The sequence below is a fragment of the Pseudonocardia sp. genome, assembly GCF_035305885.1.
Classification (GTDB): Bacteria; Actinomycetota; Actinomycetes; order Mycobacteriales; family Pseudonocardiaceae; genus Pseudonocardia.
In genome coordinates, this window is sequence record NZ_DATGOP010000067.1 from 55,286 (window position 1) to 110,696 (window position 55,411).

Consider the following 55,411-nt stretch of genomic DNA (forward strand, 5'->3'; position numbering starts at 1 on the left):
CTCGAAGCCGACTTCGGACGGGGGTGGAGAGGGGTTCCCGGCCATGAATTCACCGTACCGGGCGTGCGTCGGAGGGTGGCCGGTAAAGCGTTGGCGGGGTGAACAGCCTCACCCGGCCGGGTGGAGCCGGTTGCGGTCAGACACCACGGAAGCGGTTGATCGCTTCCAGGTGGCGCTCGCGCTTCTCCGGATCGGTGACGCCGAGTCCCTCCCGCGGAGCGAGTGCGAGCACGCCGACCTTGCCCTGGTGGCTGTTGCTGTGGACGTCCAGCGCGGCCTGCCCGGTCTCGGCGAGCGGGTACACCTTCGACAGCGTCGGGTGGATGAAGCCCTTGTCGATCAGCCGGTTCGCCTCGTAGGACTCGCGGTAGTTCGCGAAGTGCGACCCGACGATCCGCTTGAGGTTCATCCACAGGTAGCGGTTGTCGTAGGTGTGCTCGTAGCCCGACGTGGACGCGCAGGTGACGATCGTGCCGCCCCTGCGGGTGACGTAGACGCTCGCGCCGAACGTCTCCCGCCCCGGGTGCTCGAAGACGATGTCCGGGTCCTCGCCGTCGGTGAGCTCGCGGATCCGGGCCCCGAAGCGCTTCCACTCCTGCGGGTCCGGGGTGCGCTCGTCCTTCCAGAACCGGTAACCCTCGGCCGAGCGGTCGATGATCAGCTCGGCGCCCATCCTGCGGCAGATCTCGGCCTTCTGCGGCGACGACACCACGCACACCGGGATCGCGCCGCCGTTGAGCGCGTACTGGGTGGCGTAGGAGCCGAGGCCGCCGGAGGCGCCCCAGATCAGGACCGTGTCGCCCTGCTTCATGCCCGCGCCGTGCCGCGAGACGAGCTGGCGGTAGGCGGTGGAGTTGACCAGGCCGGGGCAGGCAGCCTCCTCCCAGGTGAGGTGGGCGGGCTTGGGCAGCAGCTGGTTGGCCTTCACGAGCGCGAGCTCGGCGAGCCCGCCGAAGTTGGTCTCGAAGCCCCAGATGCGCTGCTCCGGGTCGAGCATCGTGTCGTCGTGCCCGTCAGGGCTCTCGAGCTCGACCGACAGGCAGTGCGCCACCACCCGGTCACCCGGCTTCCAGCGCGTCACGCCGGGGCCGGTGCGCAGGACCACGCCCGCGAGGTCCGAGCCGACCACGTGGTAGGGCAGGTCGTGCCGCTTGGCCAGCTCCGACGTGCGGCCGTAGCGGCGCAGGAACGTGAACGTCGGCATCGGCTCGAAGATCGAGGTCCAGACCGTGTTGTAGTTGATCGCGCTCGCCATCACGGCGACGATCGCCTCACCCGGCCCCAGCTCGGGGGTCGGGACCTCGTCCAGGTGCAGGCTCTTGCGCGGATCCTTCTCGCGGGTGGGGATGCCCGCGAACATCTCGACCTCGTCGGCGTGCACCGTCACGCCCCGGTAGTGGTCGGGAACGTCGAGGCCTGCGAGGGCGTCGAGCTCCTCGGCGAGGATGGCGTCGCGGATCTCCTGCACGGCTGGCCTCCGTTGGCTCGAGTCGCACCCGGCTCGTTACTGAGCGGTAGGGTAACCGCGATTTTCGCTGATCACGGGCGTGACGGTGCCCACGTCAGGGGTGCGGGGCGGGCTCCACCAGCTCCACGAGCACCCCGCCTGCGTCCTTCGGGTGCACGAAGTTGATCCGCGAGCCGGCCGTGCCGCGGCGCGGTTCGTCGTAGAGCAGGCGCATCCCCTTGGCCCGCAGCGCCGCGCAGCTCGCGTCCACGTCGGCGACGCGGTAGGCCAGCTGCTGGATGCCGGGGCCGTTGCGGTCGAGGAACTTCGCGATCGCCGAGTCGGGGCGCAGCGGGGCGAGCAGCTGGATGGCGGCGCCCGAGTCGCCGGGGGCCGACAGCATCGCCTCCCGGACGCCCTGCTCCTCGTTGGTCTCGGTGTGCGTCGCCACCAACCCGAAGGTGGAGGCGTACCACTCGATCGCCTCGTCGAGGTCGGCCACCGCGATGCCGACGTGGTCGACCGCGATGATCTTGTGTTCGCCCATTCCCGGAATCTAGCCCGGCCCGATGGCGTCGAGGGAGCGCTCGCCCGCTCGGACGGCACCCGGACGGTGGCTCGCGGGCCGACGTCGCCGTGCGGGGGAGGCGCGCGGGGAGCGAGGAACGAGCGACCGAGCAGCGGAGGAGGAACGCGACGTCGCACGGGCCCTGCGGGCCTGCCGGAGCGACAGCAGGCGATCACACGCTGTGCCGGTCGTCACGGCCGCGGAAAGGGCTACCCGCGGGTATCGTCGAGTCGCCCGCCAGCGCAGCCGATGGAGGTCAGCCGTGACCGGATCCGTGATCGTCGCCGGGGCCCGCACACCGATGGGCAGGCTGTCCGGTGCGTTGAAGGACTTCAGCGCCGCCCAGCTCGGCTCCGTCGCGATCAAGGCCGCCCTCGAGCGGGCCGGCGTGGCACCCGAGAACGTCCAGTACGTGATCATGGGCCAGGTCCTCACGGCGGGTGCGGGCCAGATCCCGGCCCGGCAGGCCGCGGCCGGGGCCGGCATCCCGATGGACGTCCCGGCGCTCACGATCAACAAGGTCTGCCTGTCCGGTCTCGACGCGATCGCGCTCGCCGACCAGCTGATCCGGGCGGGCGAGTTCGACATCGTGGTCGCGGGCGGCCAGGAGTCGATGACCCAGGCGCCGCACCTTCTGCCCAAGTCGCGGGCCGGGTACAAGTTCGGCGACGTCACGCTGCTCGACCACATGTCCCACGACGGGCTGTTCTGCGCGTTCGACCAGCTGCCGATGGGGGCGTCCACCGAGAAGTTCAACGCCCGCTACGGGATCACGCGCGAGGAGCAGGACGCCTTCGCCGCGCGCTCGCACCAGCTCGCCGCCAAGGCCGCTGCGAACGGCACCTTCGACGCCGAGATCGCGCCGGTCCAGGTTCCGCAGCGCAAGGGCGACCCGGTCGTCGTCTCCGCCGACGAGGGCATCCGCGGCGACACCACCGTCGAGACCCTCGCGAAGCTGCGCCCCGCGTTCTCCTCCGACGGCACGATCACGGCGGGCTCGTCCTCGCAGATCTCCGACGGCGCCGCCGCGGTCGTGGTGATGAGCCGCGCGAAGGCCGAGGAGCTGGGCCTGTCCTGGATCGCCGAGATCGGGGCGCACGGCGTGGTCGCGGGCCCCGACGCGAGCCTGCACGAGCAGCCCGCCAACGCGATCCTCAAGGCCTGCGAGAAGGAGGGCATCGCGCCCACCGACCTGGACCTCGTCGAGATCAACGAGGCTTTCGCCGCGGTCGGGCTGGTGTCGACCAAGAAGCTCGGCATCGACCCGGACAAGGTCAACGTCAACGGCGGGGCCATCGCGCTCGGCCACCCCATCGGCATGTCCGGCGCCCGGATCGCGCTGCACCTCGCCCTCGAGCTCGGCAGGCGCGGCGGGGGCGTCGGCGCCGCCGCGCTGTGCGGTGGCGGCGGCCAGGGTGACGCGCTGATCGTCCGGGTGCCCGCCAAGAGCTGAGCCGGCGCCGAAGGGATGGCGCGGCGGGTCGACGTCCCCGGGCTGGTCGAGCGCGCGCGGCGCGGTGAGCAGCTGGCCGTCGCGCGGCTGATCTCGCTCGTCGAGGACGGCGCCGACGCCGCGCTGCGCGAGGTCGCGGCCGCGCTCGCCGGCCGCACCGGCCGCGCGCACGTGGTCGGGGTGACCGGGCCGCCGGGCGTCGGCAAGTCGACCCTCACCTCCGCGGTGGTCGGCCACCTGCGCCGGCAGGGCCGCAGGGTGGGGGTGCTCGCCGTCGACCCCTCGTCGCCGTTCTCCGGCGGTGCCCTGCTCGGCGACCGGGTGCGGATGGGTGAGCACGCCACCGACGACGGCGTGTTCATCCGGTCGATGGCCACCCGCGGTCACCTCGGCGGGCTCGCCTGGGCCACCCCGCAGGCGCTGCGGGTGCTCGACGCGGCCGGGTGCGACGTGGTGCTGGTGGAGACCGTGGGCGTGGGCCAGTCCGAGGTGGAGGTCGTCGCGCTCGCCGACACCACCGTGGTGCTGCTCGCCCCGGGGATGGGCGACGGCGTGCAGGCCGCGAAGGCGGGCATCCTCGAGATCGCCGACGTGTTCGCGGTGAACAAGGCCGACCGGGACGGGGCCGCCCAGACGGCGCGCGACCTGCGCCAGATGCTCGCCTTCGCCGAGCAGGGGGCCGGGCAGGATGGCGGGGCCGGGTGGCGCAGGCCGGTGGTGCGCACCGTCGCCTCCCGCGGCGAGGGCGTGGACGACCTGGTGGCCGCCCTCGACGCCCACCGGGACTGGCTGGAGCGCAGCGGGGAGCGGGCCCGCAGGCGGCGGTCCAGGGCGGAGGCGGAGATCGAGGCCATCGCGCTGGAACAGCACCGCCGCCGCATCGGCGACCTGCGCGGCGGGTCCGGCCTCGCGCGGCTCGCCGACCGGGTGCTGGCCGGCGACCTGGACCCCTACGCCGCAGCGGACGAGCTCGCCCGCCACCTGGGCATCGGCTGACCGACGGGGCGTTCCTGCTCACCCACCTCGCGCGGGTGGGAAGCGGCTCAGGCGCCGCCGGGTGCGGGTCGAGCCGATGCGTTCGGCGAGCTCGCGGGCCGCGCGGGCGTGCCGCGCCGCGTCGTCGGGCTCCTGCGGGGCGAGCGCCACCGCGAGATCGGCGTGGACCGCGGCGCGGTGGCGCGCCGAGCGGGGCGGGGCGGCCAGCGCCCGGCGCAGCGGGTCGACTGCCGCGGGGTCCCCGAGGACGGACAGCGCGTGGCCGTGCCAGCGGTCGAGGTCGGCGAGCTCGATCGCGACGGCCGGGTGCGCCCCGTCGGGCGGCGGGGGCTCGACCGCGGCGGCGATGGCCCGGCGGGTGGCGGCGGCGTCACCGAGCGCCGCGGCCGCCCCGGCGCGCGCACCCGCCAGCACGGGCCGGGCGGAGCGGGGCAGCTCGGGCTCGGCCGCGTCCAGCAGCGTGATCGCGGCGGCCGGCTCGCCGACGTCGACCAGCACGGCGGCCTGGCCCGCGAGGGCCTCGGCGGCCGGGCCCGGCTGCCGCGCCTCGGCGGCGGCGGTGCGGGCGCGGTCGTAGCGCCGCCACGACAGGTCCGGCCGGCCGCGGTCGAGCTCCTGCTGCCCGGCGAGGGCCGCGGCCCGGGCCAGCACGGCGGCGACCTCCACGCGGCGGGCCGGGTCGATCGCGTGCCGGGCGGTCTCGTCCAGCCGCTCGACCAGCGCCCCGACCAGCTCTCCCGCGCCCGCGACGCCGAGCTCGTCGTCGAGGCGCACGGCGAGGTCGAGCTGCTCGCGCCACAGGGCGAGCGCGTCCTCGTCGACCGCGCCGGCCGCGGCGAGGGCGGCCCGGAGCCGCGCGGGCGCGTCCTCCGCCTGCGGGTCGGCCGGGGGGCCCGCGATGCCGAGCTCGGCGGGCGTGCGGCCGTAGAGCTCGGCCAGCAGGGCCCGGTACTGCGGCTCGGGCACCGCGTGGCCGTTCTCCCAACGCGAGATCAGCGTCTTGAGGCTCGCCGCTCCCGCCGCGGGCGCGCCGCGCGCCCGGGCGAGGTCGGCGAGCTCACGGGCGGCCCGCGACTGCGACCAGCCGCGTGCCGCGCGCGCTGCCCGGAGGCCGCCTGCTCCGCGTCCGGCCACCGCTCACCCCGCCCCGTCCAGGGCCCAGCCCTCGACCGCGCCCTCGGTGCGGACCTGCGGGCCGACGGCCATCCGGCCCTGCACGCGCGCGGGCGCCGCGGCCGTGACGTCGAGGAACGAGCCGACGGCGGCCCCGTCGAGGACCACGTCGTCGTCGAAACGGGCGCGCTGGAACGACACGCCTCCGCCGAGCCGGGCCCCGCGCAGCTCGAGCCGGCCGAGGAAGGCCGCGTCGGTGAACAGCACCGGTTTGGCCGCCTCCAGCCGGCCGAGCCGGGTGATGCCGTGGAACCGGGCGCCGCGCGCGGTGAGCCGGCCGATCCGCCTGCCCTCCAACCGGAACTGCTCCAGGCGGGCCCCGGACAGGTCGAGGTGGTAGTTGCGCCGGTCGGGGTCGTCGCCCCACGGGAGGACGTCGGCGATCAGCCGCTGGGCGGTGAGCCGCACCTCCCGCTCGCGGTCGGCCCCCGGGTCGGGCGGCGCGTCGGCGCCGGACCGCCCGTCGCGCAGCGCGGGGTGGTCGAACGGCCTGCGCAGGTAGGCGCACAGGATGTCGAGAACGGTCTGCTTGTAGCGGGGGTTGGTGCCCGCGAGCCACACCAGCGAGTGCAGCGCACCGACCCGCACCTGGTCGGCCTCGTTGCCGAGCAGCTCGACGGAGCGGGCGAACCGCTCGTCGGCGACCTTGATGCCCTCGAGCTCGTGGCGGCCCTCCTCGACCCGGCGCCTGCGGTCGTTGAGCCACAGCGCGTACAGGGCGACGACGGTGCCGCCGCTGATCGCGCCCGTGCGCACGGCCTCCGACCGCGGTGCCGTGGGCTCGACCACCACCAGGATCGCGGTGGTCAGCACCGTGACCGCGATCGCCGCCAGCACGGTGGCCAGCAGCATCAACCGACCCTTCACGAGCTTCCCCCCCGCGGTCGATCCGTCGCGGATCCAGGATGTCGGGGGTGCGACCTATGGTCAACGGCGTTGCCGCAACAGGGCGATAACACCTGGGAAGGGGAGTGCCGTGGATTCCACGACGTGCTCGGTGTGGGCGCTGGCCGCCGGATCGACGGGCGGCGCGATCGGCGGCTACTGCCTGGGCCGCAGGCGCAGGCGCAGCGGTGCGAGGAGGGCGGCGGGAGCGGGCAGCCGGCCCGCGGTGCGGCGGCGGCGCCGATCGAGGGGCGCGCCCACCATGCGCTCGTGGCCCGGTGGCTCCGGGCACCCGGCGCCACCGGCGGGCGACGGGGAGGGGCCGGCCGCCGGGGAGCGGTAGCCGCGTCAGCGCCGCGGCGGCGCCTCGCCCTCCACGAAGTCGCCCGCGGCCCGCCGCACCCGCGCGAGCAGCGCGGTGAGCTGCATCTGCTCGTCGGGGGTGAGGCCGTTCAGGCCGAAGTCGATGGCGGTCACCGACTTGGTGGCCGCCTCCTGCAGCGACGACCCGGTGTCGGTGATCTCCACGAGGGTGGCGCGCCGGTCGGTCGGGTGCGGGATCCGGCGCACGAGGCCGTCGGCCTGCAGCCGGTCGACGATGTTGGTCACGCTGGTGGGGTGCAGCTGCAGGCGCTCACCCATCACCCGCATCGGCAGCCGCCCGGTCCGGGAGAACGTGAGCAGCACGAGCGCCTCGTAGCGGGCGAAGGTCAGCCCGTGCGGCCGCAGGGCGCCGTCCACCGCGGAGAGGAGGATCTGCTGCACCCGCATCACGCTGGTGACGGCGGCCATCGTGTGCGACGGGCCGATCCGTTCGTTCCACAGCTCGGCCGCGCGCATGATCGGGTCGAAGGGCAGCGGCTGCCGGCGGGCCATGACTCGCGACGTTAGCAGTGCCGCTGTCACGAGCGGCGTGACCGGCGCCGCAGGTCGGTCGCGTGATCGCGGCGACGCCGCGGGCGGTCGCGGTCATGGGCTGCGCTGGGGCATCGTGGCGTCATGCTCTTCGCCTTCAGCATCGCGCCGTCGGGTACGGGCAGCGACAGCGTCAGCAAGGCCGTCGCCGACGCCGTCCGCGTGGTCCGCGAGTCGGGCCTGCCCAACGAGACCACCTCGATGTTCACGACCATCGAGTCGGAGACGTGGGACGAGGGGATGGAGGTGATCAAGCGGGCGGTGGAGGCCGTGCAGGCCCACGCCCCGCGGGTGAGCCTGGTGCTCAAGGCCGACATCCGCCCCGGCTACACCGGCCAGCTCCGGTCGAAGGTGGAGCGGGTGGAGGCCCACCTCAAGGAGGAGGACTAGAGAATGCGAAGAGGGGGCCGCGCGGCGCCCGCGCGGCCCCCTCGTTCTTAACCGGCGTCAGTGCATCGCGACGTTCAGGGTGAAGAAGAAGACGCCGACCAGGATCGCGGCGACGCCGAGCGCCATCGCGATCTTCGCCTGCTTCGCGGCGGCGGGCCTGCGGACCGCGGCCGCGCCGAGGCCGAGGGCCGTCGCGCCGACGATCCAGCCGACGATGGAGATCGGGCTGACGAGCAGGGCGATCGCACCCACGATCAGGGCCACCTTGCCCAGCACCGGGCTCTCGCTCTTGGCGGCCTTCTTGCGTGCGTCCTCGAGCAGGCGGTCGGCGACGGTGTTCTCCGTGCTCATGCAGGTTCCTTCGAGTGAGGGAAGCCGCGGGGTGCGGCCGTGCGGATGTCTACGCAGAGCGACCGTCCGGTCACTCCAACATGCTCAACGAGTGGCCCGCCGCTCTGGTGCTCGCCCGGTTCGGTGATCGGTGGCGCTGTGCGATCGGGCGATCGCCCTTCGTGATCACCGGGCGTGACGAGTTCCTGGCGGGCGGATCTCGATCGGCGGATGTTCGGCGGCTGCGCGCGGTGGGTGCCGCCGGTGGCAGGATGAGTGGCGTGTCTCGACCCGATCCTCGTCAGGCGGCACAGACTGCCGCGTTGTCGCGTGCGATGGCCGGTGCCGTGGATCTGTCCGCGCTGAAGGCCCGTTCCGAGGCCGCCGCCCGGCAGAAGGCGGCGCCCTCGCGGCCTGACGGCGGCGGTGCGGGCCAGTTCGTCGTGGATGTCACCGAACAGACCTTCCAGGCCGACGTCCTGGAGCGCTCGCTGCAGGTCCCGGTCGTCGTCGACCTGTGGGCCGAGTGGTGCGGCCCCTGCAAGCAGCTCTCGCCCGTGCTGGAACGCCTCGCCGAGGCGGGCAACGGCGCGTGGATCCTCGCCAAGGTCGACGTCGACGCCAACCCGCGGATCGCGCAGGCCTTCGGCGTCCAGTCCATCCCGATGGTCGTCGCCGTCGCGGGTGGGCAGCCGGTCGACGCGTTCACGGGCGCGCTCCCCGAGCCGCAGGTCAAGCAGTGGATCGGCGCCCTGCTCGACGCGCTGCGCGACCGGATGCCCGGCATCGCCCAGGCCGAGGCGGGCGCGAAGGGCGGCCAGGCCGAGGAGCCGGAGGACCCGCGGTTCACCGCGGCCGAGGAGGCCCTGGAACGCGGCGACTACGCCGCGGCCGAGGCGGCCTACGAGCAGATCCTCGCCGCGGAGCCGGGCAACGAGCAGGCGAAGGCCGCGCTCGCGCAGGTCAGGTTCCTCGCGCGCGCCGAGTCGGCGGACCCGTCGGCCATCGCGAAGGCCGACGCCGCGCCCGACGACATCGACGCGCAGCTGAAGGCGGCCGACGCCGAGGTGGCGGCCGACCGCGTCGAGGCGGCGTTCAACCGCCTCGTCAGCACGGTGCAGCGCACCTCCGGCGACGAGCGCGATCGGGTGCGCCAGCACCTCGTGAGCCTGTTCGAGCTGTACCCGGCCGACGACCCCCGGGTCAGCACCGCGCGCAGGGCGCTCGCCAGGGCCCTGTACTGACGTCCCCGCCGCCCGCGCCGTCAGGCGTGGGCGGCCTCGGCGCGGTCGATGCCCGCGAGCAGCTCGGCCCGCAGCTCGGGGGAGCAGAACGCGGCGCGGGCACCGGCGCGGGCGATGTCGGCGAGCTCGGCGACGCTCATGCCGAAGGCCTCGTGGCAGACCAGGTACTCGGCCTCGAGGTCGGTGTGGAACATGCCGGGGTCGTCGGTGGCCAGGGTGACCGGCACGCCCGCGGCCACGAGCCTCGGCAGCGGGTGCGCCGCGATGTCTTCCACCGCGCCGGTGCGCAGGTTGGAGACCGGACACACCTCCAGCGTGATCCCGCGCTCGGCGAGGTGCTCGAGCAGCCGGGGGTCGGCGGCGGAGCCGATCCCGTGGCCGATCCGCTCGGCGCGCAGCTCGGTGACCGCCGCCCACACCTCCTCCGGGCCGACCGTCTCGCCCGCGTGCGGCACGCTGTGCAGGCCTTCGGCGATCGCCCGCCGGAACGCGGGCGCGAAGTCCGCCCGGCGCACGCCGCCCTCCGGCCCGCCGAGCCCGATCCCGACCGTCCCCTCGGGGCGGTGCCCGATCGCGAAGTCGACGGTCTCCTCGGCGCCCGCGGGCCCGAGCGTGGTGTCGGCGTCGAAGACCCAGCCCAGCTCCACGCCGTGGCGTTCCCGGGCCAGCGCGCGCCCGTCGGCCAGCGCCGCGGCCAGGTCGGCGTAGGGGATCCCGGCCATGCGGTTGCGCACCGGCGTGACCTGCACCTCCGCATACCGCACGGCGCGGCGAGCGAGCTCGGCGGCGAGACCCTCGAGCAGCGTGACGACGTCCGCGCCCGTGGTGACCAGCCGGTTCACCCGGTGGTAGACGCGCAGGAAGTGCCCGAAGTCGGTGAACGCGTAGAAGCGGCGCAGCGCGTCGGGCTCGGTCGGGACGCCGCGGCCGGGGTGGCGCCGGGCCAGCGCGAGGACGGTCTCGAGCGAGGCGGAGCCGATCAGGTGCAGGTGGAGCTCGACCTTGGGCACGGCGGCGACGAACGCCGCCACGGAGGACGTGGGCACGGGACGGGCCTCTCCGGTGGTGCGGACGGGGACGGCGGGCGGCAGCGCGCCCGCTACCAGTCGGCGTCGCCCCGCTCGTAGCACTGCCCGTACAGCGGCCGCCGCAGCAGCTCGGCCGTCCGGAGATCCACGACCGCCACCCTGCCCGGGCGCTCGGCGCGGGTCAACCGGATTCGGGCCGCTAGCGGCAGGCGCCCGGGCCGTCGAGCAGCCCGGTGCGGAAGCGGCCGATGCGCTCGAACCCGTGGTCGTCGGGGTCGGACTCGCCCGCGGCGTCCCGGGCCACCCAGTCGGCGGCGAGCAGGACCTGCACGGCCTCGTCGAGGTCGCCGGGGGAGAGCTGGAACCCCTCGACCGCCTCGAACAGCCGGCCGGTGTACGCGCCGGTGAGGCAGGTGGCCGCCGCGCCGGCCTGCGCGCCCACCGGTGACCGCCCGCTCGCGTCGAGCGCGGCGATGCCGTAGCGGCCGGCCAGGACGGTGGCGCCCGCGAAGTCGCCGATCTCCTCGTGGAGCTGCTGCAACGCCGCGACGTCCACCGCCACGCCGCCGTCGGCGCGGCAGTAGGCGGCGGGGCCCTGGACCTCGAGCTCGGCGACGCTGCAGGCACCGCCGGTGGACAGCTCCGGCGGATCCCACCCGGGGACCAGGCCACCGAAGAACTCCGCGGCGTCCCGCTCGACGAACGCGAGCAGCTCGCGCAGCGGCAGGTTGCCGCCCCGGGCGAGGTCGGCCTCGGAGGCGAACCGGCGCTGGGTGAAGGTGCGGTTCTCGATCGTCATCCCGGCGCAGAGCGTGGCGCCGTCGGTCCAGCCGTCCTGGAACGCCGACACCCGGTCGAACGCGTTGCCGTGGGCCGCCGCGTCGCCCGCCTCGACGCCGAGCGGGTCGCGGAACCCGACGAGCGCCTGCATCGCCCGGTCGCGCTCCTCAGGGCCCAGCGGGAGGCCCGCGACCGGGTTGTCGGAGAAGTGGGCGAGCGCAGCACCCGCGTAGCAGTCGGCCATCGACTCGAGCAGGATCGTCGGGAAGCGCTGCGGGGCGCGGGCCTGCTCGGCGTCGACGCCCAGCCGGGACTGCACCGCGTGGCCCACCTCGTGCGCGATCACCACCGCGACACCCGCCGGGCCGAACCGGTCGTGCAGCGCCGGGATCAGCCCGTCGGCGTCCCACGCGACGACGTCCGCGGAGGGGCAGTAGAAGGCCTGGTCGACGACGTCGGTCGCGCGGTTGACGCACGGCGGCGCGGGCGCCGCCGGGTCGCGGGTCTCGACCGCGGCGAACGAGCCGATGTCGCGCCACTCCCGCCCGAAGGCGGCGGGGAACTCGGCGCGCCAGAACTCCTGCACGGCCTCCGCCGTGGCGGCGGCGACCCGCCCGGCCGGGTCGGACCGGGCGGCCACGGCCGGGGTGGCCGGGGACACGGCGGCGGCGAGGCCGGGGCGCGGGCTGCCGGGCACCACCTGGCTGCACGCGGTGGCGAGCAGCAGGAGCGCGGCGACGAGCGCGGCCGCGGGGGCGCGTCGCGGTGCTGACACGCGTCCCATCATCCCGTGCCGGCCGCCGCGGGGGAGGCGTTTCGGCCGAACCCGCACCGGCGGGATAGCGTCAGGCACCGTGCCAGTGCAGAACCGACGGCTCCCGTCCACCCGAGGGCCGGACCGGTACCCCCCGGCGTCGAGCGGCGCGGCCGCGCGCCGGGCGGTGTCCTGCGTGGTCGTGCTGGCGTCGCTCCTCACCGCGGTGGTGCTGCACGTGCGGCACCCCGACGCGCTGGTGACGATGTTGCCGGCGCCGGACATGCGCGACCTCCACGTCGACTTCGACACCTTCTGGCACTCCGCGGTCGCCCTCACCGCGGGCCAGGACATCTACGACACGCCCGCGAAGCTCACCAACCTCAACCCGCCGCTGCTCACGGTGCTGCTCGTGCCGTTCGCGTGGCTCGACGCGCTCACCGCGTACCGGGTGTTCATGGTCGCCACGCTGCTGCTGGTGGTGGCCGCGGTGCTCGCGGTGACCCGGGAGCTGCGGCTGTCGCGCACCGCCACCGCGCTCGCGCTGCTCGCGGTGCTGGCCTCCTCGCCGCTGCACGGCACGCTCGTGCTCGGCCAGATCTACCCGCTGCTGCTCGCGGGGCTCGTGGCGGGCTGGATCGCCGAGCGGCGCGGCAGGCCGGTGCTCGCCGCGGTGCTCTACGGCGTCACGGTGGCGCTCAAGCCCTCCCTCGCGCCGATCCTGCTCCTGCTCGCCGTCCAGCGCCGCTGGGTGCCGCTGCGGGCCGGGGTGGCCGCGGCGGCGGTGGCGACGCTCGCCGGCGTGCTGGTGGCCGGGCCGTCCAGCGGCGTCGAGTGGCTGCGGATCGCGTTCAGCGAGCCGGTGCCCGACACCGTCGACAACGCGTCGCTGCCCGGGCTCGCCGTGCGCTTCGGCGTGCCGCCGGTGTTCGGCAGCGTGGTGGGGCTCGCCGTGCTGGTCGGCACGCTGGTGTGGATCGGCCGCAGGCGCGACCGGATCGACCCGGCGGGCACCGCGCCGTGGGCGGTGCTCGCGGCCGGGCTGCTGTTGTCCCCCATCGCGTGGCACAACTACCTCATGCTGCTGTTCCCCGGCGCGCTCGCGCTCGTGCCACTCGGCCTCGGGGCGCTGACGGCGGCGGGGCTCGCGCTCGCCGTCATCCCGGTGTCCTGGAACGCCGACTGGCCGCCGGACGGCGTCGTCGCCGACCTGGGCCGGTCGCTCTACTGCGCGATCCTGATCGGCTACTGGGCGGTGCTGCTGTCGTCGTCGGTGCGGTCGGCGGCGGAGGAGCCCGAGCCGGTCCCCGCGTCGTCCGGCTGAGCCGCGTCCGCGACGGACGGCGTCGGCGGCGCCTCCCGCGGCGCGTCGGAGGCGGGTGGCGCGGCCGGGCCGGAGTCGAGCACCGTGTCCGTGCCGGGCGGGGGCTCGTCCGGCACGGCGGCGCCCGCCTCCGGGCCGGGCTCCACCGGCAGCTCGCCGGTGTCGGCCGCACCCGGCTCGGTCGAGGGCGTCGTGGCGCCGCCCGCCCGCGCGGAGCTCCACGGCGCGTCGATGAGCGAGGACGGGTCCTGCGTCGCCAGGCGGACGCCGTTCTGCGCCCCGGGCTCGGTGCGGGCCGACGGGCGTTCGGGTGCGTCGGTGGCCGGGACCTCGTCGGCGACGTCGGCGTCGTCGGCCGCCTGCGGCGGTGACGTGTCGGCGCTGCGGCTCGGCTCGGTGGCCGGTTGCGGGTCCGGGGTGGTCGCGGGCCGGGTGACGGGTGCGCTCGTGCCGGTGGCGACCGAGGCGGGGCCGGCGACGGAGGTCGGGCGTTCGGGGGCGTCGGTGGCCGGGATCTCGGCGTCGAGGTCGGGGTCCCCGGCCGGCGCGCTGGGCGCGGGCGGGGGTGCGGGCGTGCGGGCCGGCGCGTCGGAGGCGGGGACCTCCTCGGCGAGGTCCGGCTCGTCGCCCCGCGGCGCGGCAGGGGGCGCGCTCGCGGTCGCCGCGGTGCGGCGGCGCACGGCGCCCTCACCCGGCTCCGGCACGAGCCACAGCACACCCGAGGGCGGCAGCTGCAGCACGGCGGACGCGGGTCGCCCGTGCCACATGGTCTGCTCGGCCTCGACGGCCCCCAGGTTGCCGACGCCGGATCCGCCGTAGATCTGGGCGTCGGTGTTGAGCACCTCGCGCCACCGGCCGGCGAACGGCAGCCCGACCCGGTAGTCGTGCTTGGGGCTGCCGGAGAAGTTGGCGATGCAGGCGAGCACGGTCGGCTTCCCGTCGGGGTCGACGCCGTGGCGCAGGAAGCTCAGGACGTTGCCCGAGGCGTCGTTGGCGTCGATCCAGGAGAAGCCCTCGGGTGTGGTGTCCTTCGTCCACAGCGCCGGGGTGGCGCGGTAGGTCCGGTTCAGGTCGGCGACCAGCTGCTTCAACCCTGCGTGCAGCGGGTCGTCGAGCAGGTGCCAGTCGATCGAGCGGGACTCCGACCACTCCTGCTCCTGGCCGAACTCGCCGCCCTGGAACAGCAGCTGTTTGCCGGGGTGGGCCCACATGTAGGCCAGCAGCGCCCGCAGGTTGGCCGCCTTGTTCCAGGCGTCGCCCGGCATGCGCCCCCACAGCGAGCCCTTGCCGTGCACGACCTCGTCGTGGGAGAGCGGCAGCACGAAGTTCTCGCTGAACGCGTACATCAGCGAGAAGGTCATCTGGTTGTGGTGGTAGGCCCGGTAGATCGGGTCACGCCCGGCGTAGTCGAGCGTGTCGTGCATCCAGCCCATGTTCCACTTGAAGCCGAAGCCGAGGCCGCCGAGGTGGGTGGGCCGCGTGACGCCCGGCCAGGCCGTGGACTCCTCGGCGATCGTGACGACGCCGGGGTGGTTGCGGTAGACGGTGGCGTTCATCTCCTGCAGGAACGCCACCGCGTCGAGGTTCTCGCGTCCGCCGTGGACGTTGGGCAGCCACTGCCCCTCGGGGCGGGAGTAGTCGAGGTAGAGCATGCTCGCCACGGCGTCGACGCGCAGGCCGTCGATGTGGAACTGGTCGAGCCAGTAGAGGGCGTTGGCCACGAGGAAGTTGCGGACCTCGCGGCGGCCGAAGTCGAACACGAGCGTGCCCCAGTCGGGCTGCTCGCCACGGCGCGGGTCGGCGTGCTCGTACAGCGGCGAGCCGTCGAACCGGGCCAGCGCCCACTCGTCGCGCGGGAAGTGCGCGGGCACCCAGTCGATGATCACCCCGTAGCCGCGCTGGTGGAGGTGGTCGACGAAGTAGCGGAAGTCGTCGGGCGTGCCGAACCGCGAGGTGGGCGCGTAGTACGAGGTGACCTGGTAGCCCCACGACCCGCCGAACGGGTGCTCGGCCACGGGCAGCAGCTCGACGTGGGTGAACCCGGTCTCGTCGAGGTAGTCGGCGAGCTGGTGGGCGAGCTCGCGGTAGCCGAGCCCGGGCCGCCACGAGCCCAGGTGCACCTCGTAGATGCTCATCGGCTCCGCGTGCGCCTGCTTGAGCGCCCGGGCGGCCATCCACTCCTCGTCGCCCCACACGTGCTCGGAGGCGTCGACGATCGAGGCGGTGGCCGGCGGGACCTCGGTGCGGAACGCGAGGGGGTCGGCCTTGTCGCGCCACCGCCCGTCCTGGCCGAGGATGCGGAACTTGTAGCGGGTGCCGGGCGCGATGCCGGGCACGAACAGCTCCCAGACGCCGGAGCTGCCGAGCACCCGCATCGGGTGCGCCCAGCCGGACCAGCCGTCGAAGTCGCCGGTGACGCGCACGCCCTGCGCCGTCGGCGCCCACACCGCGAAGCTCGTGCCGGAGACGGGGCCCGCCGGCGTGTCGTACTCGCGCACGTGCGCGCCGAGCACCTCCCACAGCCGCTCGTGGCGGCCCTCCCCGATGAGGTGCAGGTCGATCTCGCCGAGCGTCGGCAGCCACCGGTACGGATCGTCGACGATGTCCACCCGGTCGCCGTAGCGCACGGCGAGGCGGTAGTCGGAGGGCGGACCGGGCACCACCCCGGAGTACAGGCCGGAGTCGTGCACCTTGACCAGCGGGACGCCCTCCCCGCCCTCGCGCACGACCTCCACCCCGTCGGCGTGCGGGCGCAGGACCCGCACCACGGTGCCGTCCGGGTGCGGGTGCGCCCCGAGGACCGAGTGCGGGTCGTGGTGCGATCCGCCGAGCAGCCGGTCGATCGTGTGCGGGTCCGGCGGGCACGGGTCGACCCGACCACTGATCGTCTGGGTGCGGTTCTCCTCACGATCCACGGGCGCACCTTAGTGCGCTCAGGCCGAAGTCGCCGAGCCTGGGAACAACGATCCGATCACCCTGCGCCAGGATGTGGGTCCGAAGGGTGAACGGAGGCGGCATGTGGTGGCGGGTGCTCCTCGGAGGGCTCCTCGCCGTGCTGCTCGCGGCCCTACTCGCGGTGGGGGTGGCGTTCCCGGCCGTCGGCGCCACGACCTGCCCCGGCTGCTACGGGTTCGACGAGGTCCGCCCGGGCCTGCACGTCGAGCCGGGGGCCACCGCGGCGCAGCGGGGGCAGGTCGTCGACGCCGTCGACGAGGGCACCCGGCGCGTGGCCGCGTTCCTCGGCGGGCTGCGCAGCGAGCCGCGGTTCCTCGCCTGCCTCACCGATGCGTGCTACGCGCGGATCGGCGGTGGTGGCGAGCGCGGGGTCGCGGTGCTCAACCGCGCGGTGATGCTCTCGCCGCGGGGGATCGACCCCGTGATCGCCGCGCACGAGCTCACCCACGTCGAGGTGCACGCGCGGCTCGGGTCGGTGCCGCAGTGGTTCGACGAAGGGCTCGCCGTGCTGGTCGCGGACGACCCGCGCTACCTGCGGCCCGGCGGCGACCGCTGCCTCGTCGAGCCGGCGGGGCCGCTGCCTGCGACCCTCGACGGGTGGCTGCGTGCGGCGAGCGCCGACGCCCGGGGTCTACGCGCAGGCGGCCTGCGCGGTGAGCCGGTGGGCGGCGGGGCGCGACGTCGGCGCGCTCCTCGCGGACCTCGCGGCGGGCGGGGCCTTCCCCGCTCCTCGCTAGACGCCGGCGTCGGACTGGGCGTCCGCGGTGAGCCGGGAGATCGACGCCAGCGGGATCGGTGCCCAGGAGGGGCGGAACCGGGTCTCGTAGACCACCTCGTACACGGCCTTGTCCAGCTCGAAGGCCCGCAGCAGGACGGCCTGGTCGCGCGGGTCGGCGCCGGCGCGCAGCGCGTACCCGTCGCAGAAGGCGGAACGGTTGCGGTCGGCCCACTCGCGGGCCCGCCACTCCAGCTGGGACTCGTGGTCCGGGTCGGTCCACACCGCGTCGTCCCACTCCGCGAGCTGGTGGAACGCGGCGTAGTCGAAGGAGCGCAGCATGCCGGCGACGTCGCGCAGCGGCGAGTCCGGCCGCACGCGCTCGGCGAGCGGGGCCGCGGGCTCGCCCTCGAAGTCGATCACGAGCCAGCCCTGCGGGGTGCGCAGCGTCTGCCCGAGGTGCAGGTCGCCGTGCACGCGCTGGGTGGGGATCGGGTCGGGCAGCGCGCCCACCGCGTCGTAGACGGCGCGGATCGGCGCGGCGTGCTCGGCGAGCGCGGGCACCTCGGCGACGGAGGCGGTGAGCCGGTCGTGCCACGCGCCGGCCAGCTCGCGCGGGTCGGCCTGCGAGGTGTCGAGCGCGCGGCGCAGCTCGGCGTGCACCACGGCGACGGTCTCGCCCAGCCGGGACGCCTCGGCCGCGAAGTCGCCGCCGACCTCGTCGGCCCGCAGGTCGCCCTCGGCGAGCAGGTCGCGCACGCTGGCGAGCGCCATGGACCAGCCGTCGGCGGAGTTGGCGGCGAAGTCCTGGAGCATGCCGAGCGTGACCGGCTCGCCGTTGAGGACGCCCTCGATCGCGCCCTGCAGGGCCGCGACCTCGTGGCTGTCCACGGAGCGGAGGGCGCGGTGCAGCTCGAGGTCGGGGTTGACGCCCGGCTGGAGCCGCCGGAACAGCTTGAGGATCGACTGCTCGCCCCACGACACCGAGGTGTTGGACTGCTCGACCCCGAGCACCCTGCCGGTGGCGCCCTGGGCGATCTCGGCGCCCGGCTCGGGTACGAACCGCAGGTCACCCACGGTGTGCCCGGTGCGGATCGCGTCGAGCAGCCACTCGGTGACATCGGGGTCCCACAGCCCGTCGTAGGCGACGAGCCCGCCGGCGACGCCGATCACCACGTGCTCCAGCTCGCCGCGCGGGTGCTCCCGCCGCGCGACGATCAGCTGGTAGTGCTGGGCCGGGGAGTCGTCGTCGAGCTCGACGGTCAGCAGCAGGTGGTCGACGAGGGGCTCCCCGTCCGTGACCAGCGGCGTGGACGACGCGATCGCGACCGACCGGACCGGCCTGGCCTTCGCGGCGAACCAGCGCTGTTTCGGCAGCCACTCGCGCAGCAGCTCGGGGAGCTCCTCGTCGAGACTCATCCAGTCTCCTCCACCAACTTCTTGATCGAGAACCAGTAGAAGCCGTGCCCGGGCAGGGTGAGCAGGTAGGGCAGCTCCCCGATCCGCGGGAAGGGCACCCCGCCGGTCAACTCGTGGGGACGGCAACCCTGCCACGGCGAGAGGTCCAGTTCCACCGGCTGCGGGAAGCGCGACATGTTGTTGACGCACAGCACGATGTCGTCCTCGTAGGACCGGACGTAGGCCAGCACGGACGGGTTCGAGCCGCCGAGCTCGTGGTACTCGCCCAGCCCGAACGCGGGGTGGCGCTTGCGAACCTCGATCATGTGGCGCGTCCAGTGCAGCAGCGAGGTGGTGCTGTTGAGCTGCGCCTCGACGTTCACGGCCTGGTAGCCGTAGAGCGGGTCCATGATCAGCGGCAGGTACAGCCGGCCGGGGTCGCAGGTGGAGAAGCCCGCGTTGCGGTCGGGGGTCCACTGCATCGGGCTGCGCACCGCGTCGCGGTCACCGAGCCAGATGTTGTCGCCCATCCCGATCTCGTCGCCGTAGTAGAGGACGGGCGAGCCGGGCAGGGACAACAGCAGCGCCGTGAACAGCTCGAGCTGGTTGCGGTCGTTGTCGAGCAGCGGGGCGAGCCGCCTGCGGATGCCGATGTTGGCCTTCATCCGCGGGTCCTTGGCGTACTCCGCGTACATGTAGTCGCGCTCTTCGTCGGTGACCATCTCGAGCGTGAGCTCGTCGTGGTTGCGCAGGAAGATGCCCCACTGGCAGCCCGACGGGATGGCGGGGGTCTGGGCCAGGATCTCCGAGATCGGGAACCGGTTCTCCCGGCGGACCGCCATGAAGATGCGCGGCATCAGCGGGAAGTGGAACGCCATGTGGCACTCGTCCCCGCCGACGGCCGGGTCGCCGAAGTACTCGACCACGTCGCTCGGCCACTGGTTGGCCTCGGCGAGCAGCACGCGGCCCGGGTACTCGTCGTCGATCACCTTCCGGCAGCGCTTGAGGAAGGCGTGCGTCTCCGGGAGGTTCTCGCAATTCGTGCCCTCCCGCTCGTACAGGTAGGGCACGGCGTCGAGGCGGAAGCCGTCGATGCCGAGGTCGAGCCAGAAGCGCAGCACCTCGAGCATCGCTTCCTGCACGGCCGGGTTGTCGTAGTTGAGGTCCGGCTGGTGGGAGAAGAACCGGTGCCAGTAGAACTGCCCGCGCACCGGGTCGTAGGTCCAGTTCGACGTCTCGGTGTCGACGAAGATGATCCGCGCGTCCGGGTAGCCGGAGTCGTCGTCGGCCCAGACGTAGAAGTCGCCGTAGGGGCCGTCGGGGTTGCGGCGGGATTCCTCGAACCAGGGGTGCTGGTCGGAGGTGTGGTTCATCACCAGGTCGGTGATGACGCGGATGCCCCGCTTGTGCGCCTCGTCGAGCAGCACGACGAAGTCCTCGACGGTGCCGAACTCGGGCAGGACCGACCGGAAGTCGCGGATGTCGTACCCGCCGTCGCGCAGCGGCGAGTCGTAGAACGGCGGGAGCCAGATGCAGTCCACCCCGAGCCACTGGATGTAGTCGAGCTTCTCGGTGAGCCCGCGCAGGTCTCCGGTGCCGTCGCGGTTCGAGTCGGCGAACGCCCGGACGAGCACCTCGTAGAAGACCGCTCGCTTGTACCACTCGTGGTCGACGTCGAGCGTGCGCGCGTGATCGAACTCCCCCGACGAGGTCTCGACGAGCTGCTCGTCATCGGCGTGCCAGGGCTCAGAGGCCGAGGTGTCGGTCGACATGGGCGTATCGCGTTCCTACCGAGCGGGGATGGGGGGTGGAGGCCGCACTCGGCCAGTCTTACCGGGCTTCGGGTCCGGGCGCAGAACGTGGCCGGCGGCTGCTCGGAGCGTAGCTCCCACCGTCGCGGAGCTCGGGGGCAGGCGGCATCGGAGGCGTTGCTCTCGGCGGCCGTATGATCACCCGCCGTCATCGGGCCGGCGGGCCCCGTGCGCCCCCGTCAGCTGCTCAGGGGGCGGCCCGCTGCGTCGTAGCTCGCCCGCGCCCGCTCCACCTCGTCGAGGTGGTCCTCGGCCCAGTGGGCGAGCTGCGCGAACAGCGGCGCGAGGCTCAGCCCCAGCTCGCTGATCTCGTACTCCACCCGCGGCGGGACGGTGGGGTGGTAGGTGCGCACGACGAGCCCGTCGCGTTCGAGCTGGCGCAGCCGCTGGGTGAGGACCTTCGGCGTGATCGCGTCGATGCGCCGCTGGAGCTCGACGAACCGCTGCCGGCCGTGGTGGTGCAGCGTCCAGAGGATCGGCGTGGTCCACCGGCTGAACACGATGTCGACCACCGGGCTGATCGGGCACGCCTGCGCTTGCACCAGGATAGTCGCTTTCCTCTGGGTATCCACTGCACCGATGACAGTAGCTTCCGCCCGTACCGGGTGGAAGGAGCAGATCGTGATCGTGGTGACCGGGGCGACGGGGAACGTCGGGCGGCCGCTGGTTCGGGCGCTCGCCGCGGCCGGCGAGGAGGTGACGGCGGTGGCCCGGCGCGTGCCCGATGCGCCGGACGGGGTCGCGTGCGTGCCGGCCGACCTGCTTCGGCCGGAGACCCTCGAGCCCGCGCTGCGCGGCGCCACCGCGGTGTTCCTGCTGACCTCCGGCGACTGGCACGCGGGCGGCGGCGACCTCCCCGCCGTGCTCGACGTCGTCCGGGCGGCGGGCGTGAAGCGGGTGGTCTTGCTGTCCTCGCAGGGCGTGGGAACGGGGCGGCACTCGCCGCACCTGGAGGAGGCGGTGACCGCGTCCGGGTTGGGGTGGACGCTGCTGCGGCCGGGCGGCTTCGCCTCGAACGACCTCGCGTGGGCCGAGGCGGTGCGCGCCACGAGGACCGTGCCCACCCCGTTCCCCGACGTCGCGCTCCCGGTGATCGACCCGGCCGACATCGCGGAGGTCGCGGCCGCCGCGCTGGTCGGCGACGGGCACCTGGGCCGGGTCTACGAGCTCACCGGCCCCGCGCCGCTCTCCCCACGCGAGCGGGCCGCGGCCATCGGTGCGGCGCTGGGCGAGCCGGTGCGGGTCGTCGAGCTGTCCCGCGCCGAGGCGAGGGAGCGGATGGTGCGGTCCATGCCCGAGCGCGTGGTCGAGGCGACCCTCGACGCCGTCGGCGACCCGCTGCCCGCCGAGCGCACGCCGAGCCCGGACGTGGAACGGGTGCTGGGCAGGCCGGCGCGGACCTACGCCGAGTGGGCGGGCCGCACCGCGGCCGCGTTCCGCTGACGGCGCCGGTGGGGCCCGGTGGCCCGGCCGTCAGGCCTGATGACGCTGCACGCGGAAGATGTGGGCCACGTTGCGCCACGGCTCCAGCCGCACGTAGTTGTGCTGCCCCCACTCGTAGGTCTCACCGGTGATCTCGTCGTGCACCGTGAACCGCTCGTTCCAGTCCATGCGCAGCGCGGGCATGTCGAGCGACGTCGTGCCCTCCCGTGCGTGGAACGAGTCGAGGGTGCACACGACGAGCACGGTGTCGCCGGTGGCCGGGTCGGTCTTCGAGTACGCGATGAGCGCGTCGTTGTCGACCTCGTGGAAGTGCAGGTCGCGCAGCTGCTGCAGCGCCGGGTGGGCGCGGCGGATCTCGTTGAGCCGCGTGATGTACGGCTCGAGCGAGCGGCCCTCGTTGAGGGCCCTGGCGTAGTCGCGGGGGCGCAGCTCGTACTTCTCGGAGTTCAGGTACTCCTCGCTGCCGGGGCGCACCGGCTCGTGCTCGAACAGCTCGAACCCGGAGTACATGCCCCATGTCGGCGACAGCGTGGCCGCGAGCGTGGCGCGGATGGCGAACATCGCGGGCCCGCCGGTCTGCAGCGACTCGTGCAGGATGTCCGGCGTGTTGACGAAGTAGTTGGGCCTGCACTCGTCGGCGCGCTCGGCGTGCATGAGCGCGAAGTCGGTGAGCTCCTGCTTCGTGGTGCGCCAGGTGAAGTACGTGTAGGACTGCGTGAAGCCCAGGCGGGCGAGCCCGAAGAGCCGGGCGGGACGGGTGAACGCCTCGGCCAGGAACAGCACGTCGGGGTGGCGGGACTTCACCTGCCAGATGAGCCAGTGCCAGAAGTTCGGCGGCTTGGTGTGCGGGTTGTCCACCCGGAAGATCCGCACCCCGTGCTCGACCCAGTGCAGCACGATGCGCAGCGCCTCGGCGTAGATGCCCGCCGGGTCGTTGTCGAAGTTGATCGGGTAGATGTCCTGGTACTTCTTCGGCGGGTTCTCCGCGTAGGCGATCGTGCCGTCGGGGCGCACGGTGAACCACTCGGGGTGCTCGCGCACCCACGGGTGGTCGGGGGCGCACTGCAGCGCGAAGTCGAGCGCGACCTCCATCCCCAGGTCGCGGGCGCGCTCGACGAACGCGTCGAAGTCCTCGATGGTGCCGAGCTCCGGCTCGATCGCGTCGTGCCCGCCCGCGTCCGAGCCGATCGCCCACGGCGAGCCGACGTCGCCGGGGCCCGCGTTGACGTTGTTGTTGCGGCCCTTGCGGTGGATCTTGCCGATGGGGTGGATGGGCGGCAGGTAGACCACGTCGAAGCCCATCGCGGCGATGCGGTCGAGCTCCTTCGACGCGGTGACGAACGTGCCGTGGATCGGCCTGCCCTGCTCGTCGACGCCGCCGGTGGAGCGCGGGAAGAACTCGTACCAGGAGCCGAACAGGGCGCGCTTGCGGTCGACGTAGATCTGGTACGGCCGGCCGCGCGTGATGAGCTCGCGGACCGGGCGCTCCGTCATGATCTTCTCGACGGCCGGGAACAGCGCGGGCGCCACCCGCGCGTGCAGCGGCAGCGCGGTGTCGCGCAGGGCGTTGGCGGCGCCGAAGAGCAGGTCGCGGTGCGGGCGCTCGCCGGGGCGGCGGCCCACCCGCTGCAGCAGCCGGGCGCCGATCTCCAGGTCGTTGGCGAGCTCCTCGGGGCCCTGGCCCGCCTGGAGCTTGACGGTGACGGAGTGGCGCCACGTCGACCACGGGTCGCTCCACGCGTCGACGCGGAAGGTCCACAGGCCCGGCTCGTCGGGCACGACGGTGGCGGCGAACCGGTCGGTGCCGGTGCCGACCGGCTGCATCCGGACGTGGTGGGCGGCGCCCTGGCTGCCGACCCGCCGCCAGACGACGTTGGCAGCGACCGCGTCGTGGCCCTCCCGCCACACGGTCGCGGTGATCGGGATGACCTCCCCGACGACGGCCTTGCTCGGATGACGCCCGCCGCTCACGGTAGGAGTGACGTCATCGATCCCGAGCCGACCGGTCATCGGCACACCCCCAGCTGAGCACCCCGTCGCGGAAGTCACAAAAGTACCTACCCGCTGCGCGTTCGGCGGGAACGGGGCGCGCCCGTTCACCCGATGGTCACCCGGACGACCCACACACGCCGGTGATCAGCCAGTCGAGCCCGCGTTGGAACGTCGTGCGCAGCTCGGAGCGCGTCAGCGGGCCCCCGTCGTCGCCGTCGAACGCCGCGAAGCCGATCGTGTAGACGATCAGCACCCGCAGCGCCTCGCGGGCCGCGTCGCCGGTGATCCCGGCCGCCGCGAGGTGCTCCAGCGCCACCGCGCCGAGGCGTTGCGCGTTCTCGCCGCGCGCGCCCTGGCGGGCGAGGAACGCGGGCACCAGCTGCGGGTGGCGCAGCAGGACGTCGTGGGTCGAGGCCATCAGTCGGCGCAGCGCGTCGCGCGGGTCGCCCGCGCCGGGTGCGGGGGCCTCCACCTGGGCGAGCACGCGGTCGAGCACGCCGTCGACCAGCGCGGTCCGGTCCGCCACGTGGCTGTAGAGGGCGTTGGGCGCGACGCCGAGCCGCTGCGCGACCGCGCGCATCGAGACCGAGCCGCGCTCGGCGAGCAGCTCGGTGGCCGCGTCGAGCACGCGGTCGCGGCTCAGCCCGGCGCGCTGGCCGGGTCCTCGGGAGGAACGCACCTTGTGAACTGTACAGCGTCCAGTTATATTGGACGCCGTACAGTTCGGGAGGCAGACATGATCGTCGACACCGCCATCACCGGGACGGCGGCCGGGGTTCCCTTCGTAGCCGTGCCCCCGGCGGGCGACCGCGCGACCGCGCCCGTCGTCGCCGCGTGGCACCTGATGGACGCGCCGCGCACCGAGGCCGCACTCGCGGCGGCGCTGCCGCTCGCCGGCCTCGACGCGTGGCGCATCTACCTCGGCCTGCCCCGGCACGGGGCGCGCTCGCCCGAGGGCGGGGCCGAGGAGCTGATGCGGCTCGGCCACGCCGACGCCGTCCAGAACCTGTACGGGCCGATCACCGCCGAGGCAGCCGAGGAGTTCGGGCCCGCGCATGCCGAGCTGCGCCGGCGGCTCGGGTTCCGCGACGGGCCGATCGGGCTCCTCGGCGGGTCGCTCGGGGCCGCCGTCGCGCAGCTCGTGATCGCGGGCGGCGGGCACGACGTCGCGGCCGCGGTGCTGGTCAGCCCGATGGCGCAGCTGCGCCCGGTCGTCGCGGCGATGGGCGCCCGGTTCGGGGTCGACTACCCGTGGTCGGAGCCGTCGCTCGCCATCGCACGGCGCCTCGACTTCGTGGCGCGGGCCGACGAGGTGGCCGCGTGCCCGGCCACGCTGCTCGCCGTCGGCGCGGACGACGACGAGGCCGCGTTCCGCGCGCCCGCCCGGCGGCTGCGCGACGCGCTCGCCGCGCGCTCGGTGCGCGCGGAGCTCGTGGACGTCGCCGGCATGGCCCACGCGTTCGCCGACGAGCCCGGGACCGAGCCCGCGCCGCAGCTGCCCGCCGCGGCGGAGGTGGACCGGCTCGCCGTCGAGTGGTTCGCCCGCTATCTGTGACCCACCGGCTCAGCCCGCCGTCTCAGCCCGCGCGGTCGGGGCCCGCGCGCGTGAGCTCGATCCGCAGCAGCACCCGGCGCTCGCGCTGCATCGCGGCGCGGTAGGAGTCCCAGTCGTCGTGCTCGCCGGAGACGCGGCGGTAGTAGTCGACGAGGCCGTCCATCGCCTCGGGCAGGGACACGATCTCGGCGCGACCCTCCACCTGGATCCAGCGCCCGAAGAACCCGTCGGGGAGCACGCACAGCCACGTGCGCGGGTCGCGGCGCAGGTTGCGCACCTTGAGCGCGGTCTCGCGGGTGCTCACGAGCAGCCGTCCGTCGTCGGCCACGGCGACCAGGACCGGCGACAGCTGCGGGGTGCCGTCGTGGCGCACGGTGGCGAGCACCGCGCGGTGCTGCTCGCGGACGACCGCGCGCGCCTCCTCGAGGTCCATCCGTCGGACGGTAGTCCCGTACCGGTCGAACCGCCCGCTCTCACCTGGCGGACGACCGCACCGGACGCAGCCGGGAGGCGACGGCAGCGTGACGGCCGCGAGCGCCGCCATGGCCAGGGAGGCGTCGGAGAACGCGGCACCCGCTCCGGCGGTGCAGGGGGTTGAGCGCCCCCGCGACGGCCGCGAGACCGGCCGGCACCAGCGGTCGGGTGCCGACGGCGTCGGACATGCGGCCGATCGCGGGGGAGGGGGCGGCGACGGCGATCCCCGCGGGGATCATGACCAGCGCCCCGGCCCCGGGGGCGAGCCCGCCCACGTCGACGACCAGCAGCGGCACGAGCACGAGGGCGCCGAGGTTGACCGCCATCGTGAGTGCCGCGACGAGCACCGCGGTGCGGCAGGGGCGGTTGGCCAACAGCGCAGGCGGGACGAACGGGTGCGGGGCGCGGGCGGTGCGCCACCCGAAGAGCGCCGCGCCACGGCCGCCGCCGCGAGGCTCGCCCACGACGACGGCGCGGAGAAGCCCGCGACCCGCGCCTGCGTGACGCCGAACAGGAACAGCCCGGCGCCGAGCCCGAGCAGGGCGCCGCCTGCGACGTCGAACCGGCGCGCGCCCGCGGGCGCTGCCGCGGGCAGCGCGCGCCAGGCCGCCGGCAACACGCCGGCGCCTCCGCGCCCATCAGCCAGAACAGCGCGGGCCACCCCATGAGCTGGCCGACCCCGCCGCCGAGGGCCGGGCCCGCCGCGGCGCCCGCGGCGCCGACGCCGGTGCTCGCCGAGACGACGCCGATCCCCGTCCCGCGCCGGTCGGCGGGCAGCACCCTGGTCACCGCGATGATCGACAGGACCGGGATCGCGGCCGCGCCCGCCCCATCACGATCCGCCCGGCCACGAGCACCGGCAGGGCGGGGGCGAGCGCGCAGACCAGGCTGCCCGCGGCGTAGGTCAGGAGGGCGAACCCGAAGAGCGCCGGCAGGCTCGCCCCGTCGGCGATCCGCCCGTAGCAGGGGATGCCGACGGCGAAGGCCGGCAGGAAGCCGGTGACGACCCACGCGCGCTGCGCCGCGGACGCCCCGAACCGCGCGCCGATCGCCGGGAGCACGAGGTTGACCATGGCGCTCGCGACGACGGTGGCGAGCATCGCCGGCACGAGCACGGCCGGCAGCGCGAGCCCGGAGCGTGTGCGCCCGGTCGTGGACGTCGTGCGCGCGCCGCCATGAATTGATACTGATTTGGTTGCAGTTAGGGCGGAGAAAAGCGGCGGAGGCCCCGTGGGCCCCGCCGCGGTCGGCTACCGGCGCGTCAGCTCGCGTTCCCGCGCGATCGTCTGCTGCACCAGGTCGGCGATCGTCGTACGGCCCAGCCGCTCCTCCATCGCCCGCTCCGCCTCGCGGAACTCGTGTTCGAGCACGGCCTGCATGTGCCGGCCGACCTCGCAGGCCTGGTTGGGCGGGTGGGGGTGGCGGGACAGGATCGGGCCCTCCTCGACCGCCGCGTACGCGTCGCGGAGGGTGATCTCGCGCGGGGAGCGGGCGAGCCGCCAGCCGCCGAGGCGCCCCTCGGTCGACCGCACCAGACCCGCGTCGCGCAGGCTGCCGAGGATGCGCCTGACCAGCACCGGGTTGCTCGCCAGGCTGTCGGCGACCTCCGCCGACGTGCGGGCCCGGTCCTCCCGGCGGCCCAGCATCGTGAGGGCGTGGATCGCCACCGCGCTCCTGCTGCTGAGTGCCACCCGATCTCCCCTCGAACTGCAACCAACCTAGTTCCAGTTCGATCGCGGGGCAACCGGCATCCCGGGACTGGACCGATCCCGGGATGGATTCATCTATGGTTCGGCGGGTGAAGGCACTTCGCAGGTTCACCGTCCGCGCCCAGCTGCCCGCTGCGCTGGCGCCGCTGCAGACCCTGGCCACCAACCTGCGGTGGACCTGGCACACCCCCACCCAGGACCTGTTCGCCACGCTCGACCCCGAGGCGTGGGAGCGCGCGGGGCACGACCCGGTGCGCCTGCTCGGGGAGATCTCCACCGCCCGCTTCTCCGTGCTGGCCAAGGACGCCGACACCGTGGTCACCGTGCGGGAGCTCGCCGACGACCTGGCGAGCTACCTGCAGGAGCCGCGCTGGTACCAGCTGGAGCGGGAGAACGACCCGTCGCTGCCGGCCGCCGTCGGCTACTTCTCGATGGAGTTCGGCGTGAGCGAGGTGCTGCCGAACTACTCCGGCGGCCTCGGCGTGCTCGCGGGCGACCACCTCAAGGCGGCCTCCGACCTCGGGGTGCCCGTGATCGGCGTCGGGCTGCTGTACCGGTCCGGCTACTTCCGCCAGTCGCTCTCGCTCGACGGCTGGCAGCTCGAGCACTACCCGGTGCTCGACCCGCAGGGCCTGCCGCTGCAGCTGCTCACCCACCCCGACGGCGGACCCGTCCTCGTCGAGGTCGCGATGCCGGAGGGGCGCACGCTGAAGGCGCGGGTGTGGCAGGCGACGGTCGGGCGGGTGCCGCTGCTGCTGCTCGACTCCGACATCGAGGAGAACGAGCCGGACCTGCGCGGCGTCACCGACCGGCTCTACGGCGGCGACCAGGACCACCGCATCAAGCAGGAGATCCTGGTCGGCATCGGCGGGGTCCGGGCCGTGCGCGCGTTCTGCGCGGTGACCGGCCACCCCGAGCCCGAGGTGTTCCACACCAACGAGGGCCACGCGGGCTTCCTCGGCCTCGAGCGCATCCGGGAGCTGCAGGACCGCGACGGCCTGTCGTTCGACGAGGCGGTCGCCGCGGTCCGCGCCGGCACCGTGTTCACCACGCACACGCCGGTGCCCGCCGGGATCGACCGGTTCCCGCTCGACCTCGTGCGCCACTACTTCTCCGGCGACATGCTCCCGGGCGTCCCGGTGGACCGCGTGCTCGCGCTCGGCGCCGAGGAGAACCCCAACACGTTCAACATGGCCCACATGGGTCTGCGGCTCGCCCAGCGCGCCAACGGCGTCTCCCGGCTGCACGGCGCGGTCTCGCGCGGCATGTTCGGCCGGCTGTGGGAGGGCTTCGACGCCGACGAGGTGCCGATCGGCTCGGTCACCAACGGCGTGCACGGCGCCACCTGGGAGGCCCGCGAGGTCACCGCCCTGCTCGGCGACGCGGGCTCGGCGGGCAACCACACGAAGCGCGACGTCGTCTCCGACGAGATGCTGTGGGAGCTGCGCGGGGCGCTGCGCGCCCGCCTGGTCGCAGAGGTGCGCCGCCGGGTGCGGGAGGCGTGGCTGCAGCGCGGCGCGTCGCTTCCGGAGCTGTCGTGGACCGACCACGTCTTCGACCCGGAGGTCCTCACCGTCGGGTTCGCCCGCCGCGTGCCCACCTACAAGCGGCTCACGCTGATGCTGCGCGACAAGGACCGGCTGCGCGACCTGCTGCTCGACCCGCACCGGCCGGTGCAGCTGGTCGTCGCGGGCAAGAGCCACCCGGCCGACGACGGCGGCAAGGCGCTGATCCAGGAGATCGTGCGGTTCGCCGACGACCCCGCCGTGCGCCACCGCATCGTCTTCCTGCCCGACTACGACATGTCGATGGCCCGGTACCTGTACTGGGGCTGCGACGTGTGGCTCAACAACCCGCTGCGGCCGCTGGAGGCCTGCGGCACGTCCGGCATGAAGTCGGCGCTCAACGGCGGGCTGAACCTGTCGATCCGCGACGGCTGGTGGGACGAGTTCTACGACGGCGCCAACGGGTGGGCCATCCCCACCGCGGACGGCATCGACGACCCGGCCCGCCGCGACGACCTCGAGGCCAACGCGCTCTACGAGCTGCTCGCCACCCAGGTGGCGCCCGCGTTCTACGAGCGGGTCGACGGCGTGCCCCCGCGCTGGGTGGAGATGGTGCGCCACACGCTCACCACGCTGCGGCCCCAGGTGCAGGCCACCCGGATGGTGCGCGAGTACGTCGAGGACTGGTACGCCCCGGCCGCCCGCGCCGCCGCGCGGATCTCCGCCGACGGCTACGGGCCCGCCCGCGAGCTCGCCGCCTACCGGGCCCGGCTCAACGAGGCGTGGCCGAACGTGCAGATCACCGGCGTCGACGCGTCCGGCCTGCCGGACACGCCCGAGGTCGGCGCGCCCATGACCGTGCGGGCGTCGGTGCAGCTCGCCGGGCTCGACCCGAAGGACGTCTCCGTCGAGGCGGTGATCGGCCGGGTCGGCGAGACCGACGACCTCACCGACACGATCACCGTGCAGATGGAGCACGTCGGCGCGGCCGAGGGCATGGGCGAGCGCTTCGAGTCGGTGGTCAAGCTGCCGCACGCCGGGCTCACCGGCTACACCGTGCGCGTGCTGCCGTCCCACCCGTTGCTGGCCTCGTCGGCGGAGCTCGCGAAGATCGTGCTGCCCGGCTGACGCCGTAGCGGGTTCTGCGGCGGACGGCGGATGCGGTCCGGCGCGGTCGCTGTCACCGTCGTCCTCCTGCGGAGAGGAGGACCCGATGACGACCACCGAACCGTCTCCGCCGCCGCCCGTCGACGTCAGCGCGATCCCGCAGCTGCAGGGCCCGTTCGCGCCGGTGTTCGAGGAGACCACCGCCGACGACCTGCCGGTGGAGGGCGACCTCCCCACGGAGCTCGACGGTGTCTACCTGCGCAACGGGCCGAATCCGCGCTTCACCCCGCTCGGCTCCTACGTCTACCCGCTCGAGGGCGACGGCATGGTGCACGGGATCTGGCTCTCGGACCGGCGGGCGCGCTACGCGAACCGGTTCGTGCGGACCGAGGCCCTGGTGGAGGAGGAGAAGGCGGGCCGGGCGCTGTGGGGCGGTCTCATGACGGGGTACACGCCCGGCGAGGCCGAGGTGGGGCCCGAGCTCGCCGGGCGGCCCAAGGCCCTGCCGGACATCAACGTGGTGCGCCACGGCGGGCGCCTGCTCGCGCTGGCCGAGTCCGACTGCCCGTACTGCCTGTCGCCGAGCCTGGAGACGCTCGGCCGGGAGACGTTCGACGGCGCGTTGCCCGCAGGCATGACCGCACACCCGAAGGTCGACCCGCGCACGGGCGAGATGGTCGTCTTCTGCTACCAGCTCGAGGCCCCGTACCTGACGTGGGCGACCATCGGGCCGGACGGCGTCGTGACCAGGCGGCCGACGCCGGTGAGCGGCGCAGACCGGCCGGTGATGATCCACGACATGGCGCTGACCGAGCGCTTCGTGGTGCTGGTCCTCGCCCCGCTGTACTTCGACCTGCGGGCAGCGCTGTCGGGTGGCTCGCTGCTGTCGTGGCAGCCGGAGGACGGCACCCGCATCGCGCTCGTCCCGCGCGACGGCGGCCCCGTCCGCTGGTCGCACACGGACGCGTTCTGGTGCTGGCACACCGCGAACGCCTTCGACGAGGACGGGCACGTCGTGCTCGACCTCGTCGAGTGGACCCGGCCGGGCGGGATCGTCCCAGGCCCGTCGGCGGGTGCGCTCGGCCGGGCGAGGATCGACACCCGCACCGGTGAGGTGCGGCGCGAGCAGCTGGACCGGGGATCGATGGAGCTCCCGCGCATCGACGACCGGCTCATCGGGCGCCCGTACGAGCGGATCGCGCTGGTCGCCAAGACCGGGCGCCGCGACCTGGCCGGCGGCGACCACGACGCGCTCAACTTCTTCGACACCCGCAGCGGGCAGCGGGTGCAGTGGGACGCGGGCGACCTGGCGGTGGGCGAGCCGGTGTTCGCCCCGCGGCCGGGCACGCGCGACGCCGACCAGGGCTGGTGGGTGGCGTTCGCGACGAACCGGGGCAACGGCGAGAGCTGGTTCCTCGTCCTGCCCGCGGCCGAGCCGGGGCGCGGGCCGGTGGCGCGGGTGCGGATCCCGACGCGCGTGCCGCTGGGGCTGCACGGGTCGTGGTTGCCGACGCAGGAGTGATCGGTGTGGAGAACTTCACGTTCGTGCTCGGCTTCCTGCCGTGGATCGTCTTCGCGGTCGTGGCGCAGCGGCTCGACGCCAACGGCGTGGCCTGGAGCGCGACGATCGCGGTGGTGATGACCGTCGTCGCGTTGGTCGCCGCGCACCGCAGCCACGGGCCCAAGATCCTCAACATCGGCTCGCTCGTGCTGTTCGCCGTGATCGCCGTCGTCGGGTTCGTCGGCGGCCCCGCGGTGGACGGGTGGCTGTTCGAGTGGGGGCGCCCGCTCGTCGGCGTGCTGCTCGGGCTCTACGTGCTCGCGACGGTCCCGGTCATGCCGTTCACCGAGGAGTACGCGCGGCAGGCCGTCCCGCGCGAGCACTGGGGCTCGCCGACCTTCCGGCGGATCAACCGGGTCCTCTCCGCGGCGTGGGGCGCCGCGATCCTCGTGATCGGCCTGGCGGGGTTGGTCGTCGCGGCGCTCGATGCGCACGCGGTGGACCCGTCCCGCTTCCACCCGGCCGACCTGCTGCTCAACTGGGTCGTCCCGATCGCGCTGATCTGGGGGATGGTGAAGTTCACCGCGGCCTACCCGGCGCGGGTCGGGAACGAGGCGCGCCCGGGAACCGGTGCGGCCGACTCGCGCTAGGCCGGTGGTGCGCCCCGGCCCGGTTGCAGGAGCGGGAGCACGACCTCGTCGACGATCTCGGTGATGTACTCGTCCGGGATCGGAGCCCCCCGGGTGAGGAAGTGGTTGCGCAGGAGCGCGTGCCCCGCCTCCAGCTTGCGTTCGGTCACGACGGCGGGGTCGACCTCGCCCCGCTCGACCGCGCGCCGCACGATCTCGCGGATCCCCTCCTGGCTCGCCCCGCGGGCGTAGGAGCGCACCCGGCGCGCCAGCTCCGGGTCGGTGAGGGCGTCGCTCATCACCCCGCCCATCGCCTGCCCCGCGGGCCCGGCCAGCTGCTCGGCCACCCGGCCGAAGACGGCGAGCAGGTCGCTGCGCAGGCTGCCGGTGTCCGGCGGGGTGGCCGGGTCGGGCAGCAGCTGGTAGACCGCGTCCATCACCAGCTCGACCTTGCTGGGCCAGCGCCGGTACAGCGACGCCTTGCTCGCGCCGGCCCGCTCGGCCACCCGCTCCACCGACAGCCGCGCGTAGCCGACCTCGCCGAGCACGGCCAGCACCGCGTCGAGGATCGCGCCCTCCAGCGCGGCGCCGCGCCTGCGGGGTCGTTTGCGGTGGTCGACGGCTGCGACGGGGGAGGCCACGTCAGGATTCTCCCGTGACGCGGCCGGTGTCGCCGTCGACGGTGACCACCTGGCCGTCGGTGAGCGCGGACGTGCCGGTGCCCGTCCCCATCACGGCCGGGATCCCGTACTCGCGGGCGACGATCGCGGCGTGCGACCCGGGGCCGCCGGTGTCGACGACGACCGCGACCGCCCGCTGGAAGAGCGGGGTCCACGCCGGGTTGGTGTACGGGCAGACCAGCACGTCGCCGCTGCGCAGGCGGGCGAAGTCGGCGGCCTCGCGGATCACCCGCACCGGGCCGGTGGCCCGGCCGCCGCTCGCCGGGGTGCCGGTGATGAGCGCGTCCCCGTCCTCGGCGCGGTCGGGGAACAGCGTGGACGGCGCGATCAGCGGCACGCCCGCGAGCTCGGCCCGGCGGGCCGACCGGGCGCGCACCGCGGCCCGCAGGCGCTCGGCGTCGGCCGCGGCGAGGGTGGCCGGGTCGGTGATGCCCTCCAGCTCCTCGAGGCGCAGGTGCAGCACGTCGTCCGGCTCGCGCAGCACGCCGGCCTCGGCCAACCTCCGGCCCATCTCCAGCACGGCCCGGCGCAGCGCGGGCAGCACCCGGGTGCCGTGGAAGTGCGTGTCCTCGCGGAACGCGATGCCGGCGCGGGCGGCGGCGAGCACCCGGCGCACCCGCTCCTCGGACCGGCTGAGGCGCACCAGCGGGTGCGCGAGCAGCTCCCGCTCGGCCCGCTCCGCGCGGTCGGTGACCGGGGACGCGTCCCCCGCCACGAGGACCTTCACCATGCCGAGCACGGTGGTGGGCGCATCGCTCCAGGTCGGGGTGGACATGAGCAGTGGGCTCGCGGTCTCGCGGTGGCCGTACTCGGCGAGGAACGCCGTGAGCTCCGCGCGGAAGCCGGCGAAGGCCGGGTCGTGCTCGATGCGCTCCGCGAGCGGCTCCGGCTCCAGCCCGAACACCGCGCGCAGCGCCCCGTCGGCCCGCACACGCTCGGCGAGCCGCTGCAGCTCCCGGTTGGCGTCCTCGGTGCGCGAGCGCGTGCCGAGCGTGAGCCCGGTGACGTGCCTGCGGTTCAGCAGCACCTGCAGCAGGCGCAGCCGCAGCAGGTCGAACCCGGCGCGGGGCAGGTAGTCCACCCGCAGGTCGGTGATGATCTGGGTGGCGGCCAACGCGCGCTCGGGGAGGGCGGCCAGCTCGCCCCAGGACACCGCGCGCACGTCGACGGCCGCGAGCTCGCGCACCTCCCGCTCGAACCGGGCGAACCGCGGGTCGCGGGTCCATCGCGCCGGGTGGAAGCGCCGGATCCGCGGGGTGTTGCGGAACGGCGCGGTGAGCGTCCTGCGCGTCGGTTGGGGCCGCGGCGGGACGTAGCGGTCCACCACGCCGTCGACCTCCGGGACGACGTCGGCGAAGGACAGCCGCAGCCCGGGGATCTCGCTCAGCATCCGCTCGACCATCCGCCCGATGCCGCGCGCGATCCAGCCGCTGACGTCGATCGGGTAGGGCCGCACCGGCAGGTACTCGGCGATCTGCGGGCCGATGAGGCGCTGGATCCGCGACAGCGGGATCGGGGCGGGCGGCAGCGCGGTCATCGGCCGCGCCTGCACCAGCCACAGCCTGCCGTCGGCCCACGCCCACTCGACGTCCTGCGGCCGGCCGAAGTGCTCGGCGACCTCGCGGCCGAGCGCGGCCAGCTCGGTGAGCGCCGCGTCCGGCAGCTCCTCGTGCGCGGTGTCGGCCTCGGTGACGGCGCTGTGCTCCACGCCGCCGCCGTCGGTCGCGCGCACGACGACCTCGCGCCGCCCCCTGCGCCGCTCGCGCACCCGCCCGTCGGCGTCGACGACGTAGTGGTCGGGGGTGACCAGGCCGGAGACCACGGCCTCCCCGAGGCCGCTGCTGGCCTCGACCACGACCTCGTCGCGGGCGCCGGTGACCGGGTTGGCGGTGAACAGCACGCCTGCGAACGCGGCGGGCACCATCTTCTGCACCACGACCGCGATCCGCACGCCCGCCGGGTCGACGTCGCGGCGCGCCCGGTAGGAGATGGCGCGCTCGGTCCACAGCGAGCCCCAGCAGCGGCGGACCGCGTCGAGCAGGGCGTCGGGGCCCACCACGTTGAGGTAGGTGTCCTGCTGCCCGGCGAACGCCGCACCGGGCAGGTCCTCGGCCGTGGCGCTGGACCGGACGGCCACCGGGCCGCCGCCGAGCAGCGCGTAGGCGTCGAGGATCGCGGTGCGCAGCTCGGCGGGGATCTCGACGGCGGCGAACGCGTCGTGCAGCGCGGTGCCGCCGTCGTCGGTCGCCGCGGCGACGGCCGGCGCGAGCCGCGCGTGCTCGACCACGGCCGCGTACGCGTCGGTGGTGACGACGACGCCGTCCGGCACCGGGAAGCCGGCGCGGATCAGCTCACCGAGGTTGGCTCCCTTGCCGCCCGCGGTCGCGAGGTCGTCGCGGCCGACGGCGCCGAGTGGGAGCACGAACCCGGTGGCGGGTCGGGTGGGGGCGTGGGTCATCAGGCCCTCCTCGAGGGGTCGACGTGCGCGGTGGTGCGCAGCGGAAGATCGGGCAGTGCGACGGCCAGCGCGAGGGCCAGCGCGAACAGCGGCGTGACGAGGCCGAACACCGGCGGCACGGCCGCGCCGAACGCGTCCCGCACCGCGGCGGGCAGGTGGGCGAGCCGCTCCGGGTCGAGCGTGGTGGCGATGCGCGCGTCGGCCCCCGGGGGCAGCGCCGCGGCGAACCGGGACGTGATCAGGGCGCCGATCGCGGCCACGCCGATGCTCGCGCCGATCTGGCGGACGAAGGCGACGGCGGACGTGGCCGCACCGAGATCGTGGTGCTCCGCGCCGTTCTGCGCGACCAGCACCATCACCTGCATGACCATCCCGACGCCCAGCCCGACCAGCAGCAGCGCCGCGAGCAGCAGCGGCAGCGGCGTCGTGGGGCCGACGGTGCCCAGCAGCGCGGTGCCGACCCCGGCGGTGGCCGTGCCCGCGACGGGGAAGGCCTTGTAGCGGCCGGTGCGCGTGATCATCCGGCCGGAGACAGTGGTGGTGATCAGCACGCCCGCCATCAGCGCGGTGACCACGAGGCCGGCCTGCGTGGCCGAGGCGCCCCGCGCCACCTGGAGGAACGCGGGCAGGTAGCTGATCGTGCCGAACAGGGCGAAGCCGATGATCAGGCTGATGGCCGTGGGGATGGCGACCGCGCGCGTGCGGAAGATCCGCAGCGGCAGGACGGGGTCGGCGGCGCGGCGGGCGGTGACGAGCCACCCGGCCGCGGCGAGCGCGGTGACGGCCGCGATCGGCGCCGTGCGGCCGCCGAGGCCGCTGCCGAGCAGGACGAGCCCGGTGACGGCGATCGACAGCAGCGCCGCGCCGAGCACGTCGAACGGGCGGCGCCGCTGCGGGACGGGTAGGCGCAGCGTGCGGGCGACGACCACCAGCGCGACCACGGCGAGCGGCGGGTAGAGCCCGAAGATCCAGCGCCACGTGAGGTGGTCGACCGCGAGCCCGCCGAGGAGCGGCCCGCCCACCGCGGCGACGATGTAGACGGCCCCGAGCAGGCCGAGGTAGCGGCCCCGCTCGCGAGGGCTCACGACCTCGCCGAGCACCGCCTGCGCCCCGATCATGAGCCCGCCGCCGCCGACGCCCTGCACGATCCGCCACGCGATCAGCTGCGACATCGTGGACGCCGTGGCGCAGAGCAGGGCGCCGACCGCGAAGACCACGATCCCCGCCAGCAGCACCGGCCTGCGCCCGTACCGGTCGCCGAGCTTGCCGTGCAGCGGCATCGCGACGGTGGCGGCCGCGAGGTAGGCGGTGATCACAGCGGGCATGAGGTCGAACCGGCCGAGGCTCGCGGCCACGGCGGGCAGCGCGGCGGCCATGGTCGTCTGGTCGAGGGCGCCGAGCAGCATCACCAGCATCAGGCCCGGCAGCACACGGCGCGCCATCCCGACCCCCTTAGTGAACGAATCGTTCTCTATGGAGCGTACGGGTCGCCGTTAAGAAACGCAACGTTCACTTGTGCGTCGGTCGGGCGTCAGGTCGTAAGCTCGTCTCGTGCCTCGCTACGACTTCCGCTGCCGTGAGTGCGGCTCGACGTTCGAGGTCAGCCGCCCGATGGCCGACGCGAACGATCCCGCCCGCTGCCCCTGCGGGCACGACGACACGGTCAAGCTGCTCAACACGGTTGCCGTGGGCGGCCGCAGCGGTGCGGAACCGGCGCCCGCGGGTGGTGGGTGCTGCGGTGGTGCCTGCGGCTGCGGCGGCTGAACCGCAGCACCCGCGCCGCTCAGTCGTGCGCGGGGACCACGAGCACGGGTCGTCGCTGGTGGCGGAGGACGCCGTGCGAGATCGACGGGTCCACGAGCCTGCTGATGGCCCGGCGCAGGCCCTCGCCGCGTGACCCGACGACGATCAGGTAGGCGTCCAGCTCCTCGGCCGCGGTGCACAGGGCCTTCGCCGGCTCGCCGTGGCGCGCCTCGTAGGTCCACGACACGCCCGCGTCGGCGAGCATGCCCTCGACGTGGCGCTGCTCCTCGGCCAGCGCCTCGGCCCCGCGCTGCTCCCAGTCCGGCGCGTCGACGTTGAGCGGGTAGTCGCGCAGGTCGATCACGTGCACGACGTGCAGCCGCCCGCCGAGCCGGGCCGCGAGGTCGATCGCCGCCCGCAGCGCGTGGTCGCTGGACGCGTCCCGGCCGTGGCCGACGACGAGGGTGGGTCCGCCCATCGCGCCTCCTCGCGGTCACCGGGATGGGACCAGGATCACCTTCTGGCCCGCCGGTCGGCAACCCGGTGCTGCACCCCGACTCGCGCGCACCCAGCCCTCGACTCGCGCACACCCAGCCCGCGACTCGCCGAAGCCTCCGGCGAGTCGCGCTCTCGTGCGGGCGAGTCGCGGGCTGGGTGTCGGCGAGTCGCGCTCTCGGTGCGGGTGGGTCGCGCTCTCGGTGCGCCTCGCTCAGGCCGTGCGGAGCAGCAGCAGCGAGCGCGGCGGGAGCGTGATGGTCGCCTCCCCGGGCAGCGGGCGCGTGCCGGCCGGGACGCCGTCGGGGCGGGTGCTGTCCAGCTCCGGCGTGTAGGGGCCACCGGGCGGCAGGGTGGCGGGCACCGCATCCGCGCCCGCGTGCAGGAGCAGCAGCCACTCCCCGCGCAGCAGCCCCAGCGTGTGCAGCTGCGGGTCGTGCCAGTCGCTGCCGCCCAGCTCGCGCCCCGCGGGGTGCCACCAGAGCACCTCGCCGTCGCGGTAGAAGCGGTCGGCGTGCAGCACGGGCGAGCCGCGCCGGATGGCCGCCACGCGGGCGACGTACGCGGCGAGCGCGCCGTCGCGGCGCGACCAGTCCACCCACGACGTCTCGTCGTCGAGGCAGTAGGCGTTGTTGTTGCCGTGCTGGGTTCGCCACAGCTCGTCGCCGCCCAGCAGCATGGGCGTGCCGGTGGACAACAGCAGCGTGCCGAGCATCGCCCGGGCGGTCGCGATCCTGCGGGCGGCGCGCACCGGTGAGGTGGTCTCGCCCTCCTCGCCGAAGTTCTGCGAGCGGTTGTCGTCGGTTCCGTCGCGGTTGTCCTCGCCGTTGCGCTCGTTGTGCTTGCGCTCGTAGGAGACGAGGTCGCGCAGCGTGAACCCGTCGTGCGCGGTCACGAAGTTGATCGACGCCCACGGTCGCCGCCCGGAGATCCGGTACAGGTCGGAGCTGCCCGCGAGCCGGGAGGCGACCTCCCCGATGCTGCCGTGGCCGCGCCAGAAGTCGCGCACCGCGTCGCGGTAGCGCCCGTTCCACTCCGACCAGGCCACCCCGAACCCGCCGACCCGGTACCCCTCGCCGGTGGCGTCCCACGGCTCGGCGATGAGCTTGACGCACGACAGCACCGGGTCGACCGCGATCGCCGTGAGCAGCGGGGCGTTCGGGTCGAAGGGGCCGGAGCGGGGGCGGCCCAGCACGCTGGCCAGGTCGATCCGGAAGCCGTCGACGCCCATCACCGTCACCCAGTGGCGCATCGCGTCGCACACGAGCCGGATGACGGTGGGCGAGCCCGCGTCGAGGGTGTTGCCGGTGCCGGTGATGTCGGCGTCGTAGCCGTCGCTGCGCAGCGAGTAGTAGGCCGGGGCGTCGAGCCCGCGGTAGCACAGCGTCGTGCCGCCGATCCCGCCCTCGGCGGTGTGGTTCGGCACGATGTCGAGGATCACCTCGATGCCCGCGGCGTGCAGCGCCTCCACCATCGCGCGGAACTCGGCGATCTCCTCACCCTCCCGGCTCGCGTACCGGGCGGTCGGGGCGAGGAAGCCGAGGGTGGCGTAGCCCCAGTAGTTGCGACGCCCGCGCTCCAGCAGCGGCGGCTCATCGGCGATCGCCGCCACCGGCAGCAGCTCGACCGCGGTGACGCCGAGCCGGCGCAGGTGCTCGATCACGGCCGGGTGCGCGAGGCCGAGGTAGGTGCCGCGGTGCTCGGGCGGGACCTCGGGGTGCAGCTTGGTGTAGCCGCGCACGTGCAGCTCGGCGATCACCGTCTCCGACCACGGGACGTCGGGGCGAGGGCCGCGCGCCGGCTCGTCGGGCGGGGTCACCACGGACAGCGGCACGTGGCCCAGCGAGTCGACGGTGCTGGGCGGGCCGGTCATCGGGTCGTCGATCCAGCCGCGGGCGGCGTCCAGGTCGGTGACCTCGCCGGTGATCATGCGGGCGTACGGGTCGACGAGGATCTTCGCCGGGTTCGCTCGCACGCCGTCCCACGGCCGGTACGGACCGTGCACGCGGTAGCCGTAGCGCTGCCCCGGGCGCACCCCTTCGACGTAGCCGTGCCACACCCCGAAGGTGCGCTCGGTGAGCTCGACCCGCTTCTCGCTCCACGCCCCCTCGTGGCCGTCGACGAGGCACACCTCGACGGCATCCGCGCTGGTCGAGGCGACAGCGAAGCGGACACCGCCGTCGTCGGCATGGGCACCCAGCGGGAAGACCGGCACGATCGGCGAGGATATGCCCCGTGGCTGCGCCCGGATCAAGCTCTGAGCCCCTGCCCGCCGCGGGTGATCTTGCGGATACGGTCGTCCGGATGTCCGGGGTCACCGTCCGGCGGGGGACGACCACCCTGTTGCGCGACGTGGACTGGACCGTCGAGCTCGACGAGCGGTGGGTCGTCCTCGGACCCAACGGCGCCGGCAAGACCACGCTCCTGCGCCTGGCCGCCGCCGAGCTGCACCCGACGGAGGGCACCGTGCACGTGCTCGGCGAACAGCTGGGCCGCGTGAACGTGTTCGAGCTGAGGACCCGGATCGGGCTCACCTCCTCCGTGCTGGGGCTGCGCGTGCCGAACGGCGAGAAGGTGCGCGACGTCGTGGTCAGCGCCGGGTGGGGCGTGCTCGGCCGCTGGCGGGAGCAGTACGACCAGCTCGACACCGAGCGCGCCGACGAGCTGCTCGCCGCCATGGGGCTGGCCGGCTTCGCCGACCGCGAGTACGGCACCCTGTCCGAGGGCGAGCGCAAGCGCGCGCTGATCGCCCGCGCGCTCATGACCGACCCCGAGCTGCTGCTGTTCGACGAGCCGGCGGCGGGCCTCGACCTGGGCGGGCGCGAGGACCTGGTCGGCCGGCTCGCCGCGCTCGCGGCCGACCCGGACGCCCCCGCCTCGGTGCTCGTCACCCACCACGTCGAGGAGATCCCGACCGGCTACACCCACGCGCTCCTGCTGCGCGAGGGCGCCGTGGTGGCCTCCGGCCTGCTCGACGACGTGCTGACGGACGAGAACCTGAGCCGGACCTTCGACCTGCCCCTCGCGGTGCAGAAGCGGCGGGGCCGCTACACGGCCTGGCTGCGCTAGCCACAGCCAGCCGTCACCGCCGCATCGTCCCGATGGAACCGGCGCCGAGGCTCTACTGTCACGCCCGTGACCGAATTCGTGAAGCTCGACGTCGACGGTGGAGTGGGCACGATCCGGCTGGACCGGCCGCCGATGAACGCCTTCAACCGGCAGGTGCAGGAGGAGCTCAAGGCGTGCGCGGAGGAGGCGACCCGGCGCGAGGACGTGCGCGCGGTGGTCGTCTACGGCGGTGAGAAGGTCTTCGCCGCGGGTGCCGACATCAAGGAGATGGCCAACCTGTCGTACGCGGAGATGGCGCCGATCGCTCGGCGGCTCTCGGCCTGCTTCGGGGCGCTGTCCGAGGTGCCCAAGCCCACGGTCGCGGCCATCACCGGCTACGCGCTCGGCGGCGGCATGGAGGTGGCCCTGGGCTGCGACCGGCGCGTCTGCGGCGACAACGCCAAGCTCGGGCAGCCGGAGATCCTGCTCGGCATCATCCCCGGCGGTGGTGGCACGCAGCGCATGTCGCGCCTCATCGGCCCCTCCCGCACCAAGGACCTGATCTTCACGGGCCGGATGGTCGGCGCGCAGGAGGCGCTCGAGATCGGGCTGGTGGACGAGGTCGTCCCGGCCGACGAGGTCTACGCCGCGGCCCGGCGGTGGGCCGAGCAGTTCGTGAAGGGCCCCGCCGTGGCGCTCGCCGCGGCCAAGAAGGCGATCGACGGCGGGCTCGAGGTCGACCTGCGCACCGGGCTCGACATCGAGGCCGACCTGTTCGCCGCGCTCTTCGCCACCGAGGACCGGCGGATCGGGATGCAGTCGTTCATCGAGAACGGCCCCGGGAAGGCGACGTTCACCGGGCGCTGAGCGCCGCCTCGTCGGGTCGCGTCCGCGGGAGAGCGGTTCAGAACAGGACCGACAGGACCGCGGGCGCGATCTCGACGATGTCCGCGACGGCGAACCCGATCACCACGAGGCAGACGAGGCAGGCGAGCGCGATCCAGCCGCGCACGCGGCTGCCCGCCTGCGGCCAGAGCATCGCCATCAGCGCGATCGGCACGATGACCGCCGCGACCGCGAGCAGCAGCATGAGCAGCGCGATCAGACCGGTACCACCCGCCGGCCCGCTGGTGGCGAACAGCACCACCGCCAGCGCGATGCAGACCGCGACCACGACGGCGTGCCCCGCCTGCGGCGTCACCCGCTCGTCGCCGGCGCTGTACGCGCCGGGAGGCCTCACCCGCTCGCTCATCGCCGCCGATCATAAGGGGCCTAAGGTGCCTACCCATGAGTACGCCCGACCCGGCGCCCAACCCGCACGCCACCGCCGAGCAGGTGGAGGCGGCGCGGCACGACCGGAAGCTCGCCAACGTGCTCTACCACGACTGGGAGGCCGGCACCTACGACGAGAAGTGGTCGATCTCCTACGACGAGCGCTGCATCACCTACGCCGCCGACCGCTTCCGCCACGCCGCGGGTGAGGCGGGTTGGCCGTACGAGCGGGCGCTGGAGCTGGGCTGCGGTACCGGGTTCTTCCTGCTCAACCTCATGCAGGCGGGCGTGGCCACCCGCGGCTCGGTCACCGACCTGTCGCCGGGCATGGTGCAGACCGCGCTGCGCAACGCCGAGCGACTCGGCCTCGACGTCGACGGCCGCGTGGCCGACGCCGAGCGCATCCCCTACGACGACGCCACGTTCGACCTCGTCGTGGGGCACGCGGTGCTGCACCACATCCCCGACGTGGAGCTGGCCCTGCGCGAGGTGCTGCGCGTGCTCAAGCCGGGCGGGCGGTTCGTGTTCGCAGGCGAGCCGACGAAGGTCGGCGACTGGTACGCCCGCCGACTCGGCGCGCTGACCTGGAAGGCCGTCACCACGGTCACGAAGCTGCCCCCGCTGCAGGGCTGGCGGCGGCCGCAGCAGGAGCTCGACGAGTCCTCGCGCGCCGCGGCGCTCGAGGCCGTGGTGGACATCCACGTGTTCGACCCCGACCAGCTGGAGGAGCTCGCCCGCAGGGCGGGCGCCCGGGACGCCCGGGTCGTCACCGAGGAGTTCACCGCCGCGATGATCGGCTGGCCGGTGCGCACGTTCGAGGCCGCTGTGCCGCCCGGCAAGCTCGGGTGGGGCTGGGCGATGTTCGCCTACAAGTCGTGGCAGCGGCTGTCCTGGCTGGACACCAACGTGCTCTCCCGGGTCGTGCCGCGGGGCTGGTTCTACAACGCCTTGGTCTCGGGGACGAGATCTCCGTAGACCTGCGGATGGGGCGGCCGCGCCCGCCCGGCATGCTCACCCCGTGACCTTTCCCGGCGCCGACGTCGAGCACCCGCTCGAGCCGCTGTGGCGCGGGCTGCTCGTCTACCGGGTGCTGACGCTCGTGAGCTCGGTGGCGGGCGTGCTGCTCGCGCTCGACGAGTACGCGTCGCGGGCGGGCGCGCTCGCCGTGGTCGTCGCGATGGTCGCGTGGACGGCCGCGTCCGGCCACCTCTACCTGCGCCGCCCCGCCGGCCCGGACCGGCGCGGCCGGGTGGCGGTCGCCGACGTGGTCGTCACGGTCGCGGTCATGGCCGGCACCCCGCTCGTCCAGACGCCGCAGCAGATGGCGGCCGACGTGTCGGTGATGGGGTCGATCTGGACCTCGGGGGCGGTGCTGGCCTGCGCGATCGCCTTCGGCGTCGCGGGCGGGGTCGGGAGCGCGGCCGTCGTGTCGGGCGCGCTCGTGGGGTTCCAGGAGCGCATCGCGACCGAGCTGCACGACATCCAGCTGCTCGCGCTCGCCGGGCTGACCGTCGGGTTCGCCTCGGCCGTGCTGCGCCGCTCCGCCGAGCGCGTGCGCCGCGCCGTCGCCTCGGAGGCGGCCATGGCCGAGCGGGAGCGGTTGGCCCGCGCGGTGCACGACGGGGTGCTGCAGGTGCTCGGGTACGTCCGGCGGCGCGGCGCCGAGCTGGGCGGCCCCGCGGGGGAGCTCGGCACGCTCGCCGGGGAGCAGGAGGTCGCCCTGCGCACGCTGCTCACCACCGGCTCGGCGCCCGTCGACGAGAGCGGTAAGCGCGACCTCGCCGCCGCGCTGCGGGTGCTCGCCTCCTCCCGGGTCACGGTGTCGACGCCCGCGCACCCGGTCGAGCTGCCCGCCCGCACCGTCGACGAGCTCGTCGCCGTGGTGGGCGCGGCGCTCGCGAACGTCGCCGTGCACGTCGGCCCGGACGCTCCGGCCTGGGTGCTGCTCGAGGACCTCGGGCCGACCGTGGAGATCAGCATCCGCGACGAGGGGCCGGGCATCCCGGAGGGCAGGCTCGAGGCCGCCGAGGCCGAGGGGCGGATGGGAGTGGCGCGGTCGATGCGGGGCCGGGTCCAGGACCTGGGTGGGACGATCACCTGCGACACCGGGCCGGGCGGCACCGAGTGGGTCGTCGAACTGCGGAAGGACGGGTCGTGACGGACGGGATCACGGTGATGGTGGTCGACGACCACCCGATCTGGCGCGAGGGCGTGGCCCGCGACCTCACCGAGCGCGGCCTCGACGTGGTGGCCACCGCCCCGGACGCGGACGCCGCGGTCCGCATCGCCCGCGCCGTGCGGCCGCGGGTCGTGCTGATGGACCTGAACCTCGGCGCGAAGTCCGGGGTGCAGGCGATCGCGGAGATCCTCCAGGCGCTGCCCGAGACCCGGATCCTCGTGCTCTCGGCGAGCGGCGAGCACGCCGACGTGCTGGAGGCGGTGAAGGCGGGCGCTGCCGGTTACCTGGTGAAGTCGGCGAGCGCGGAGGAGCTGCTCACCGCCGTGCGGCGCACGGCCGAGGGCTTCCCGGTGTTCACGCCGGGCCTCGCCGGCCTGGTGCTGGGGGAGTACCGCAGGCTCGCCGGCTCGGAGCGCTCCGGCCCCGAGGTCCCCGCGCTCACCGAGCGGGAGACCGACGTGCTGCGGCTGGTCGCGAAGGGCCTCACCGCCCGGCAGATCGGGGAGCGGCTCGGCGTCTCGCACCGAACCGTCGAGACCCACGTGCAGAGCACACTGCGGAAACTCCAGCTGCACAACCGCGTGCAGCTGGCCCGGTACGCGATCGAGAAGGGCATCGTCGAGGACTGAGGACCCCGGTCACCGGGTGCGCCGTCCGGGTGATCGCCGCCGAACCGGCTCCGAAACGCGTCCCACTTTGGGAGGATTCGGACATGATCGTTCGGCGGAGGGCGGCGTCGGCAGGATGAACGCTCACGCCTCCGCCGTGCTCGTCGCCTCCGCGCGCGCCCTTCCGCGCCTGGTCGCGGCCGTGGAGAGCGGTGGCGTCGACGTGGCGGCCGGCACCGAGCCCGGCGGTGCGCTCGCGGCCGTGACCGAGCACCGGCCCGAGGTCGTCGTCGTCGACCTGGACGGCGCCGCGGCGCTGGAGGTGGTCGCCGAACTCGTCTCCGCGGTGCCGCAGGTGCCCCTGCTCACGCTCTGTGCGGAGGCCGACCACGGCGTCGCGCTCGCCGCCGTGCGGGCGGGGGCCACCAGCCACCTCACCGGGCCGGTCGCGGCGGGTGAGCTCGCCGGCGCCGTGCGGCGCACCGCGGCGGGCGAGGTGGTGTTCAGCCCCGGCCTCGCCGACGTCCTGCTCGAGGAGTTCGGCCGGCCCGCCGCCGAGCGGGAGCGTCCGCTCACCGAGCGGGAGTCCGACGTCGTGCGGCTGGTCGTCGAGGGGCTCACCGCGCGCCAGATCGCCACCCGCCTCGTGCTCTCCCCGCGCACCGTGGAGAACCACGTGCAGAACGTGCTCCGCAAGCTGCACCTGCACAGCAGGGCGGCGCTGGTGCGCTACGCGATCGAACGCGGCCTGGCCTGACTCCTCGAACTTCAGGAAAGCCACATTCACGAAGTGCAGCTTCGTGAATGTGGCTTTCCTGAACTCATCCGAGGCGACGCAGGCGCTCGAGGATCTCCGCCAGCACCGCGTCGGTGTCGGCGTCCAGCGCCACCTGCACCGGCGGGCCCGAGCCCTCGGGCATCCCGACGGTCGCGCCCCGGGCCGGGCCCAGGTCGCAGGCCACCGAGACCGGCCGCGGGGTGGTGCGCAGCGTCCCGGGGAGCACGGCCTCCAGCACGGCCACCGCGTCGTGGACGGCCACCGCGTCGATGCCGTAGCGCTCCCGGAACGCCGCCCGGTAGTGCGTGATCACCTCGGCGAGCGCGGCGCACCGCGGCCCGGCCGCGGCGAGCGCGTCGATCCACTCCGGCCCTGCGGGGCAGCGCAGCGTGAGATCGAGCGGCACCATCGTGACCGGCACGTCGTCCTGGGTGAGCACGCGGTGCGCGGCCTCGGGGTCGCAGTGGGCGTTGAACTCGGCCACGCCCGAGGTGTTGCCCGCGCCCAGCGACCCGCCCATCCACACGATCCGTTCGATCCGCGGCGCCAGCTCCGGGTACACCGCGAGCAGCAGCGCGACGTTCGTGATCGGCCCGATCGGCACGAGCGTCACCGGCGCCTCCGAGGCGCGCAGCACGTCGGCGAGCAGCTCGACGGCGGGCCGACCGGACGGGGCGACGGGGTCGGGCAGCGCGGCCGCCCGCCCGCCGAGCCCGTCGTCGCCGTGCCACTCCCGCGCCAGCTCGCGCTGCGGGTGCACCAGCGGCCGCGCCGCGCCCGCGGCGAGGGGGACGTCCGCCCGGCCGCAGTGCGCGAGGAGGCGCCCCGCGTTGGTCGTGGTGGACTCCAGGGCGACGTTGCCGAAGACCGTGGTGATCGCCCTGACCTCCACCTCCGGCGACGCGAGCGCGAGCATGATCGCGACCGCGTCGTCGACCCCGGGGTCGGTGTCGACCACGATCGGCCTGCTCACAGGGCGGCCTCCAGCTCGGCAGCGGTCGGCAGCGACGGCTGCGCGCCCGCCTTGGTCACGGTGAGCGCGCCCGCGGCGCAGGCCCGGCGCAGCGCCGCCTCGTCGGACGCGCCGTCGAGCAGCGCGACGGTGAGCGCGGCGGTGAACGCGTCGCCTGCCGCGGTGCCGTCCACGACGGTGACGGGCGGTGGTTCGGCGCGGGCCACCTCGCGGCCGCCGCGGCGCAGCACCGCGCCCTTGGCGCCGTAGGTGACCGCGACCGCACCCGCCGCGTCGAGCCCGTCGATCGCGGCGTACTCGGCGGAGTTGACCACCACGAGGTCGACGCGGCGGATCAGCTCGGGGTCCAGCGGTCGGGCGGGCGCCGCGTTGAGCACGACCATGCCGGTGGCGAGCCGCACGGTGTCGGTCACCGCGGCCTCGGGGATCTCCAGGACGGTGAGCACGGCGTCGGCGTCGCGCACGTCGTCCGCGGTCACCGACAGGGTGCCGTTGGCGCCCGGGATCACCACGATCGTGGTCTCGCCCTCGTCGTCGACCGTGATCAGGGCGTGGCCGGTGGGCTCGTCGGGCTCGCGGCGCAGCCGGTCCAGCCGCACCCCGTCGGCGGCGAGCAGGGCGAGCGCCTCATCGGCCGCGGCGTCGGCGCCGACCGCGGCCACCATCTCCACGTCGGCGCCGAGCCGGCGCGCGGCGAGGGCCTGGTTGGCGCCCTTCCCGCCCGGGACGCGGCGCAGCCCGCTCGCCGAGAGGGTCTCGCCGGGCTGCGGTAGGCGCGGCACCCGGGCCACGAGGTCGAGGTTGACGCTGCCGATCACGGCGATCCGGGACACGCCGCAGACGTTCGCCGATCATCGCCGTCCGCGCAAGCCACCGAGGACCGCGTCGTAGGGTCGCCCCCATGACGAGGTTCCGGGTGCGCCGCGGCCGGCCGGGCAGGAGGGACCCGCGGCAGGCCCGCTTCCTCACGTTCGCCTCGCTGCGCTGGGTGCTGCGCAACCGCGCCTTCACACCCTGGTACCTGGTGCGCTACTGGCGGCTCCTGCGGTTCCGCCTCGCCAACCCGCACGTCGTGCTGCGCGGCATGGTGTTCCTCGGCAAGGACGTGGAGCTCTACGCCCGCCCCGGCTACGGGCGGCTGGAGATCGGCCGCTGGGTGCACATCGGCGACGGCAACGCGATCCGCTGCCACGAGGGGTCGTTGCGCATCGGCGACAAGGTCGTGCTCGGGCGGCACAACACGGTCAACTGCTACCTCGACGTCGAGATCGGCGCGGCCACGCTCGTCGCGGACTGGGTGTACGTCACCGACTTCGACCACCGCACCGAGGACATCCACGTCCCGATCAAGGACCAGGGCATCGTCAAGGCGCCGGTGCGGATCGGGCCCGACTGCTGGCTCGGCGTGAAGTCGACGGTGCTGCGCGGCTCGCGCATCGGCCGCGGCAGCGTGATCGGCGCGCACTCCGTCGTGCGCGGCGACGTGCCCGAGCACTCGATCGCCGTCGGCGCGCCCGCCCGCGTGGTCCGCGACCGGAAGGCCGACTACGAGGCGGCCGCCGAACGCCGCGCCGCGCTCGCCGACATCGCCCGCAAGTCCGCCGCGGAGGTGGAGAAGAGGCTCGCCCGGATTGAATCGATGTGATGTCCGGCATGGAACGCCGCGATCCGGGAACGAAGGGGGAGCACCCGCCGTTCATCACGGTGGAATCACAACCCCGTTCCGAAAGGAAGCGTTCCGACCATGAAGGACGCCACCGTCCGCCGCCTGCAAGAGCTCGAGGCGGAGTACACCTTCGCGGTGAACGCGGCGGTCGGCGAGAACCGCGACGACCTCGTGGAGCAGCTCGCCGACGAGTTCCCCGACGCCGCGCTCGAGGTGCTGCGCAGCGACGCGGCCTAGCTACGGCCGGTCTCGACCGAAGACGTTCCCCGTCGGGATCTTCGGCCGGCCGAGCTCGGCCGCGGTCCCACGGGTCGCCGCCGCGTACACCGATGCGGTGTCGGCGGCGATCCGACCCCAGCTGAATTCGCTCCCCAGACGCTTTCGCGCGGCGCGAGCCCTGCGCGCGGCGGCCGCCGGATCGGCCAGCACCGCGCCGACCGCAGCCGCGAGGCCCCGGACATCCCCCGGCGGGAACGACAGGCCGGTCTCCCCGTCCAGCACCACCTCGCCGAGCCCGCCCGCCGTCGAGGCCACCAGCGGCGCCCCCGCGGCCGCCGCCTCGAGCGCCACGATCCCGAACGGCTCGTAGCGGCTCGGGAGCACCACCGCGTCGACCGCTCGGAGCAGGGCGGCGAGGTCCGCGTCGGGCAGGTGACCGGCGAAGGTCACGCTCCGGCGCACGCGATGGGCCTCCACCGCCTCGACGAGCTGATCGTGGGCGGTGCCGGTGCCCGCGACGACCAGCCGGGTGCCCCGGTGCGACCGCCGGATGCGGGGGAGCGCCGCGATCAGGTCGTGGACGCCCTTCTCGTACTCCAGGCGGCCGAAGTAGAGCAGCACCGGCGCATCGCCCGGGGCGTAGCGCTCCCGCACCGCCCGCACCCGCGCCGGGTTGGCCCGCCACCGCCGCGGGGTGATGCCGTTGTGCAGCACCACGATCGGGTCGGGGTCGACCTCGAACAGCTCGGCCACCTCGGCCCGCATCGCGGCGGAGCAGGTGATCAGCGTGTCGGCGCGCTGGGCGAGCCACCACTCGGCGGAGTGCACCTGCCGCGACAGCGGGGTGGACAGCCAGCCGGAGTACCGACCGGCCTCGGTGGCGTGGATCGTCGCGACGAGCGGGACCTCGAGCGCGTCCGCGAGCGCGATCGCCGGGTGCGCGACGAGCCAGTCGTGGGCGTGCACCACGTCCGGGCGCCAGTGCGGGACGAGCCGGGTCAGCGCGGCCCGCACCATCCCGTGCCCCATCGCGAGCGTCCACGCCACCAGGTCGCGCTCGAACTCCAGGTGCAGCGGGTCCTCGGCGACGCGCAGCACGCGCACGCCGTCGAGCACCTCGTCCACCGTCGGGTGCGTCGAGGCATCGGTCCCCGAGGGCTGGCGGGAGAGCACGACGACCTCGTGCCCGGCCGCGGCCAGCTCGGTCGCCAGCGCGTGCACGTGGCGCCCGAGGCCGCCCACCACGACCGGCGGGTACTCCCACGAGACCATCAGCACGCGCACAGGGGGAACCTACCGGTGGGTAAAGACCCTGGCGTCCGCGAGTCGCGCTCTGCGTGTCGGCGAGTCGCGGTCTGGAGTCCGCGAGTCGCGGTGTGGGTGTCGGCGACCCGCGCTCTGGATGTCCGCGCGAGCCGCGCTCTGGGTGCCGGTGAGTCACGCCTGAGCGCGGGGCGAGTCGCGCTCTCAGCGCGGGCGGAGCAGGCGGGCGTCGAGGTGGCCGAAGACCGCGTCGTCCCCACCCCAGCTCGCCACCCGGCGCTCGGCCGCCCGGCGGCGCCCCGCGCCCAGCAGCGCGGCGAGTTCCTCCACCCGCGCGGCGTGCCCGGTCGCGCGCTCGCGGGCGTAGCCGGCCGCCGAGTCCTTGGTGACCATGAACGCCCAGTCGCTCGACAGCGCGAGCAGCGCCTCGGTGGCCAGCGCGTCGCGGATCGGGTCGCGGGCGATCCCCCCGACGACCGCGCCGAGCAGGGCCTTCTGCACCCGTTCCTGCAGCGCCACGAGGTCGGCGACCTGCGGGCCCGCCCACACCCGCCAGTCCTTGCCCGACCCCCACGACGACGGCGGCAACGCCACCGGCTCGCCGACCAGCCCCGCACGGGCGGCACCACGCAGCGTCGTCACCCGCACGCCCGCCTCGGGCAGGGCCCGCAGCACCGCCTCCAGCCAGGCCGGGCCCTCGTGCCACCAGTGCCCGAACAGCTCGGTGTCGAACGCCGCGACCGCGAGTCCCGGTCGCCCGATCCGCGCCGCGACCGCGGTGAGCCGCTCGCGGACCACGCGCACGAAGTCGGCGGCGTCCCGGGCGACGGCCGCGGCGGCCCGGCCGGGGTCGTAGGGCCGCTTCGCCTCCGGCGGGACGCGCTTGCCGGTCACCCGCGCCGGCTTGAGCCCCGAGGCGTGGTCGAAGGTGTGGAAGTCGCGGTAGTCGCGCCCGCCGGGGTAGCCCGACCGCGGGGACCAGACGCGGTAGGTCACCTCCAGGTCCCGGCCGAACGCCAGCACGTCGGTGCCCCCGACGGGCCGGGCGAGCCCGGTGTCGCCACGCAGCGCGGGCCCGTCGACGAGGAAGCGCCGCACCCCCGCCGCCGCGTACCCCTCCTCCATGCCGGGGGCGTAGCCGCACTCCGGCGCCCAGATCCCCTCCGGGCGGACGCCCAGGCGGACCGCCGTGTCGGTGAGGCCGGTCTCGAGGGCGAACGCGCGTACGTCCGGTTGCAGCAGCGGTCCGAACGGGTGCGTCGCCGGCCCACCGAGCACCTCGATCGCGTCGGCGTCGGAGAGCGTGCGCAGCAGCGGGGACGCGCCGTGGCGCCAGTCGCGCTCGAACACCTCCAGCGCGGCCGCCGCCGCCCGGTGCTCCCGTGCGGCGAGTTCGGGCAGCCGGGCCGCGGCGCCGTGCGCGCGCAGCAGCCAGCCGCCGAGCCAGCCGTGCACGCCGCGCAGGCAGTGCGGGTCGTCGAGCTGGGCGGCGAGCACCGGCGTGACGCCGAGCGTGAGCAGCTCCGTCCTGCCCTCCGCGGCGAGCCGCCGCACCAGGTCGAGGACGGGGAGGTAGGCGTGCGCCCACGCCTGGTAGAGCCACTCCTCCCCGACGGGCCAGCGGCCGTGGTGCGCGAGCCACGGGAGATGGCTGTGCAGCACCAGGCAGAACGTCCCGACCGGCTCCGTCATCGGCTGCACGCTACGGGCGCCTCGCGAACGCAACGAGGTCGAGGGAGGCGTCGACGTCGTCGGGGCGCAGCGCGAAGTCCCCGGCGGTCACGGACGCGACGTCGCGGCGCAGCGCCTCGGGCCACCCACCTCCGGCGAGCGCGACGGCCACCTGGGCGTCGACGATCGAGCCGCCGTGGCGGGTGTCGAGCGCGCGCAGCCGCGGCCCGTGGTGCAGACCGAGCACCTCCACCCGCGCGAAGCCGGCGTCGCGCACGAGCTGCGCGACCTCGGCCGCGGAGAGCTCCCGCGTGTGGAACGGGTTCAACGGGGTCTCGCGGCCCGGGCTGAACGTGAGCCGGTTGGGCGTCGAGAGCATCAGCGCGCCGCCGGGGCGCAGCACGCGCAGGCACTCGCGCAGGAACCGCTCCTGGTCCCACAGGTGCTCGATCACCTGGAGCGAGACGACGGCGTCGCAGGCCCCGTCGCGCACCGGGAGCGCGACCAGGTTGCCCCGCGCGACGGCGACGCCCGGGTAGCGGCGGGCGGCGTGGCCCGTCGCCGCGCGGTCCAGGTCGACGGCCAGCACGCGCGCAGCGGCCTGCGCGAGGATCGCGGCGCCGTAGCCCTCGCCGCACCCCGCCTCGAGGACGACGGCCCCGGCGCACCGATCCCGCAGCGCGGCGTAGACGGCCTCGTGTCGGCGGAACCAGTAGTTCTCCTCCGGGACGCCCGGCACCGTGCGCTCGCCGGTGAGGGGGAGGGTCGGGTCCACGGGGCACACCGTGTCAGGCCGGGCGGGGCGCGTACATGATCAAGGCCACGCCGACGAGGCAGATCACCGCTCCGAGGAGGTCGTAGCGGTCGGGTCGGTACCCGTCGACCACGACGCCCCACACCAGGGAGCCCGCCACGAACACGCCCCCGTACGCGGCGAGGATGCGGCCGAAGTGCGGGTCCGGCTGCAACGTCGCGACGAAGCCGTACGCGCCGAGCGCGAGCACCCCGGCGCCGATCCACAGCAGGCCCCGGTGCTCCCGCACCCCCTGCCAGACCAGCCACGCCCCGCCGATCTCGGCCAGCGCGGCGAGGACGAACAGGGCGACGGAACGCGCGATGGTCACGGCAGCAACCTAGGTCGCTCGCTCAGCCCTGCTTGCGGGGCCCGCCGCGCACCGACAGCACGCCGCCGACGTCGTACCTGAGCCAGGCCAGCAGCGTGGCGTCGTCGAGCGTGAGCGGAACCCGCGGCCCCTGCCACCCCAGCGAGGCGGTGGCCCGGCTGCGCAGCGCGCAGCGCAGCCGCGCGGCGAGCTCGGGGGTGGCCCGCACGGCGACGCCGTCGAGGCCGACCTCGTCGCCGAGCGGGAGCCCGTCGTTCGCGTCGGGCCCGGTTCGCAGGACGTAGCCGCAACCGTGGCGGTCGTCGTAGCCGGTGACGATCATCCGATCCGTCCCCGGGCGCGCGACGCGGTGGTGTGATGGTGCCCACCGCCCGGGCTGCCGGGGTCAGCGGCGCGGCCGGCTCGCCCGGGACGGACCGAACGGGACATGGGCGGCTCCGCGGGTCGGGTGGAGGGACGGTACTCGCGCGGCGCCGCCGCGCGCGTGGCCTGAACGGCTCATCACCCGGACGCGGGGCCGCGGATCAGGGCCTGTGCAGGCGGGAGAACAGGCCGCGGGCGCGCTCGCGGGTGCGCGGGTCGGCGGCCATCCGCCTGCCGTGCTCGGTCGTGCGCCGACCCTGCGGGCTGACGAGGAAAGCGCGGATTCGCTGCAGAAGGGGCATTGGCGCGGATTACCCGCCGTGCTCGCACCCACATGTGACGGGTGAGGAGTCTCACCTGCGCGGCGTTTGCCGCTCAGATACCGGCTGGTAACAATTGCCGGAACCGGGCGTCCGACGCGCCGAACCTCGTCCGTGGTGGCATGTTTGGCAGTTGCGGCGCGGGGCGCCGAGCGTCCGACAGACCCACCGCGGCAGGTCCGCACCGGCAGGAGGTCGAAGAGGTCCGATGAACATCGTCGTGCTGGTCAAGCAGGTGCCTGATACGTACTCGGAGCGCAAGCTCCGGGCGGACGGCACCTTGGACCGCGACGCCACCGACGCTGTGATCGACGAGATCAACGAGCGGGCGGTCGAGGCGGCGCTGCAGTTGAAGGAGGCCCACGACGGGTCGGAGGTGACGGTCCTCTCGATGGGGCCGGACCGGGCCACGGACGCGATCCGCAAGGCCCTGTCGATGGGGGCGGACAAGGCGGTGCACCTGTCGGACGATGCGCTGGCGGGCTCGGACGCGGTGCAGACGGCGAAGGCGCTGGCCAAGGCGATCGGCACGGTCGAGGGTGTCGACCTGGTCGTGGCGGGCAACGAGGCGTCCGACGGCCGGATGGGTGCGGTGCCGGCGATGGTGGCCGACGTGCTCGGGCTGCCGGCGCTGACCCACGCCCGCGAGATCACGGTGGAGGGTTCGACGGTCACGGTGAAGCGGGAGACCGACGACGGCGTCACGACGCTGACCGCGGAGCTGCCGGCCGTGGTGAGCGTGGGCGAGAAGATCAACGAGCCGCGGTACCCGTCGTTCAAGGGGATCATGGCGGCGAAGAAGAAGCCGGTCACCACGCTGACGCTTGCCGACGCCGGGATCGACCCGTCCGAGGTGGGGCTGGCCAACGCGCTCACGTCCGTGACGTCGTCGCAGCCCAAGCCGCCGAAGAGCGCCGGTGAGAAGGTCGTCGACGAGGGCGACGGCGGTCAGAAGATCGCCGCGTACCTGGCGTCCCAGAAGTTGATCTGAGAGCTCATCTGAGAGGGAGACGGATCTGTCATGGCTGAGGTACTTGTCCTCGTCGACCACCTCGAGGGTGAGATCAAGAAGAGCACGTTCGAGCTGTTGACCGCGGCGCGGGCGCTCGGGGAGCCGTCGGCGGTCGTGGTCGGACCGGCGGGCACCGCGGGCAAGCTGGCCGACGGGCTCAAGGAGTACGGGGCGGCGAAGATCTACGTCGCGGAGACCGACTCGAACGAGTTCCTGGCGCCCGAGGTGGCGGTGCTGTCGTCGCTGGTGGAGTCGAAGGACCCGGCGGCGGTGCTGATCGGGGTGTCGGCCGACGGCAAGGAGATCGCGGGCCGGGTGGCGGTGCGCACCGGCTCGGGGCTGTTGACCGACGTGGTGGAGGTCTCCCCGGAGGGCGTCACGCACTCGGTGTTCGGCGGCTCCTACATCGCGCAGGCGAAGGCGAACGGCCCGCACCCGGTGATCACGCTGCGGCCGGGTTCGGTGGAGGCCGAGCCGGCGCCGGGCGCGGGCGTGGAGGAGACGGTGCAGGTGCCCGCGAGCACCGGGCGCTCGGCCACCGTGGTGAGCCGCGAGCCGATCACCGGTGGGGATCGGCCGGAGCTGACCGAGGCGTCGGTGGTGGTCTCCGGGGGCCGCGGGGTCGGCTCTGCGGAGAACTTCGCGATCGTCGAGAAGCTGGCCGACGCGCTCGGCGGCGCGGTGGGCGCGTCCCGGGCGGCGGTCGACTCGGGCTACTACCCGCACCAGTTCCAGGTCGGGCAGACCGGCAAGACGGTCTCCCCGCAGCTGTACATCGCGCTGGGCATCTCGGGCGCGATCCAGCACCGGGCCGGCATGCAGACCTCGAAGACGATCATCGCGGTCAACAAGGACCCGGAGGCCCCGATCTTCGAGATCGCCGACTTCGGCGTGGTGGGCGACCTGTTCCAGGTCGCACCCCAGCTGACCGAGGAGATCACCAAGCGCAAGGGCTGAGCACGGCCTCCCACTGCCCCGGGCGGAGCACCGCCCGGGGCAGTGGCGTGTCCGGGTTCAGGAAAGCCACATTCATGAAGCTGGGCTTCAGGAAAGCCACATTCCTGACACGCCGGCCCGCCCGCGCAGGAGCCCCGCCGCCCAGCCGGCGTCGCGGCCCCGGGCCGGCGACTATCCTGGCCCGCGGACGATTCCGACCGGGGAGGTGGCCGCTACGAGCGCGACCTACCTCGACCACGCCGCGACCACGCCGATGCTGCCCGAGGCCATCGCGGCGATGGCGGAGGCGTTCGCCCGCACGGGGAACGCGTCCTCCCTGCACACGTCCGGACGCCGCGCGCGCCGCGACGTGGAGGAGGCCCGCGAGCGCATCGCCGCCGCCGTGGGCGCCCGGCCGTCGGAGGTGGTGTTCACCACCGGCGGCACGGAGAGCGACAACCTGGCCGTCAAGGGCCTGTACTGGGCGCGCCGCGACGCCGACCCGCGGCGGACCCGCGTGCT

55 protein-coding genes and 2 pseudogenes (1 of these 57 only partly in view) are annotated in these 55,411 nt (G+C 74.5%); 24 read left to right on the forward strand and 33 right to left on the reverse strand.

The window, feature by feature from the left end; translation table 11 throughout:
* Positions 1–136 precede the first annotated feature (136 nt).
* Together ccrA and mce are read right to left on the reverse strand one after the other, a co-directional pair.
* A complete protein-coding gene (ccrA, locus tag VKZ81_RS13985) occupies positions 137–1,468 on the reverse strand; it encodes a crotonyl-CoA carboxylase/reductase (protein ID WP_324241961.1) in 1,332 nt (443 codons plus the stop codon).
* Between the two features lie 94 nt (positions 1,469–1,562).
* Positions 1,563–1,994: a methylmalonyl-CoA epimerase gene (gene mce, locus VKZ81_RS13990; RefSeq protein ID WP_324241962.1), complete on the reverse strand. Its 432-nt coding sequence runs from the start codon at positions 1,992–1,994 to the stop codon at positions 1,563–1,565.
* 283 nt (positions 1,995–2,277) lie between these two features.
* Here mce and VKZ81_RS13995 point away from each other — a divergent pair, with 283 nt between their 5' ends.
* Positions 2,278–3,468 (forward strand): acetyl-CoA C-acetyltransferase, encoded by a 1,191-nt coding sequence (locus VKZ81_RS13995; RefSeq protein WP_324241963.1) that lies wholly within the window; start codon positions 2,278–2,280, stop codon positions 3,466–3,468.
* A 15-nt stretch (positions 3,469–3,483) separates the two neighbouring features.
* Positions 3,484–4,464 (forward strand): methylmalonyl Co-A mutase-associated GTPase MeaB, encoded by a 981-nt coding sequence (gene meaB, locus VKZ81_RS14000; RefSeq protein WP_324241964.1) that lies wholly within the window; start codon positions 3,484–3,486, stop codon positions 4,462–4,464.
* An 18-nt stretch (positions 4,465–4,482) separates the two neighbouring features.
* Here the strand turns inward: meaB and VKZ81_RS14005 are convergent, their stop codons facing one another.
* Positions 4,483–5,598 (reverse strand): NsdA family TPR-like regulatory protein, encoded by a 1,116-nt coding sequence (locus VKZ81_RS14005; RefSeq protein WP_324241965.1) that lies wholly within the window; start codon positions 5,596–5,598, stop codon positions 4,483–4,485.
* A 3-nt stretch (positions 5,599–5,601) separates the two neighbouring features.
* Positions 5,602–6,489 carry a pentapeptide repeat-containing protein gene (locus tag VKZ81_RS14010; RefSeq protein WP_324241966.1) on the reverse strand — a complete coding sequence of 296 codons (888 nt, stop codon included), beginning with the start codon at positions 6,487–6,489 and terminating at the stop codon, positions 5,602–5,604.
* A gap of 124 nt (positions 6,490–6,613) precedes the next feature.
* Between VKZ81_RS14010 and VKZ81_RS14015 the strand changes: the two genes are divergently transcribed.
* Positions 6,614–6,865: a hypothetical protein gene (locus VKZ81_RS14015; protein WP_324241967.1), complete on the forward strand. Its 252-nt coding sequence runs from the start codon at positions 6,614–6,616 to the stop codon at positions 6,863–6,865.
* Between the two features lie 5 nt (positions 6,866–6,870).
* On the opposite strand, the gene VKZ81_RS14020 is transcribed toward VKZ81_RS14015, so the two are convergent.
* Positions 6,871–7,398 carry a MarR family winged helix-turn-helix transcriptional regulator gene (locus tag VKZ81_RS14020; RefSeq protein WP_324241968.1) on the reverse strand — a complete coding sequence of 176 codons (528 nt, stop codon included), beginning with the start codon at positions 7,396–7,398 and terminating at the stop codon, positions 6,871–6,873.
* A 123-nt stretch (positions 7,399–7,521) separates the two neighbouring features.
* On the opposite strand from VKZ81_RS14020, the gene VKZ81_RS14025 reads away from it, so the two are divergent.
* Entirely contained in the window at positions 7,522–7,827 is a 306-nt protein-coding gene (locus VKZ81_RS14025; protein ID WP_324241969.1) for an MTH1187 family thiamine-binding protein, read from the forward strand.
* A gap of 57 nt (positions 7,828–7,884) precedes the next feature.
* Here VKZ81_RS14025 and VKZ81_RS14030 read toward each other — a convergent pair whose 3' ends face one another.
* Positions 7,885–8,178: a hypothetical protein gene (locus VKZ81_RS14030; protein ID WP_324241970.1), complete on the reverse strand. Its 294-nt coding sequence runs from the start codon at positions 8,176–8,178 to the stop codon at positions 7,885–7,887.
* 314 nt (positions 8,179–8,492) lie between these two features.
* Between VKZ81_RS14030 and VKZ81_RS14035 the strand changes: the two genes are divergently transcribed.
* Positions 8,493–9,401 (forward strand): tetratricopeptide repeat protein, encoded by a 909-nt coding sequence (locus VKZ81_RS14035; RefSeq protein ID WP_324241971.1) that lies wholly within the window; start codon positions 8,493–8,495, stop codon positions 9,399–9,401.
* Positions 9,402–9,421: 20 nt separating this feature from the next.
* Here the strand turns inward: VKZ81_RS14035 and add are convergent, their stop codons facing one another.
* Together add and VKZ81_RS14045 are read right to left on the reverse strand one after the other, a co-directional pair.
* Positions 9,422–10,447 (reverse strand): adenosine deaminase, encoded by a 1,026-nt coding sequence (gene add, locus VKZ81_RS14040; protein ID WP_324241972.1) that lies wholly within the window; start codon positions 10,445–10,447, stop codon positions 9,422–9,424.
* Positions 10,448–10,628: 181 nt separating this feature from the next.
* Positions 10,629–11,984 carry a neutral zinc metallopeptidase gene (locus tag VKZ81_RS14045; RefSeq protein ID WP_324241973.1) on the reverse strand — a complete coding sequence of 452 codons (1,356 nt, stop codon included), beginning with the start codon at positions 11,982–11,984 and terminating at the stop codon, positions 10,629–10,631.
* A gap of 79 nt (positions 11,985–12,063) precedes the next feature.
* On the opposite strand from VKZ81_RS14045, the gene VKZ81_RS14050 reads away from it, so the two are divergent.
* Positions 12,064–13,287: a glycosyltransferase family 87 protein gene (locus VKZ81_RS14050; RefSeq protein ID WP_324241974.1), complete on the forward strand. Its 1,224-nt coding sequence runs from the start codon at positions 12,064–12,066 to the stop codon at positions 13,285–13,287.
* 695 nt (positions 13,288–13,982) lie between these two features.
* Here VKZ81_RS14050 and glgB read toward each other — a convergent pair.
* A pseudogene (gene glgB, locus VKZ81_RS14055) lies at positions 13,983–16,172 on the reverse strand (1,4-alpha-glucan branching protein GlgB); the annotation flags it as partial.
* A 675-nt stretch (positions 16,173–16,847) separates the two neighbouring features.
* On the opposite strand from glgB, the gene VKZ81_RS14060 reads away from it, so the two are divergent.
* On the forward strand, positions 16,848–16,979 hold the full coding sequence (locus VKZ81_RS14060) for a hypothetical protein (RefSeq protein ID WP_324241975.1): 132 nt from the start codon (positions 16,848–16,850) through the stop codon (positions 16,977–16,979).
* Here the strand turns inward: VKZ81_RS14060 and VKZ81_RS14065 are convergent.
* The 3 genes from VKZ81_RS14065 to VKZ81_RS14075 form a co-directional block, all read right to left on the reverse strand.
* Positions 16,976–18,376 (reverse strand): maltokinase N-terminal cap-like domain-containing protein, encoded by a 1,401-nt coding sequence (locus tag VKZ81_RS14065; RefSeq protein ID WP_324241976.1) that lies wholly within the window; start codon positions 18,374–18,376, stop codon positions 16,976–16,978. The genes VKZ81_RS14060 and VKZ81_RS14065 overlap by 4 nt on opposite strands.
* Positions 18,373–20,127 carry a maltose alpha-D-glucosyltransferase gene (gene treS, locus VKZ81_RS14070; RefSeq protein WP_324241977.1) on the reverse strand — a complete coding sequence of 585 codons (1,755 nt, stop codon included), beginning with the start codon at positions 20,125–20,127 and terminating at the stop codon, positions 18,373–18,375. The genes VKZ81_RS14065 and treS overlap by 4 nt, the downstream gene beginning before the upstream one ends.
* A gap of 218 nt (positions 20,128–20,345) precedes the next feature.
* Positions 20,346–20,708 carry a winged helix-turn-helix transcriptional regulator gene (locus VKZ81_RS14075; RefSeq protein ID WP_324241978.1) on the reverse strand — a complete coding sequence of 121 codons (363 nt, stop codon included), beginning with the start codon at positions 20,706–20,708 and terminating at the stop codon, positions 20,346–20,348.
* Between the two features lie 79 nt (positions 20,709–20,787).
* Between VKZ81_RS14075 and VKZ81_RS14080 the strand changes: the two genes are divergently transcribed.
* Positions 20,788–21,609: an NAD(P)H-binding protein gene (locus VKZ81_RS14080; protein WP_324242040.1), complete on the forward strand. Its 822-nt coding sequence runs from the start codon at positions 20,788–20,790 to the stop codon at positions 21,607–21,609.
* A gap of 30 nt (positions 21,610–21,639) precedes the next feature.
* Here the strand turns inward: VKZ81_RS14080 and VKZ81_RS14085 are convergent, their stop codons facing one another.
* On the reverse strand, positions 21,640–23,619 hold the full coding sequence (locus VKZ81_RS14085) for an alpha-1,4-glucan--maltose-1-phosphate maltosyltransferase (RefSeq protein ID WP_324241979.1): 1,980 nt from the start codon (positions 23,617–23,619) through the stop codon (positions 21,640–21,642).
* A 97-nt stretch (positions 23,620–23,716) separates the two neighbouring features.
* A complete protein-coding gene (locus tag VKZ81_RS14090) occupies positions 23,717–24,280 on the reverse strand; it encodes a TetR/AcrR family transcriptional regulator (RefSeq protein ID WP_324241980.1) in 564 nt (187 codons plus the stop codon).
* Positions 24,281–24,337: 57 nt separating this feature from the next.
* Between VKZ81_RS14090 and VKZ81_RS14095 the strand changes: the two genes are divergently transcribed.
* Entirely contained in the window at positions 24,338–25,156 is an 819-nt protein-coding gene (locus VKZ81_RS14095) for an alpha/beta hydrolase family protein (protein ID WP_324241981.1), read from the forward strand.
* 22 nt (positions 25,157–25,178) lie between these two features.
* Here VKZ81_RS14095 and VKZ81_RS14100 read toward each other — a convergent pair whose 3' ends face one another.
* The 5 genes and pseudogenes from VKZ81_RS14100 to VKZ81_RS14115 form a co-directional block, all read right to left on the reverse strand.
* The gene (locus VKZ81_RS14100) at positions 25,179–25,589 is read right to left on the reverse strand and encodes a PPOX class F420-dependent oxidoreductase (protein ID WP_324241982.1); all 411 of its coding nucleotides are present in this window, start codon (positions 25,587–25,589) and stop codon (positions 25,179–25,181) included.
* A 40-nt stretch (positions 25,590–25,629) separates the two neighbouring features.
* Positions 25,630–26,094 carry a hypothetical protein gene (locus VKZ81_RS14105; RefSeq protein WP_324241983.1) on the reverse strand — a complete coding sequence of 155 codons (465 nt, stop codon included), beginning with the start codon at positions 26,092–26,094 and terminating at the stop codon, positions 25,630–25,632.
* 226 nt (positions 26,095–26,320) lie between these two features.
* Positions 26,321–26,419: pseudogene (locus tag VKZ81_RS35140) on the reverse strand (hypothetical protein); the annotation flags it as partial.
* Positions 26,416–26,745: a hypothetical protein gene (locus VKZ81_RS14110; RefSeq protein WP_324241984.1), complete on the reverse strand. Its 330-nt coding sequence runs from the start codon at positions 26,743–26,745 to the stop codon at positions 26,416–26,418. The pseudogene VKZ81_RS35140 and the gene VKZ81_RS14110, both read right to left, overlap by 4 nt.
* A gap of 135 nt (positions 26,746–26,880) precedes the next feature.
* Positions 26,881–27,321: an Rrf2 family transcriptional regulator gene (locus tag VKZ81_RS14115; protein ID WP_324241985.1), complete on the reverse strand. Its 441-nt coding sequence runs from the start codon at positions 27,319–27,321 to the stop codon at positions 26,881–26,883.
* Positions 27,322–27,428: 107 nt separating this feature from the next.
* Between VKZ81_RS14115 and glgP the strand changes: the two genes are divergently transcribed.
* The 3 genes from glgP (at position 27,429) to VKZ81_RS14130 (ending at position 32,102) form a co-directional block, all read left to right on the forward strand.
* Positions 27,429–29,972 (forward strand): alpha-glucan family phosphorylase, encoded by a 2,544-nt coding sequence (gene glgP, locus VKZ81_RS14120; RefSeq protein ID WP_324241986.1) that lies wholly within the window; start codon positions 27,429–27,431, stop codon positions 29,970–29,972.
* Positions 29,973–30,057: 85 nt separating this feature from the next.
* Complete coding sequence (locus VKZ81_RS14125) at positions 30,058–31,473, forward strand: carotenoid oxygenase family protein (protein WP_324241987.1); 1,416 nt, start codon at positions 30,058–30,060, stop codon at positions 31,471–31,473.
* Between the two features lie 5 nt (positions 31,474–31,478).
* On the forward strand, positions 31,479–32,102 hold the full coding sequence (locus tag VKZ81_RS14130; protein ID WP_324241988.1) for a DUF3159 domain-containing protein: 624 nt from the start codon (positions 31,479–31,481) through the stop codon (positions 32,100–32,102).
* Here VKZ81_RS14130 and VKZ81_RS14135 read toward each other — a convergent pair.
* From VKZ81_RS14135 to VKZ81_RS14145, 3 genes are read right to left on the reverse strand one after another with little or no spacing between them, the layout of a single operon-like run.
* On the reverse strand, positions 32,099–32,722 hold the full coding sequence (locus tag VKZ81_RS14135) for a TetR/AcrR family transcriptional regulator (protein ID WP_324241989.1): 624 nt from the start codon (positions 32,720–32,722) through the stop codon (positions 32,099–32,101). The genes VKZ81_RS14130 and VKZ81_RS14135 overlap by 4 nt on opposite strands.
* Position 32,723: 1 nt before the next feature.
* Positions 32,724–35,219 (reverse strand): PEP/pyruvate-binding domain-containing protein, encoded by a 2,496-nt coding sequence (locus VKZ81_RS14140; RefSeq protein ID WP_324241990.1) that lies wholly within the window; start codon positions 35,217–35,219, stop codon positions 32,724–32,726.
* On the reverse strand, positions 35,219–36,661 hold the full coding sequence (locus VKZ81_RS14145; protein WP_324241991.1) for an MFS transporter: 1,443 nt from the start codon (positions 36,659–36,661) through the stop codon (positions 35,219–35,221). Before VKZ81_RS14145 ends, VKZ81_RS14140 begins: the two co-directional genes overlap by 1 nt.
* Positions 36,662–36,770: 109 nt before the next feature.
* Between VKZ81_RS14145 and VKZ81_RS14150 the strand changes: the two genes are divergently transcribed.
* Entirely contained in the window at positions 36,771–36,983 is a 213-nt protein-coding gene (locus tag VKZ81_RS14150; RefSeq protein ID WP_324241992.1) for an FmdB family zinc ribbon protein, read from the forward strand.
* Positions 36,984–37,002: 19 nt separating this feature from the next.
* Here the strand turns inward: VKZ81_RS14150 and VKZ81_RS14155 are convergent, their stop codons facing one another.
* Positions 37,003–37,440 (reverse strand): universal stress protein, encoded by a 438-nt coding sequence (locus VKZ81_RS14155; protein ID WP_324241993.1) that lies wholly within the window; start codon positions 37,438–37,440, stop codon positions 37,003–37,005.
* A 231-nt stretch (positions 37,441–37,671) separates the two neighbouring features.
* Positions 37,672–39,672, reverse strand: coding sequence for a glycogen debranching protein GlgX (glgX, locus tag VKZ81_RS14160; RefSeq protein ID WP_324241994.1), 2,001 nt, complete (start codon positions 39,670–39,672; stop codon positions 37,672–37,674).
* Between the two features lie 89 nt (positions 39,673–39,761).
* On the opposite strand from glgX, the gene VKZ81_RS14165 reads away from it, so the two are divergent.
* Entirely contained in the window at positions 39,762–40,526 is a 765-nt protein-coding gene (locus tag VKZ81_RS14165; RefSeq protein ID WP_324241995.1) for an ABC transporter ATP-binding protein, read from the forward strand.
* Positions 40,527–40,592: 66 nt separating this feature from the next.
* Positions 40,593–41,372, forward strand: coding sequence for an enoyl-CoA hydratase/isomerase family protein (locus VKZ81_RS14170; protein ID WP_324241996.1), 780 nt, complete (start codon positions 40,593–40,595; stop codon positions 41,370–41,372).
* Positions 41,373–41,409: 37 nt separating this feature from the next.
* Here the strand turns inward: VKZ81_RS14170 and VKZ81_RS14175 are convergent, their stop codons facing one another.
* Complete coding sequence (locus tag VKZ81_RS14175) at positions 41,410–41,757, reverse strand: hypothetical protein (RefSeq protein WP_324241997.1); 348 nt, start codon at positions 41,755–41,757, stop codon at positions 41,410–41,412.
* 35 nt (positions 41,758–41,792) lie between these two features.
* Between VKZ81_RS14175 and VKZ81_RS14180 the strand changes: the two genes are divergently transcribed.
* From VKZ81_RS14180 to VKZ81_RS14195, 4 genes are all read left to right on the forward strand, one after another.
* Entirely contained in the window at positions 41,793–42,752 is a 960-nt protein-coding gene (locus VKZ81_RS14180; protein WP_324241998.1) for a class I SAM-dependent methyltransferase, read from the forward strand.
* Positions 42,753–42,795: 43 nt separating this feature from the next.
* The gene (macS, locus tag VKZ81_RS14185; protein ID WP_324241999.1) at positions 42,796–43,935 is read left to right on the forward strand and encodes a MacS family sensor histidine kinase; all 1,140 of its coding nucleotides are present in this window, start codon (positions 42,796–42,798) and stop codon (positions 43,933–43,935) included.
* A 17-nt stretch (positions 43,936–43,952) separates the two neighbouring features.
* Positions 43,953–44,585: a response regulator gene (locus tag VKZ81_RS14190; protein WP_414709377.1), complete on the forward strand. Its 633-nt coding sequence runs from the start codon at positions 43,953–43,955 to the stop codon at positions 44,583–44,585.
* 115 nt (positions 44,586–44,700) lie between these two features.
* Positions 44,701–45,321, forward strand: coding sequence for a response regulator transcription factor (locus tag VKZ81_RS14195; protein WP_324242001.1), 621 nt, complete (start codon positions 44,701–44,703; stop codon positions 45,319–45,321).
* A 64-nt stretch (positions 45,322–45,385) separates the two neighbouring features.
* Here VKZ81_RS14195 and VKZ81_RS14200 read toward each other — a convergent pair whose 3' ends face one another.
* Together VKZ81_RS14200 and VKZ81_RS14205 are read right to left on the reverse strand one after the other, a co-directional pair.
* Positions 45,386–46,315 carry a nucleoside hydrolase gene (locus VKZ81_RS14200; protein WP_324242002.1) on the reverse strand — a complete coding sequence of 310 codons (930 nt, stop codon included), beginning with the start codon at positions 46,313–46,315 and terminating at the stop codon, positions 45,386–45,388.
* Positions 46,312–47,148 (reverse strand): ribokinase, encoded by an 837-nt coding sequence (locus tag VKZ81_RS14205; RefSeq protein ID WP_324242003.1) that lies wholly within the window; start codon positions 47,146–47,148, stop codon positions 46,312–46,314. Before VKZ81_RS14205 ends, VKZ81_RS14200 begins: the two co-directional genes overlap by 4 nt.
* A 68-nt stretch (positions 47,149–47,216) precedes the next feature.
* Here VKZ81_RS14205 and VKZ81_RS14210 point away from each other — a divergent pair, with 68 nt between their 5' ends.
* Both VKZ81_RS14210 and VKZ81_RS14215 read left to right on the forward strand, forming a co-directional pair.
* Positions 47,217–47,960, forward strand: coding sequence for an acyltransferase (locus VKZ81_RS14210; protein ID WP_324242004.1), 744 nt, complete (start codon positions 47,217–47,219; stop codon positions 47,958–47,960).
* Positions 47,961–48,059: 99 nt separating this feature from the next.
* On the forward strand, positions 48,060–48,218 hold the full coding sequence (locus VKZ81_RS14215; RefSeq protein ID WP_324242005.1) for a hypothetical protein: 159 nt from the start codon (positions 48,060–48,062) through the stop codon (positions 48,216–48,218).
* Here VKZ81_RS14215 and VKZ81_RS14220 read toward each other — a convergent pair whose 3' ends face one another.
* From VKZ81_RS14220 to VKZ81_RS14245, 6 genes are all read right to left on the reverse strand, one after another.
* Positions 48,219–49,484 (reverse strand): glycosyltransferase family 4 protein, encoded by a 1,266-nt coding sequence (locus VKZ81_RS14220; protein WP_324242006.1) that lies wholly within the window; start codon positions 49,482–49,484, stop codon positions 48,219–48,221.
* Positions 49,485–49,667: 183 nt separating this feature from the next.
* Positions 49,668–51,155 carry a 1,4-alpha-glucan branching protein domain-containing protein gene (locus VKZ81_RS14225; RefSeq protein ID WP_324242007.1) on the reverse strand — a complete coding sequence of 496 codons (1,488 nt, stop codon included), beginning with the start codon at positions 51,153–51,155 and terminating at the stop codon, positions 49,668–49,670.
* A gap of 10 nt (positions 51,156–51,165) precedes the next feature.
* On the reverse strand, positions 51,166–51,909 hold the full coding sequence (locus tag VKZ81_RS14230) for a class I SAM-dependent methyltransferase (protein ID WP_324242008.1): 744 nt from the start codon (positions 51,907–51,909) through the stop codon (positions 51,166–51,168).
* Between the two features lie 13 nt (positions 51,910–51,922).
* Positions 51,923–52,258 (reverse strand): YnfA family protein, encoded by a 336-nt coding sequence (locus VKZ81_RS14235; RefSeq protein WP_324242009.1) that lies wholly within the window; start codon positions 52,256–52,258, stop codon positions 51,923–51,925.
* A gap of 22 nt (positions 52,259–52,280) precedes the next feature.
* Positions 52,281–52,580: a hypothetical protein gene (locus VKZ81_RS14240; RefSeq protein ID WP_324242010.1), complete on the reverse strand. Its 300-nt coding sequence runs from the start codon at positions 52,578–52,580 to the stop codon at positions 52,281–52,283.
* A 202-nt stretch (positions 52,581–52,782) separates the two neighbouring features.
* Entirely contained in the window at positions 52,783–52,923 is a 141-nt protein-coding gene (locus VKZ81_RS14245; RefSeq protein WP_324242011.1) for a hypothetical protein, read from the reverse strand.
* A 226-nt stretch (positions 52,924–53,149) separates the two neighbouring features.
* Between VKZ81_RS14245 and VKZ81_RS14250 the strand changes: the two genes are divergently transcribed.
* The 3 genes from VKZ81_RS14250 to VKZ81_RS14260 all read left to right on the forward strand — a co-directional run.
* Positions 53,150–53,932 carry an electron transfer flavoprotein subunit beta/FixA family protein gene (locus VKZ81_RS14250; RefSeq protein WP_324242012.1) on the forward strand — a complete coding sequence of 261 codons (783 nt, stop codon included), beginning with the start codon at positions 53,150–53,152 and terminating at the stop codon, positions 53,930–53,932.
* A 30-nt stretch (positions 53,933–53,962) separates the two neighbouring features.
* A complete protein-coding gene (locus tag VKZ81_RS14255; RefSeq protein WP_324242013.1) occupies positions 53,963–54,910 on the forward strand; it encodes an electron transfer flavoprotein subunit alpha/FixB family protein in 948 nt (315 codons plus the stop codon).
* A gap of 205 nt (positions 54,911–55,115) precedes the next feature.
* Positions 55,116–55,411, forward strand: partial view of a cysteine desulfurase family protein gene (locus VKZ81_RS14260; RefSeq protein WP_324242014.1) — the 5' portion only. Its footprint extends 916 nt past the window's final position; only the first 296 of its 1,212 coding nucleotides appear in the window; it begins with the start codon at positions 55,116–55,118; the stop codon falls past the right edge of the window.

Bases quoted from the DNA above. Each gene is read 5' to 3' on its own strand.
- mce (WP_324241962.1), bottom strand. From the start codon at position 1,994: ATGGGCGAACACAAGATCATCGCGGTCGACCACGTCGGCATCGCGGTG.
- meaB (WP_324241964.1), top strand. From the start codon at position 3,484: ATGGCGCGGCGGGTCGACGTCCCCGGGCTGGTCGAGCGCGCGCGGCGC.
- VKZ81_RS14010 (WP_324241966.1), bottom strand. From the start codon at position 6,489: ATGCTGCTGGCCACCGTGCTGGCGGCGATCGCGGTCACGGTGCTGACC.
- VKZ81_RS14020 (WP_324241968.1), bottom strand. From the start codon at position 7,398: ATGGCCCGCCGGCAGCCGCTGCCCTTCGACCCGATCATGCGCGCGGCC.
- VKZ81_RS14025 (WP_324241969.1), top strand. From the start codon at position 7,522: ATGCTCTTCGCCTTCAGCATCGCGCCGTCGGGTACGGGCAGCGACAGC.
- VKZ81_RS14030 (WP_324241970.1), bottom strand. From the start codon at position 8,178: ATGAGCACGGAGAACACCGTCGCCGACCGCCTGCTCGAGGACGCACGC.
- VKZ81_RS14035 (WP_324241971.1), top strand. From the start codon at position 8,493: ATGGCCGGTGCCGTGGATCTGTCCGCGCTGAAGGCCCGTTCCGAGGCC.
- VKZ81_RS14065 (WP_324241976.1), bottom strand. From the start codon at position 18,376: ATGAGTCTCGACGAGGAGCTCCCCGAGCTGCTGCGCGAGTGGCTGCCG.
- treS (WP_324241977.1), bottom strand. From the start codon at position 20,127: ATGTCGACCGACACCTCGGCCTCTGAGCCCTGGCACGCCGATGACGAG.
- VKZ81_RS14085 (WP_324241979.1), bottom strand. From the start codon at position 23,619: ATGACCGGTCGGCTCGGGATCGATGACGTCACTCCTACCGTGAGCGGC.
- VKZ81_RS14095 (WP_324241981.1), top strand. From the start codon at position 24,338: ATGATCGTCGACACCGCCATCACCGGGACGGCGGCCGGGGTTCCCTTC.
- VKZ81_RS14100 (WP_324241982.1), bottom strand. From the start codon at position 25,589: ATGGACCTCGAGGAGGCGCGCGCGGTCGTCCGCGAGCAGCACCGCGCG.
- VKZ81_RS14125 (WP_324241987.1), top strand. From the start codon at position 30,058: ATGACGACCACCGAACCGTCTCCGCCGCCGCCCGTCGACGTCAGCGCG.
- VKZ81_RS14140 (WP_324241990.1), bottom strand. From the start codon at position 35,219: ATGACCCACGCCCCCACCCGACCCGCCACCGGGTTCGTGCTCCCACTC.
- VKZ81_RS14145 (WP_324241991.1), bottom strand. From the start codon at position 36,661: ATGGCGCGCCGTGTGCTGCCGGGCCTGATGCTGGTGATGCTGCTCGGC.
- VKZ81_RS14155 (WP_324241993.1), bottom strand. From the start codon at position 37,440: ATGGGCGGACCCACCCTCGTCGTCGGCCACGGCCGGGACGCGTCCAGC.
- VKZ81_RS14165 (WP_324241995.1), top strand. From the start codon at position 39,762: ATGTCCGGGGTCACCGTCCGGCGGGGGACGACCACCCTGTTGCGCGAC.
- VKZ81_RS14175 (WP_324241997.1), bottom strand. From the start codon at position 41,757: ATGAGCGAGCGGGTGAGGCCTCCCGGCGCGTACAGCGCCGGCGACGAG.
- VKZ81_RS14180 (WP_324241998.1), top strand. From the start codon at position 41,793: ATGAGTACGCCCGACCCGGCGCCCAACCCGCACGCCACCGCCGAGCAG.
- VKZ81_RS14190 (WP_414709377.1), top strand. From the start codon at position 43,953: ATGGTGGTCGACGACCACCCGATCTGGCGCGAGGGCGTGGCCCGCGAC.
- VKZ81_RS14195 (WP_324242001.1), top strand. From the start codon at position 44,701: ATGAACGCTCACGCCTCCGCCGTGCTCGTCGCCTCCGCGCGCGCCCTT.
- VKZ81_RS14210 (WP_324242004.1), top strand. From the start codon at position 47,217: ATGACGAGGTTCCGGGTGCGCCGCGGCCGGCCGGGCAGGAGGGACCCG.
- VKZ81_RS14215 (WP_324242005.1), top strand. From the start codon at position 48,060: ATGAAGGACGCCACCGTCCGCCGCCTGCAAGAGCTCGAGGCGGAGTAC.
- VKZ81_RS14225 (WP_324242007.1), bottom strand. From the start codon at position 51,155: ATGACGGAGCCGGTCGGGACGTTCTGCCTGGTGCTGCACAGCCATCTC.
- VKZ81_RS14240 (WP_324242010.1), bottom strand. From the start codon at position 52,580: ATGATCGTCACCGGCTACGACGACCGCCACGGTTGCGGCTACGTCCTG.
- VKZ81_RS14245 (WP_324242011.1), bottom strand. From the start codon at position 52,923: ATGCCCCTTCTGCAGCGAATCCGCGCTTTCCTCGTCAGCCCGCAGGGT.
- VKZ81_RS14250 (WP_324242012.1), top strand. From the start codon at position 53,150: ATGAACATCGTCGTGCTGGTCAAGCAGGTGCCTGATACGTACTCGGAG.
- VKZ81_RS14255 (WP_324242013.1), top strand. From the start codon at position 53,963: ATGGCTGAGGTACTTGTCCTCGTCGACCACCTCGAGGGTGAGATCAAG.